Annotated in this window: 60 protein-coding genes and 1 pseudogene (2 of these 61 cut by a window edge); 12 read left to right on the plus strand and 49 right to left on the minus strand. The window is 65.2% G+C overall.

Annotated elements, in window-relative coordinates; genetic code table 11:
• Both QX124_RS25810 and QX124_RS25815 read right to left on the minus strand, forming a co-directional pair.
• Positions 1-267, minus strand: the 5' portion of a protein-coding gene (locus QX124_RS25810; RefSeq protein ID WP_315780852.1) for a hypothetical protein. 198 nt of this gene lie to the left of the window's left edge; only the first 267 of its 465 coding nucleotides appear in the window; it begins with the start codon at positions 265-267; its stop codon lies beyond the left edge, outside the window.
• A 231-nt stretch (positions 268-498) separates the two neighbouring features.
• The gene (locus QX124_RS25815) at positions 499-2031 is read right to left on the minus strand and encodes an acyl-CoA carboxylase subunit beta (protein ID WP_315776609.1); all 1533 of its coding nucleotides are present in this window, start codon (positions 2029-2031) and stop codon (positions 499-501) included.
• A 125-nt stretch (positions 2032-2156) separates the two neighbouring features.
• On the opposite strand from QX124_RS25815, the gene QX124_RS25820 reads away from it, so the two are divergent.
• The gene (locus QX124_RS25820; RefSeq protein ID WP_315780850.1) at positions 2157-2594 is read left to right on the plus strand and encodes a DUF4260 domain-containing protein; all 438 of its coding nucleotides are present in this window, start codon (positions 2157-2159) and stop codon (positions 2592-2594) included.
• 42 nt (positions 2595-2636) lie between these two features.
• Positions 2637-4238: an alkaline phosphatase D family protein gene (locus tag QX124_RS25825; RefSeq protein ID WP_315780848.1), complete on the plus strand. Its 1602-nt coding sequence runs from the start codon at positions 2637-2639 to the stop codon at positions 4236-4238.
• Positions 4239-4868: 630 nt separating this feature from the next.
• Here QX124_RS25825 and QX124_RS25830 read toward each other — a convergent pair.
• Positions 4869-6485, minus strand: coding sequence for an IS1182 family transposase (locus QX124_RS25830; RefSeq protein ID WP_315739830.1), 1617 nt, complete (start codon positions 6483-6485; stop codon positions 4869-4871).
• A 290-nt stretch (positions 6486-6775) separates the two neighbouring features.
• On the opposite strand from QX124_RS25830, the gene QX124_RS25835 reads away from it, so the two are divergent.
• From QX124_RS25835 to QX124_RS25845, 3 genes are all read left to right on the plus strand, one after another.
• Positions 6776-7615, plus strand: coding sequence for a DUF3883 domain-containing protein (locus tag QX124_RS25835; protein WP_315771166.1), 840 nt, complete (start codon positions 6776-6778; stop codon positions 7613-7615).
• Between the two features lie 211 nt (positions 7616-7826).
• The gene (locus tag QX124_RS25840; protein ID WP_409997752.1) at positions 7827-8849 is read left to right on the plus strand and encodes a dienelactone hydrolase family protein; all 1023 of its coding nucleotides are present in this window, start codon (positions 7827-7829) and stop codon (positions 8847-8849) included.
• 100 nt (positions 8850-8949) lie between these two features.
• On the plus strand, positions 8950-9435 hold the full coding sequence (locus tag QX124_RS25845; protein ID WP_315780844.1) for a hypothetical protein: 486 nt from the start codon (positions 8950-8952) through the stop codon (positions 9433-9435).
• A gap of 158 nt (positions 9436-9593) precedes the next feature.
• On the opposite strand, the gene blaOXA is transcribed toward QX124_RS25845, so the two are convergent.
• From blaOXA to QX124_RS25865, 4 genes are all read right to left on the minus strand, one after another.
• The gene (gene blaOXA, locus QX124_RS25850) at positions 9594-10412 is read right to left on the minus strand and encodes an OXA-1091 family oxacillin-hydrolyzing class D beta-lactamase (protein ID WP_315737622.1); all 819 of its coding nucleotides are present in this window, start codon (positions 10410-10412) and stop codon (positions 9594-9596) included.
• A 79-nt stretch (positions 10413-10491) separates the two neighbouring features.
• Complete coding sequence (locus tag QX124_RS25855; RefSeq protein WP_315780842.1) at positions 10492-10773, minus strand: EscU/YscU/HrcU family type III secretion system export apparatus switch protein; 282 nt, start codon at positions 10771-10773, stop codon at positions 10492-10494.
• On the minus strand, positions 10770-12419 hold the full coding sequence (locus QX124_RS25860; RefSeq protein ID WP_315780840.1) for a flagellar hook-length control protein FliK: 1650 nt from the start codon (positions 12417-12419) through the stop codon (positions 10770-10772). Before QX124_RS25860 ends, QX124_RS25855 begins: the two co-directional genes overlap by 4 nt.
• 61 nt (positions 12420-12480) lie before the next feature.
• The gene (locus QX124_RS25865) at positions 12481-13263 is read right to left on the minus strand and encodes an ATP12 family chaperone protein (protein ID WP_315780838.1); all 783 of its coding nucleotides are present in this window, start codon (positions 13261-13263) and stop codon (positions 12481-12483) included.
• A gap of 89 nt (positions 13264-13352) precedes the next feature.
• Between QX124_RS25865 and QX124_RS25870 the strand changes: the two genes are divergently transcribed.
• Positions 13353-13793 (plus strand): hypothetical protein, encoded by a 441-nt coding sequence (locus tag QX124_RS25870; protein ID WP_315776614.1) that lies wholly within the window; start codon positions 13353-13355, stop codon positions 13791-13793.
• Between the two features lie 101 nt (positions 13794-13894).
• Here the strand turns inward: QX124_RS25870 and QX124_RS25875 are convergent, their stop codons facing one another.
• Complete coding sequence (locus QX124_RS25875; protein ID WP_315798654.1) at positions 13895-15283, minus strand: RluA family pseudouridine synthase; 1389 nt, start codon at positions 15281-15283, stop codon at positions 13895-13897.
• A gap of 106 nt (positions 15284-15389) precedes the next feature.
• On the opposite strand from QX124_RS25875, the gene QX124_RS25880 reads away from it, so the two are divergent.
• Positions 15390-16337 (plus strand): alpha/beta hydrolase, encoded by a 948-nt coding sequence (locus QX124_RS25880; protein ID WP_315798655.1) that lies wholly within the window; start codon positions 15390-15392, stop codon positions 16335-16337.
• Between the two features lie 133 nt (positions 16338-16470).
• On the opposite strand, the gene QX124_RS25885 is transcribed toward QX124_RS25880, so the two are convergent.
• The 4 genes from QX124_RS25885 to QX124_RS25900 all read right to left on the minus strand — a co-directional run bounded on the left by QX124_RS25885 (position 16471) and on the right by QX124_RS25900 (position 21193).
• Entirely contained in the window at positions 16471-17565 is a 1095-nt protein-coding gene (locus tag QX124_RS25885) for a hypothetical protein (protein ID WP_315737616.1), read from the minus strand.
• Between the two features lie 465 nt (positions 17566-18030).
• Complete coding sequence (locus QX124_RS25890; RefSeq protein ID WP_315776617.1) at positions 18031-19365, minus strand: replication-associated recombination protein A; 1335 nt, start codon at positions 19363-19365, stop codon at positions 18031-18033.
• On the minus strand, positions 19362-20756 hold the full coding sequence (locus QX124_RS25895) for a DegQ family serine endoprotease (RefSeq protein ID WP_315776618.1): 1395 nt from the start codon (positions 20754-20756) through the stop codon (positions 19362-19364). The genes QX124_RS25890 and QX124_RS25895 overlap by 4 nt, the downstream gene beginning before the upstream one ends.
• Before the next feature lie 59 nt (positions 20757-20815).
• On the minus strand, positions 20816-21193 hold the full coding sequence (locus QX124_RS25900) for a helix-turn-helix domain-containing protein (protein WP_315737613.1): 378 nt from the start codon (positions 21191-21193) through the stop codon (positions 20816-20818).
• Positions 21194-21310: 117 nt separating this feature from the next.
• Here QX124_RS25900 and QX124_RS25905 point away from each other — a divergent pair, with 117 nt between their 5' ends.
• Both QX124_RS25905 and chrA read left to right on the plus strand, forming a co-directional pair.
• On the plus strand, positions 21311-22327 hold the full coding sequence (locus QX124_RS25905; RefSeq protein ID WP_315776619.1) for a zinc-binding alcohol dehydrogenase family protein: 1017 nt from the start codon (positions 21311-21313) through the stop codon (positions 22325-22327).
• A 223-nt stretch (positions 22328-22550) separates the two neighbouring features.
• On the plus strand, positions 22551-23771 hold the full coding sequence (gene chrA, locus QX124_RS25910) for a chromate efflux transporter (protein WP_315776784.1): 1221 nt from the start codon (positions 22551-22553) through the stop codon (positions 23769-23771).
• A 78-nt stretch (positions 23772-23849) separates the two neighbouring features.
• Here the strand turns inward: chrA and QX124_RS25915 are convergent, their stop codons facing one another.
• Positions 23850-24146, minus strand: coding sequence for a hypothetical protein (locus QX124_RS25915; RefSeq protein ID WP_315798656.1), 297 nt, complete (start codon positions 24144-24146; stop codon positions 23850-23852).
• A gap of 364 nt (positions 24147-24510) precedes the next feature.
• Between QX124_RS25915 and QX124_RS25920 the strand changes: the two genes are divergently transcribed.
• Complete coding sequence (locus QX124_RS25920; RefSeq protein WP_315737609.1) at positions 24511-25974, plus strand: hypothetical protein; 1464 nt, start codon at positions 24511-24513, stop codon at positions 25972-25974.
• A gap of 143 nt (positions 25975-26117) precedes the next feature.
• Here the strand turns inward: QX124_RS25920 and QX124_RS25925 are convergent, their stop codons facing one another.
• Positions 26118-26297, minus strand: a complete 180-nt coding sequence (locus QX124_RS25925; protein ID WP_315798657.1) for a hypothetical protein — start codon at positions 26295-26297, stop codon at positions 26118-26120.
• 4 nt (positions 26298-26301) lie between these two features.
• Positions 26302-26544 (minus strand): annotated as a pseudogene (locus QX124_RS25930) (chloride channel protein); the annotation flags it as partial.
• Positions 26545-26757: 213 nt separating this feature from the next.
• On the opposite strand from QX124_RS25930, the gene QX124_RS25935 reads away from it, so the two are divergent.
• Positions 26758-28758: a HAMP domain-containing methyl-accepting chemotaxis protein gene (locus tag QX124_RS25935; RefSeq protein ID WP_315776623.1), complete on the plus strand. Its 2001-nt coding sequence runs from the start codon at positions 26758-26760 to the stop codon at positions 28756-28758.
• Between the two features lie 199 nt (positions 28759-28957).
• Here QX124_RS25935 and rplQ read toward each other — a convergent pair whose 3' ends face one another.
• From rplQ to rpsL, 31 genes are all read right to left on the minus strand, one after another.
• Entirely contained in the window at positions 28958-29371 is a 414-nt protein-coding gene (gene rplQ, locus QX124_RS25940; RefSeq protein WP_006611863.1) for a 50S ribosomal protein L17, read from the minus strand.
• Positions 29372-29503: 132 nt separating this feature from the next.
• Entirely contained in the window at positions 29504-30535 is a 1032-nt protein-coding gene (locus tag QX124_RS25945) for a DNA-directed RNA polymerase subunit alpha (protein ID WP_315737606.1), read from the minus strand.
• Between the two features lie 112 nt (positions 30536-30647).
• The gene (gene rpsK / locus QX124_RS25950; RefSeq protein ID WP_012045029.1) at positions 30648-31037 is read right to left on the minus strand and encodes a 30S ribosomal protein S11; all 390 of its coding nucleotides are present in this window, start codon (positions 31035-31037) and stop codon (positions 30648-30650) included.
• Between the two features lie 129 nt (positions 31038-31166).
• Entirely contained in the window at positions 31167-31535 is a 369-nt protein-coding gene (gene rpsM, locus QX124_RS25955) for a 30S ribosomal protein S13 (protein ID WP_006611860.1), read from the minus strand.
• A gap of 196 nt (positions 31536-31731) precedes the next feature.
• Complete coding sequence (locus tag QX124_RS25960; protein ID WP_315780823.1) at positions 31732-32613, minus strand: adenylate kinase; 882 nt, start codon at positions 32611-32613, stop codon at positions 31732-31734.
• A gap of 84 nt (positions 32614-32697) precedes the next feature.
• On the minus strand, positions 32698-34032 hold the full coding sequence (gene secY, locus QX124_RS25965; RefSeq protein ID WP_315714557.1) for a preprotein translocase subunit SecY: 1335 nt from the start codon (positions 34030-34032) through the stop codon (positions 32698-32700).
• A gap of 156 nt (positions 34033-34188) precedes the next feature.
• A complete protein-coding gene (rplO, locus tag QX124_RS25970) occupies positions 34189-34674 on the minus strand; it encodes a 50S ribosomal protein L15 (RefSeq protein WP_315737604.1) in 486 nt (161 codons plus the stop codon).
• Between the two features lie 11 nt (positions 34675-34685).
• The gene (gene rpmD, locus QX124_RS25975) at positions 34686-34877 is read right to left on the minus strand and encodes a 50S ribosomal protein L30 (protein ID WP_006611856.1); all 192 of its coding nucleotides are present in this window, start codon (positions 34875-34877) and stop codon (positions 34686-34688) included.
• Between the two features lie 45 nt (positions 34878-34922).
• Positions 34923-35495 (minus strand): 30S ribosomal protein S5, encoded by a 573-nt coding sequence (gene rpsE, locus QX124_RS25980; protein WP_006611855.1) that lies wholly within the window; start codon positions 35493-35495, stop codon positions 34923-34925.
• A gap of 48 nt (positions 35496-35543) precedes the next feature.
• Positions 35544-35906 (minus strand): 50S ribosomal protein L18, encoded by a 363-nt coding sequence (rplR, locus tag QX124_RS25985; RefSeq protein WP_006611854.1) that lies wholly within the window; start codon positions 35904-35906, stop codon positions 35544-35546.
• Positions 35907-35917: 11 nt separating this feature from the next.
• Complete coding sequence (rplF, locus tag QX124_RS25990; protein ID WP_172108074.1) at positions 35918-36451, minus strand: 50S ribosomal protein L6; 534 nt, start codon at positions 36449-36451, stop codon at positions 35918-35920.
• 13 nt (positions 36452-36464) lie between these two features.
• Positions 36465-36863 (minus strand): 30S ribosomal protein S8, encoded by a 399-nt coding sequence (rpsH, locus tag QX124_RS25995; RefSeq protein ID WP_315714559.1) that lies wholly within the window; start codon positions 36861-36863, stop codon positions 36465-36467.
• 13 nt (positions 36864-36876) lie between these two features.
• Positions 36877-37182 carry a 30S ribosomal protein S14 gene (rpsN, locus tag QX124_RS26000; RefSeq protein ID WP_315737603.1) on the minus strand — a complete coding sequence of 102 codons (306 nt, stop codon included), beginning with the start codon at positions 37180-37182 and terminating at the stop codon, positions 36877-36879.
• Between the two features lie 43 nt (positions 37183-37225).
• Entirely contained in the window at positions 37226-37783 is a 558-nt protein-coding gene (gene rplE / locus QX124_RS26005; protein ID WP_315737602.1) for a 50S ribosomal protein L5, read from the minus strand.
• Entirely contained in the window at positions 37776-38090 is a 315-nt protein-coding gene (rplX, locus tag QX124_RS26010) for a 50S ribosomal protein L24 (RefSeq protein WP_315737601.1), read from the minus strand. Before rplX ends, rplE begins: the two co-directional genes overlap by 8 nt.
• Positions 38090-38458 carry a 50S ribosomal protein L14 gene (gene rplN, locus QX124_RS26015; RefSeq protein ID WP_006611848.1) on the minus strand — a complete coding sequence of 123 codons (369 nt, stop codon included), beginning with the start codon at positions 38456-38458 and terminating at the stop codon, positions 38090-38092. Before rplN ends, rplX begins: the two co-directional genes overlap by 1 nt.
• A 99-nt stretch (positions 38459-38557) precedes the next feature.
• Positions 38558-38806, minus strand: a complete 249-nt coding sequence (rpsQ, locus tag QX124_RS26020) for a 30S ribosomal protein S17 (protein ID WP_008963469.1) — start codon at positions 38804-38806, stop codon at positions 38558-38560.
• A 10-nt stretch (positions 38807-38816) separates the two neighbouring features.
• Complete coding sequence (gene rpmC / locus QX124_RS26025) at positions 38817-39023, minus strand: 50S ribosomal protein L29 (RefSeq protein ID WP_006611846.1); 207 nt, start codon at positions 39021-39023, stop codon at positions 38817-38819.
• 5 nt (positions 39024-39028) lie between these two features.
• Positions 39029-39442 (minus strand): 50S ribosomal protein L16, encoded by a 414-nt coding sequence (rplP, locus tag QX124_RS26030; RefSeq protein WP_315737600.1) that lies wholly within the window; start codon positions 39440-39442, stop codon positions 39029-39031.
• 40 nt (positions 39443-39482) lie between these two features.
• Positions 39483-40193, minus strand: a complete 711-nt coding sequence (rpsC, locus tag QX124_RS26035) for a 30S ribosomal protein S3 (RefSeq protein WP_012045041.1) — start codon at positions 40191-40193, stop codon at positions 39483-39485.
• 21 nt (positions 40194-40214) lie between these two features.
• The gene (gene rplV / locus QX124_RS26040; protein ID WP_315714562.1) at positions 40215-40595 is read right to left on the minus strand and encodes a 50S ribosomal protein L22; all 381 of its coding nucleotides are present in this window, start codon (positions 40593-40595) and stop codon (positions 40215-40217) included.
• Between the two features lie 10 nt (positions 40596-40605).
• Positions 40606-40884: a 30S ribosomal protein S19 gene (rpsS, locus tag QX124_RS26045; RefSeq protein ID WP_006611842.1), complete on the minus strand. Its 279-nt coding sequence runs from the start codon at positions 40882-40884 to the stop codon at positions 40606-40608.
• Between the two features lie 12 nt (positions 40885-40896).
• A complete protein-coding gene (gene rplB, locus QX124_RS26050) occupies positions 40897-41730 on the minus strand; it encodes a 50S ribosomal protein L2 (protein WP_006611841.1) in 834 nt (277 codons plus the stop codon).
• Positions 41731-41742: 12 nt separating this feature from the next.
• Positions 41743-42042, minus strand: coding sequence for a 50S ribosomal protein L23 (locus QX124_RS26055; protein WP_315737599.1), 300 nt, complete (start codon positions 42040-42042; stop codon positions 41743-41745).
• The gene (gene rplD, locus QX124_RS26060) at positions 42039-42659 is read right to left on the minus strand and encodes a 50S ribosomal protein L4 (protein ID WP_315737598.1); all 621 of its coding nucleotides are present in this window, start codon (positions 42657-42659) and stop codon (positions 42039-42041) included. The genes QX124_RS26055 and rplD overlap by 4 nt, the downstream gene beginning before the upstream one ends.
• On the minus strand, positions 42660-43379 hold the full coding sequence (rplC, locus tag QX124_RS26065) for a 50S ribosomal protein L3 (protein WP_006611838.1): 720 nt from the start codon (positions 43377-43379) through the stop codon (positions 42660-42662).
• Positions 43380-43437: 58 nt separating this feature from the next.
• The gene (gene rpsJ, locus QX124_RS26070; protein ID WP_002712302.1) at positions 43438-43746 is read right to left on the minus strand and encodes a 30S ribosomal protein S10; all 309 of its coding nucleotides are present in this window, start codon (positions 43744-43746) and stop codon (positions 43438-43440) included.
• 91 nt (positions 43747-43837) lie between these two features.
• Positions 43838-45028 (minus strand): elongation factor Tu, encoded by a 1191-nt coding sequence (gene tuf, locus QX124_RS26075; RefSeq protein WP_006611837.1) that lies wholly within the window; start codon positions 45026-45028, stop codon positions 43838-43840.
• A 39-nt stretch (positions 45029-45067) separates the two neighbouring features.
• The gene (fusA, locus tag QX124_RS26080) at positions 45068-47140 is read right to left on the minus strand and encodes an elongation factor G (RefSeq protein WP_315798658.1); all 2073 of its coding nucleotides are present in this window, start codon (positions 47138-47140) and stop codon (positions 45068-45070) included.
• 33 nt (positions 47141-47173) lie between these two features.
• On the minus strand, positions 47174-47644 hold the full coding sequence (rpsG, locus tag QX124_RS26085; RefSeq protein WP_006611835.1) for a 30S ribosomal protein S7: 471 nt from the start codon (positions 47642-47644) through the stop codon (positions 47174-47176).
• A gap of 30 nt (positions 47645-47674) precedes the next feature.
• Positions 47675-48046, minus strand: coding sequence for a 30S ribosomal protein S12 (rpsL, locus tag QX124_RS26090; RefSeq protein ID WP_006611834.1), 372 nt, complete (start codon positions 48044-48046; stop codon positions 47675-47677).
• 647 nt (positions 48047-48693) lie between these two features.
• Here rpsL and QX124_RS26095 point away from each other — a divergent pair.
• Positions 48694-49923 (plus strand): NAD(P)/FAD-dependent oxidoreductase, encoded by a 1230-nt coding sequence (locus tag QX124_RS26095; protein ID WP_315798659.1) that lies wholly within the window; start codon positions 48694-48696, stop codon positions 49921-49923.
• On the opposite strand, the gene QX124_RS26100 is transcribed toward QX124_RS26095, so the two are convergent.
• The 3 genes from QX124_RS26100 to rpoC form a co-directional block, all read right to left on the minus strand.
• Entirely contained in the window at positions 49854-52154 is a 2301-nt protein-coding gene (locus QX124_RS26100) for an ABC transporter ATP-binding protein (RefSeq protein ID WP_315798660.1), read from the minus strand. The genes QX124_RS26095 and QX124_RS26100 overlap by 70 nt on opposite strands.
• A gap of 87 nt (positions 52155-52241) precedes the next feature.
• The gene (locus QX124_RS26105) at positions 52242-54305 is read right to left on the minus strand and encodes an FAD-dependent oxidoreductase (RefSeq protein ID WP_315798661.1); all 2064 of its coding nucleotides are present in this window, start codon (positions 54303-54305) and stop codon (positions 52242-52244) included.
• A gap of 338 nt (positions 54306-54643) precedes the next feature.
• Positions 54644-54698, minus strand: partial view of a DNA-directed RNA polymerase subunit beta' gene (gene rpoC, locus QX124_RS26110; RefSeq protein WP_315737593.1) — the final stretch only. It continues 4145 nt past the right edge of the window; the window shows 55 of its 4200 coding nt (coding positions 4146-4200); the start codon falls outside the window, past its right edge; its stop codon occupies positions 54644-54646.

The following is a 54698-nucleotide window of genomic DNA, read 5'->3' on the forward strand; positions in this document are numbered from 1 at the left end:
CGGCACGGGCTCGCCAGGGCCGCCATAGGCGAAAGCGCCGGCGGCCGGCAGATAGGAACGATAGCCGCGGTGGTGACGGACGAAGGGCCGCGCGCCAAGCGCCGGCGGGACGACCTGGCTCGGCCCCGCCTGACCGGCGGCAACGGGCGCAGCCACCGCGGCGCCGGACTGGGCCGACGCGGCCTCGGAGGAGAACATCAGCGCGGCGGCTGCCGCGCAGACGACCAGAACTCTGGAATTCCGATATGCCGATGTTCCGACAGCCATGATACGTGACCCTACTCTTCTGACCCACCAGCGATCGATAAATGCTAGGCCAGCGGCCCAGTTCCCGCAAACCCATCGTTAAAGGTTAGTTAAGCCGTAAGCTTAACGCCAGTGGGCGGAAACGGCGCAGATTGCCGCGCCGCTCCGGCGGCAGCGCGCTGCGGTCGCCGGACTTCGTCAAATACGAAGGCGACACGCCGGTGCACTGCCCTCCCACTTCGTCACTCCCCCTCAGAGCGGCAGATTGTCGTGCTTCTTCGCCGGCATCTCCATCTTCTTGTCGCGGAGCATCGCCAGCGCACGGGCGATGCGGCGGCGGGTGGAGTGCGGCATGATGACGTCGTCGATGTAGCCGCGCTCGGCGGCGATGAATGGCGACAGGAAGCGGTCCTCGTATTCCTTGGTGCGCGCGGCGATCTTCTCCGGGTCCGCCATGTCGGCGCGGAAGATGATCTCGACCGCGCCCTTGGCGCCCATGACCGCGATCTGCGCCGTCGGCCAGGCGTAGTTCATATCGGCGCCGATCTCCTTGGAGGCCATGACGTCGAAGGCGCCGCCATAGGCCTTGCGGGTGATGATCGTGACCAGCGGCACCGTGCACTGCGAATACGCGAACAACAGCTTGGCGCCGTGTTTGATCAGGCCGCCATATTCCTGCGCGGTGCCCGGCAGGAAGCCCGGCACGTCGACGAAGGTGACGATCGGGATGTTGAAGGCGTCGCAGAAGCGGACGAAGCGCGCCGCCTTGCGCGAGGCATCGCTGTCGAGCACGCCCGCCAGCACCATCGGCTGGTTGGCGACGAAGCCGACGGTGCGCCCCGCAATGCGACCGAAGCCGGTGACGATGTTCTTGGCGAAGCCTTCCGCGATCTCGAAGAAGTCTCCCTCGTCGACGACCTTCAGGATCAGCTCCTTCATGTCGTAGGGCTTGTTCGGATTGTCCGGGATCAGCGTGTCGAGCGACATGTCGACGCGCTCGATGTCGTCGAAGCTCGGCCATTCCGGCACGCCGTCGGTGTTGTTCGAGGGCAGGAAGTCAATCAGCCGGCGCATCTGCAGCAAGGTCTCGACGTCGTTGTCGAACGCGCCGTCGGCGATCGAGGAGCGCGTCGCGTGCACCGAGGCGCCGCCGAGCTCTTCCGCGGTCACGACCTCGTTGGTGACGGTCTTCACGACATCTGGGCCGGTCACGAACATGTAGCTCGTGTTCTTCACCATGAAGATGAAGTCGGTCATGGCCGGCGAATAGACGTCGCCGCCGGCGCACGGGCCCATGATGACGGAGATCTGCGGGATCACGCCGGAGGCCAGCACGTTGCGGCGGAACACATAGGAATAGCCCGCGAGCGCCGCGACGCCCTCCTGGATGCGGGCGCCGCCGGCGTCATAGAGGCCGATGATGGGCGCGCGCGCCTTCATCGCCATGTCCTGCAGCTTGGTGATCTTCAGCGCGTGGGTCTCGGACAGCGAGCCGCCGAACACGGTGAAGTCCTTGGCGAACACGAAGGTCTTGCGGCCGTTGACAGTGCCCCAGCCGGTGACGACGCCGTCGCCCGGGACCTTGGTCTTCTCCATCCCGAACTCGGTCGAGCGGTGCTCGACGAACATGTCGAACTCCTCGAAGCTGCCCTTGTCGAGCAGCAGCTCGATCCGCTCGCGGGCCGTCAGCTTGCCGCGGGCATGCTGCGCCTCGATGCGCTTCTCGCCGCCGCCGAGCCGCGCGCCGGCGCGCCGCGTCTCCAAGGTGTCCAGGATGTCCTTCATGCGCGTCCCGCCCATTCCCGATCTCGTGAGTGTTGGCGGCCTTCTAACACGGCTATTTCGGAGGCGAAAAGCGGCTTTCGGACGGGCCGCCCCTCCTCCCACAGTTCGGAATTGGAAGCAGAATCATGGATATGGCCGCTCGACCAAGCCTTGCCGATCCGGCTGACGACGCAGCCCGGGGCGCCGTGCGGGGCGGCGTCCGCCTGCTGTTGCGGCTCGAAGGGCTGGTGCTGGTGGCCGCGGCAATCGCCTTCTACGCCCATCGAGGGGACTCGTGGTGGCTGTTTGCGGCCCTCTTCCTGGGGCCCGACCTCAGCTTTGCCGGCTATCTCGGCGGCTCCCGGATCGGAGCGGCCGTGTACAACGCCGCGCATGCCACGCTGCTGCCGACCGCCCTGCTCGCGGTCGGACTGGCGCTCGGCGTGCCGCTGGCGACCCAGCTCGCCACCATCTGGCTCGCCCATATCGGCGTCGACCGGCTGGTCGGCTACGGCCTGAAATACACCGACGGCTTCGGCTTCACCCATCTTGGCCGGATCGGGCCTGCCGCGCCGCGAGGCTGAACGCCGGATGCAGGGACCTGCCGCGACGGGTAGGATGCCGGCATGATCCGATTCCGAGACATGGCCGGCCTGGACCGGCGCAGCCTGCTGCGCGGCGCACTGCAGGCCGGGCTGGTGACGTTCGGCGCGCCGCTGGCGCGCACGGCGCTCGCCCAGGCTCCGCCGCTGAAATCCAACCCGTTCACGCTCGGCGTCGCCTCCGGCGATCCCAGCCCCGACGGCTTCGTGATCTGGACCCGGCTCGCGCCCGAGCCGCTGCAGCCGCGTGGCGGCATGATCGCGCTGCCGCGCGAGGTGAGCTGGGAGGTCGCGACCGATCCGGCGATGACGACCATCGTGCAATCCGGCATTGCGATCGCCCGCATCGAGCTGGCGCACTCCGTCCATGTCGAGATCGAGGGCCTCGCTCCGGCCCGCGACTATTTCTATCGCTTCCGCCTGCCGGAGGCGGAGAGCCCGATCGGGCGTGCGAGGACCTTTCCCGCCGCCGGCGCCGACGTCGCGCAGATGCGGTTCGCTTCCGCCGGCTGCCAGGAATGGGACCGCGGCTTCTACACGGCGTGGCGTGCGATCGCGCAGGACCATCTCGACTTCGTCTTCCACTATGGCGACTACATCTACGAGAATGCGTACGCCGCCGAGTCCAAGGGCGTGGCGCTGCCGCGCACCATGCCGAAGCATTTCGCCACCTGCTACACGCTGCCGGAGTACCGGCAGCGCTATGCGCTCTACAAGACCGATCCCGACCTGCAGGCCGCGCACGCCGCCTGCCCGTTCCTGCCGAGCTTCGACGATCACGAGGTGATGGACAATTGGGCCGGCGATCGCGACAAGCGCGACACGCCGCCGGAGGCGTTCCTGTTCCGGCGTGCCGCCGCCTTCCAGGCCTGGTACGAGCACATGCCGGTGCGCCGCGCGCAATTGCCGCGCGGACCCGACATCCTCGCTTTTCGCCGCCTCGCCTTTGGCAGGCTCGCCGACATCGCCGTGCTCGACACCAGGCAATACCGCTCGAAGCAGCCCTGCGGCGACGGCATCAAGGCCTGCCCCGAGGCCGACGAGCCGAGCCGCACCATGATGGGCGCGCAGCAGGAGCGGTGGTTCGCCGAGGGTCTGCGCGGCAGCCGCGCAACCTGGCAGGTGCTGGCACAGCAGGTGATGTTCGCCCCGCTCGACTGGCGCTCGTTTCCGTGGCTGCCGTCGTCGGACGTGCCGCTGTGCAGCCTCGACAAATGGGACGGCGCCAGCGCCGCGCGCGACCGCGTCATGCAGATGCTGCGCGAGGCCGGCATCACCAACACCGTCGTGCTGACCGGCGACCTGCACAAGGGCGTCGCGCTCGAGCTGAAGCAGGATTGGCGCGATCCGGCCTCGCCCTGCGTCGGCGTCGAATTCCTGGCGACCTCGATCTCGTCGGACGGCGACGGCTTTGCGCGCTACGACAACGAGCCGACATTGTTCGCCAACAATCCGCATCTGAAGTTCTTCAGCAACCAGCGCGGCTATATCAGGCATGTCGTGACGCCGGCCCGCTGGCAGGCCGACTACCGCGTCGTCGACCGCATCAGCGTCGCTGACGGCACCGTGTCGACCGCGAAATCCTTCGTCACCCTGGCCGGCAAGCCGGGGCTGGCCGACGCCTGAGGCGACGCGCGCGCGGCAAGGCCGCCGCCGCGTCGTGTGGCGATCTGCTCGCTGACAGCAGCCGGTCGTCCTGCCGCGTAGGGTCGAGGTCATGACTGGGGCGCACCGTGCTTGGCGTGATCGCACCCGGAGAGATTTCGCTTGAAGTCGCCGCTTCGAGGCATGACGTCGCGATCCCCGCGGCGGAGTGCGCCCGGGCTTTGCTTGAGTTCGTCCCCTTCCGTGGAAGAAGAGGCGCAAGGAAGGCCGGGAGCCTGCCGCCCCCATGGCCCCCGTGCAGAGAAAATGCACGGGGCAGGAACCACAGGTTCGGCTGGGACTTCCCGGCCCTCCCTGCGCGATGGTTTGAACGGGTTATACGTGATCTCCCCGGGGACCGGCTTGATTGCCCCCGTCGCCAGCGGATCATCCCCACCGACTTGGCCTCAGCACCGGGAGGCCAGGACCACACGATTTCGCCGTCGCATCGCTCCGTTCGTCGGCCCGATCGTGAGACCAGGCTGCAGACCGACACGCCCACCGCATCCCCGGCCCGACGTTCGTGACGATCGCGAAACGTCCCTCTTGGCGGGCCGGGATGCGCGGAAATGTGGAGGTGATTTGCCCGACGAGGCTGGGCAAGAATCCGAATTAGGGGGGTGAGAGGGCTCGGCGCGGTGCAATTTCGAGCCATGACTGCATCATGGTCCAGAATCGGATCAGGGCAAGCGAAACCGCCTCCCATGCGCCCCTCGCTTCGCCGGAAGTGGCATGTAGAGCTGCAAGAGCCCATTCGGCGATGCGGGCGAGGAAGTCGTCGAAGCCGAGAATGTTGAGGGCGCGGGTGAGATTGTAGCAGAGCGCCATGAGGCTCCATTCCCCGCGAACCTTGTCGAAGCCGCGGACAAGGAAGTGCTGATAGCCGGCGCGGCACTTGAGCGTGCCGAACGGGTGCTCGACGATGGCCGAGCGGCGGCGCATCAATTGGCCGGCCTGTTCGCTCGCCATCCTCTGGCGGTGACGATCCAGCACCTCTTCGTGCTCCCATCGAGAGACGCGGCGGCTTTTTTCCTTCGCAGAGAGACAAGACGCCTTGAGGGGGCAGATGCCGCAAGTCGCCACGGAGGCCAGGTAGCGGCGTTCCATCCTGCCGCTCGTATTCTTCCAGAGCTTCTTTGTTGGATGCAGCGCTTGGTCTGCGGGACACTGGTAGGTGTCGGTCGCGGAATTGTAGGTGAAGTCACCTCGCGTGAAGCGACCGTGCTTCTTGCCATTGCCGTGATGCAGCGGGACATAGGCGGTGACGCCGTCATCCTCGCAAGCCTTGATATCCTCGCTGTTGTAATAGCCAACATCTGCCAGTATCTGCAGCGCCTCGACCTGGAGGCCCTCCTTGGCCGCCTTCGCCATCATATGAAGGTGTCCTGTATCGCTGCGATTGACGACCTCGCTGGCGATGATCAGCTTATGCTTGTCGTCGACGACGCTCTGGACATTGTAGCCTGCGATCGTCTGGTCGCCCTTGCTCAGCAGTCGCGCATCGGAATCGGTCTTCGACACCTGTCCCTTGTCGCCCTTGTCCAGGTTCTCCAGATCGGACTGTGCGCGTTCACGCCTGGCCATCAGCTCCTTGATCTTGTCCCCGACATCGCCGCCATCCTTGTTGCCATCCTTGCCGTCGTCGGGCTGCTTGGCTTCCGCCGCGTCGTTGGTGTCGAGAGACTTGCCGTACGCCTCAATCTCCTCATCGAGCTTGGCGATCTGTTTGGCGAGCTTCCCGCGCGTGAAGATGCTGTCCTTGCTGGCATTGCCGTGGAACAGCGCGCCGTCGACCGCGACCAGGGTCCCGCCGATCAACCCGATCTCCTGCAGCAACAGGACGAAGCTACGGTTCGCCGCCTTCAAGGCAGCCCAGTTCTCCTTGCGGAAGTTCGCAATCGTCCGATAGCCGGGCTTCAGGTTCCTCAACAACCAGATCAGCTCCAGATTGCGGCCGGCTTCACGCTCGAGCCGGCGCGACGATCTGATCTGGTTCAGATAACCATAGAGATAAAGCTTCAGCAGGTCCGCCGGATCGTACGGCGGCTGCCCGACACCCGATCCCCTCCGCTTGGCGTGGCGGAAGCCAAGCTTGGCCAGATCGAGAGCGTTGACGTAGCTGTCAATCGCACGAACCGGATTGTCCGGCCCGACATAATCCTCAATCCGAGGCGGAAGCAGGCTCTTTTGATCGCGGCTCTCGCCGCTCTTGAACGGCCGATTCGTCATGCCCCCAAATCTTACCGTGAACACTGAGTTCTTGCCCAGCCTCGACGGTGCAAGTGATCAGTCCGCGACAAACTGGCACGACGGGCAGTTCGGGCATGGATGATATGCGAGGATTGCCCGTCGGGCAGAGGCCTCCTCTCTGTCCATCGCTTTCTGGACAACTATGACGACGCCTCTCCACGCCATAATCGAATTCGCCAGCAAAGCTGAGCCTGCTGGCCAGCTCGGGCACCTTAAGCTATGGTTGCGTGTGAGGCAGGCGGCTCCTCACATCCTGCCGAAGGGCATCTATGGCTGGCGCCTGGACCGATGAGCAGAACGACGCCATTGTCGCCGATTATTTCGCGATGCTCGCGGATGATGTCGCGGGGAGACCGTACAACAAAGCCGAACGTAACCGTGCCGTGCAGGCATCGACCGGCCGAACACACGGTTCGATCGAGTACAAGAATCGAAATATCAGTGCCGTACTCAAGGGGCTCGGCGAAGAATGGATCGCTGGCTACAGGCCCGCCTTCAATTTTCAGTCCTCACTCGAAGTTGCCGTAGCTCGCTGGCTGGACCGCAACCCGGAATGGCTCGCACGAACGACGCGGGCAGCAGCGATCTCATTAGGATCAGGCTATGGGGAGCCTCCGCCACTGTGGATCGGACCGCCTCCAACACACAGCAACGCGCCTCCCCCTGAAGAGCTCGAACAGATGGTGGTGATTGCCAGAAAATATGATGTGGGGGCACGGGACGCGCGCAATCGCGCGCTCGGCCGCGCCGGTGAAGAACGCGTTCTGGCCCATGAGCGCTCAACTCTGCTGGCCGCAGGCCGGACCGATCTCGCGCGCCAAATTCGATGGGTTTCCGACGTCGATGGCGACGGCGCGGGCTATGACATCAGGAGCTTCGAACCCGACGGTCGAGAACGGCTCATCGAGGTTAAGACGACGAACGGCTGGGAACGCACGCCATTTCACATCACTCGAAATGAGCTCGCGATTGCCGAAGCGTATCGCGACGACTGGCTCCTGGTGCGACTATGGAATTTCGCCCGAGATCCGCGAGCCTTCGAGTTGCGACCTCCCCTCGAAGCGCATGTCTCGTTGATGGCGACGAGCTATCAGGCTAGCTTTCTGTAGCGATCAAATCCCGCAGCGCACCACACGCTGCGTTGTCCACCAGTCTCGCTCTTCGCAGGTCGTGACGCCGTTTGACAGCTCCGTGATCCCTCGTTCTACTTGGTTGCCAAGCCGCAACAAGCGGCGAGCCAGGAGGACGGTCATGGAGCGACATAATAGTGCCGCGCCGTCGGCGCTTGATGCGCCCGCTCGTTTCAGACTTACCGACGCATTGCCTCGAGCCGCTCGACGATCGCTGCGGCTGACGGCAGCGACCGTCGTCACGATCCTGCTGACCGCGGCCGGTCTCAGCCTCTGCAGCCGCGCCCATGCCCAAGGCATCTCCAAGGACACGCCTGCCCGGATCGAGATGTATCCGATCCCCTCGCTCACGCTGTCCGACCGGCAGTTCCTGTCCGGCGACGACAATGGCAAGCCGGTCACGGTCGTGGGCGAGCTGCGCGTCGCGCAAGGCAGCGGCCGGCTGCCGGTCGTGGTGCTGATGCATGGATCGGGCGGCGTCGGCGGCAACATCGCGGCCTGGAGCCGCACCTTCAATGCGATGGGGATCTCGACCTTCGCGATCGACGGCTTCACCGGACGCGGCATCACCGCCACCAGCACCAACCAGGCGCAGCTCGGCCGGCTCAATTTGATCATGGACATCTATCGCTCGCTCGACGTGCTGGCGAAGCATCCGCGCGTCGATCCCGAGCGCATCGTGCTGATGGGATTTTCGCGCGGCGGTCAGGCGGCGCTGTATGCGAGCCTGGAGCGTTTCCACAAGCGCTGGAACAATTCCGGGCTGCAATTTGCCGCCTACATCCCGTTCTATCCGGACTGCTCGACGACCTATGTCGGTGAGACTGATGTGGTGGCGCGGCCGATCCGGATCTTTCACGGCGGACCGGACGACTACAATCCGGTGCGGACCTGCAAGGCCTATGTCGAGCGGCTGAAGGCAGCGGGCCGCGACGTTGCGCTGACCGAATATCCAGACTCGCCACACGGCTTCGACCTCGGCCTGCTCGGCGCCAACATGCTCGCCGTCGCGCCGAAGGCGCAGACCGTGCGCAACTGCCGCATCAAGGAGAGCGACGGCGGGATGCTGATCAATGCCGAGACGCAGCAGCCCTTCACCTATCAGGACGCCTGCGTCGAGCTCGATCCGCATGTCGGCGGCAATCCCGCCACCGCGGAGGCCGCGCGCCAGGCGGTAACGGACTTCCTGCGCACGCTGTTCAAACTGTCGTGAGCAAAAATAGAACGATTTGGATCAATTCTTGAGGTGACAGATCGAACGCATCGGGTGTTCCTGCGTTGTCGCTCACTTTTCGACGATGAAACGGAGCCCGATGATGCGCGCCTCTCGCCTTGCGATCCCCACTTTGCTGACTGCCCTTGTTCTGGCTGGCGCCGCCCATGCCGCGCCGGCCTCGCCGTTCCGGGGGCTGGAAGGCTCCTGGAGCGGCGGCGGCGTACTGAGCATGTCCGACGGCAACCAGGAGCGGCTGCGCTGCCGCGCGGCCTACGACGTCGGCGGCGCCGGCGAGCAGCTCCGTCTCAATATCCGTTGCGCCAGCGACAGCTACAACATCGATCTCTCCAGCGACGTCGCCTATCGCGGCGGCGAGATCTCGGGGCAATGGAGCGAGGCGAGCCACAATGCGTCCGGCACCATCGAGGGCCGCGCCGTCGGCAACCGCATCGAGGCCCAGGCGCGCGGGCAGACGTTTTCGGCCGGGCTGTCGCTGACGACGCAGGGACGCCGGCAGACGGTGTCGATCCGGCCGGCGGGCACGGAGATCACCGGCGTCAATTTGGAGCTGTCGCGGCGGTGACGAGAATGTAGGGTGGGCAAAGGCGCGCAGGAGCGACGCTTGCGTCGCTCCGAGCACCGTGCCCACCGCGCCGGGCAAGACGGTGGGCACGGCGCGCGACGGCGTCATCTACGACTAAGAATGTGCCTCGCGCCTTTGCCCACCCTACTGTCAATCACCTACAGCGCGCCGATGTCCTTCAGGCAGGCCTGCGCCAGCGTCATGCGGTCCGCAACATGGCGCTCCTCGGGGCAATCCATGTTGAGCGCGAACACGGTGGGCTGGTCACCCTTGTCGACCCAGCCAACCATCCAGCCGAGCGCGCCCTGCTCCTTCCCCAGCAGCCCCGACTTGAAATGGATCACGGCCTCGCCGACCTTGGTGGTCGGGATGATGTCGCGGGTCAGATCCTGGCTGCGCTTCGACACCGGCAGCGCGCCGCGCCTGAGGCGATCGATGAAATCGACCTGCTCGACGGGATCGATGCGAAGCGCGCCTGTCAGCCAGAACTGGTCGATGCCGCCGCCGATATCGTGATTGCCGTAGTCGAGCTCCTCGAGATATTTCTGCATGCGCTCAGGACCGATCCGGCGCGCGATCTCCTGATAGACCGGGACGGCGGAGACCGCGATCGCGCTGCGCAAGGTGTGATCCTTGTTCCAGGCCTCGATCGATCTCGTGACGCCATCCCATTTGAACACGTCCTTGTCGGGATCCTCGACGACGCCGGTCTCCAGCGCGATCAGCGAATTGGCGACCTTGAAGGTCGAGGCCGGCAGCTTCGCCTCGCCGGAGCGATCGGTGTCGCTGGCGATGATGAGATAGTCCTCGACCTTGTAGGCCAGGAACGTGCCCTTGGTGCCCTCGTCGGTGAAGCGCTTGACGAGATCGCCACGGACCTCGTTGCGCGGCGGGGCGACATGCGCGAGCGAGCGCGCGGGCAACAGGCTGGCGCCGGCCATCAGGGCAAGCGCATGGCGGCGGCTCATCATGGACATCGCAAGTCTCCGTCGTCGTTCGCCCTCCCTACCACACGGCGGTGACGACCGACGCATGACGGAGATCACAAATGCGGCGCTAGCGCATCGGACGCGACAGATTGAGCACGAACACCAGCACCTCGGCGACGGCCTTGTAGAGCTCCTCCGGGATCTCGTCGCCGAGCTCGACATTGGAGAGCGCGCCGGCGAGCACCTCGTTCTCCTCGATCGGGATGTCGTGCGCCTTGGCGACCTCGATGATCTTGGCGCCGATCGTGCCCTTGCCCTTGGCGACGACGCGCGGGGCGCCCAGGCCCTTGTCATAGTGCAAGGCGACGGCGAGCTGGGTCTTGTTGGCGGCCTTCACCTCGATGCTCATAGCGCGCGATCCAGGAAATGGCCGGCCTTGGGCGGCATCACGGCCGGCGGCGCGCCGTCCTGCACCACGAGATCGCCCGGCGACAGCTCCGCGCGGCTGAGGGCTTGGCTGAGTTCGGAGAGACCGGCGCGCAACCGCGCGGCGGTGACCGGACGCTCGGCCCACATCCGCACGGAGGTGCGCTCGGCGCTGAAGCTGATCATGGCATGCACCGGGCCGGCCGGCTCGACGTCGAGCGAGAAGCGCGCCCGCCAGACGCGCTTGGCCGCGTCCGGCGACTGCGTGCCGCCGTCACGCGAGATCTCGAACTGTGCCATCGCGGTCCCTTGCGGGGTGGCGAAGGGAATCTCGAAATTCCAGCGCGGCAGCGCCGGATCGGTGCGCGCGGTCGAGGCGTCCGGGCGATCCGGCAGCGAGGCGACCTGCAGCAAGGTCTGGCGCGACAGCGCCTGGTCGGTCTCGTCGAGCAGGCGGTGCGCGATCGCCGGCAGCGGCGTGTCCGGGCCGAGCGTCGCCGTCGCCACGGCCTGCGGCATCGGCGCAGCCCCGCGGAACGGCGGCGGCGGCGTGTTGGTGCGCACGACCATTTCGGCGCGGCCATTGGCGTTGCGTCCGGGAACGAGGCCGGCGGCACGCGGAATCTGCTGCTGCGCTTCCTGCAGCACGGCCAGCACCGTGCCGGGCGTGAGCGACTGCGCCTTGGCGCCCGTCAGGGTCTCGATCAGCGCCGAGCCGGTGAAGCCGGCAGACACGGTGTCGGGCCGCCCCATTGCCGTTGCCCAGGGCTGGGGCGGCAGCTCGATCTCGATGTCGGGCACCAGCGAGGGTGCAGCGCTCTGTTGTTGCGCGGCGGCGGCGCGGCCGGCCTCGGACAGCACCGAGGCATAGGAGCCTCCCGGCGACGCCGACGTCGAGGCCGCCATGCCGGGATCGACAGTCTGCAGCACCGTCGCCAGCGTCTGGCGCAGCACGATCAGCGCCGCCTTCAGGTCGGGCGTGCCGGCGCCGGCGGTGCCATTGGCGAGCGAGGATTCCAGAAACAGGCCGGAATGCCGCACCGCGCTCTGCACATCCTCCGCGGTCAGCGCCGGCGATAGCTGGGTCTGCTGCGCCAGCACCTGGGCCACGGCCGCGCGCAACGCCGGCGGAAGATTGGGTGCGTCGACGACGGCCTGGAGATCGGCGAACAATTGGCCCTGGCTGCCCTGGCGGGTCGCCGCCTCCTCGCTGGCGATCGACAATGCGAGCCGCTCCAGCCCGGTCAGCGGATCCGGCGTCGGGGGCAAGGTTGGCGCCAGCCGGCCGGTGACGTCGACGACGGTGGCCGCCGGCGTCGGCGTGCCACTGGTTCCAGTGGCAGCGCTGCCGCCCTGGCCGACGATGGCGAGCTGCAGCCCCTGCGCGGTCTGCGACACTGCGACCTGCACGGTCTGGCCGGCCTGCAGCGGCAGCTCGCTGGCGAGCTCCATCGACAGGTTTCCGATCGCGACCTGGACCAGGTTCTCGGCGAGCACCTGCTGCACCCTGGCGCTGAGCAGCGCACCGGCCTGTAGCGTGGTCGCGGCCTGCGGCGCGGTTCCGGCCGGCGAGCTGCCGACGCCGCGGACGGCGCTCACGGAAGGCGACGGGGTGACACTCTGGACCATGCGCGTACTCGGGTTACGCGCAGAGCCTAGCGGGTGCCCCTAAACCCGGCGTTAACCGGCCTCAGAGCACGGCGTCGACCGCCCGGAGGATGCGGACGGCGGCCTCGTAGTCGATCTGCTTGGCGGCGCGGCGGCTCATCGCCTCCTCGTCGGCCCCCCATTGCGCGACGTTCCAGTCCTCGTCGACATGGGCTGCCGCCCAGACCTGGCCGGGGTCGCGCACCCCATGCACCAGCGCCAGCGCCAGCAGCGCCGAGCCGGTCAGTGTGGTGACGACATGCGCCGCCGCCACCGTCCACGGGCCGGTCGGCAGCGCGCCCCGCGCCGCCTGCACCGCGGCGCCCGGCTGGGTCACATGCATGATGCCCTCGGACAGGATGAAATGCGCGCCCAGACGGTCGCGCGCCCAGTCCAGCACCGGGTCCCAGTGCTCGGCCTCGCGCGCGACCAGCCCCTCGGGATGGCCGGCGCGGTAGAACAACAGGTCGGACTGGAGATATTTGGCGATGTCCTCGCGCACGTCGTCGGTGCGATCGACCACTGACTGCACGACGCTGTTGGCGAACCGCGTCAGCGGCATCGTGGCGGGATCGATGCTGTCGCCCTGGGCCTGCCACTCGGCGGCCACGGCCTCCGCCAGCTCCCCGGCGGGAACGATGACAACGCGCCCCGACGGCGTGCGGATCGGCCGACCGTCAAGGGTCACGTTGAAGCCGCCCTCGGCGGCGGCGGTCCCGGCCTCCTTGTAGAAGCGCTTGCGCAGCGGCGTCCGCATCGCCTGGCGCGCCGATTCCTGCGGATCGAGCGGCGACCGGCCGACGACGTCGTCAAACAGTTCACGCATCAGAATTCCAGCCCTCTCACGGGATGATCACACGGGATCCGTCGTTTTCGCGCTAGATAAGCCCTGTCCGTCCGAAATGCGAGCTGCCGATGCGCGCCCTGCTGTCCGCCCTCGTCCTGATCGGCAGCGCCGCCCCGGCCGCGGCCGGCTTCCGCACCCCGGAATCGCTGGTCCGCAACGTCTATGCCCACTACGGCCAGGGCGCCCCGGAGCTCTCCGGCGGGCTGCCGCGGACGGCCGAGGCCGCACGGCAGTTCTTCGATCCGAGCCTGGCGAAAGCCTGGACCGCCCCGCGGCGCGAGCCCTACGACTTCCTGGTGCAGAGCCCGCGCTGGAAGCTCGGCCCGGTCGCGATCTCGATCCTGCGCCGGCAGTTCGACAAGACCTATGTCGCCGCCAGCTTCGACAATCAAGGCCGCCGCATCACCCTGAACTTCATCGTCGTCAAGGGACCGGACGGCTGGGTTATTCTGGACGTCGAGACGCCGCACGATTCACTGCGGCTGTTCCTGGAGCAGTTCCGGAACTGAGCGGCTGCGTAGCCCGGATGAGCGAAGCAACATCCGGGGCCTTACGCGCCGTGCGGATGAACCCGCATGTCGCTTCGCTCATCCGGGCGACGAGATGCCGCTCACTCCTCCGGCGCGTTCTCGATCGGGTCGAAGCGGTCGTGCTCCAGCCCGAGCAGATTCCACGACTGCAGCATGTGCGGCGGCAGCGGTGCGGTCGCATCGATCACGCCGCCGCGCGGATGCGGGATGACGATGCGGCGCGCCAGCAGATGCAGCCGATTCTGCAGGCCGCCGGGCAGCGCCCAGTTCTCGATGTTGAAATATTTGGGATCGCCGACGATGGGGTGGCCGATATGGGCCATGTGCGCGCGCAACTGATGGGTGCGCCCCGTGACCGGCTTCAAGGACACCCAGGCGAGCTTGTTGGCCGAGGCCTCGACCACGGCGTAATAGGTCACCGCGTGGCTGGCGCCCTCGTCGCCATGCGCAGCGACGCGCATGATGGTATCCTCCTCGCTCTCCTCCTTGGCGAGATAGGTCGAGATGCGGCCCTGCTTCGGCTTGGGCACGCCGGCCACCAGCGCCCAATAGACCTTGCGGGCCGAGCGATGGCGGAACGCGCCGGTCAGATGGGTCGCCGCAAAGCGGGTCTTGGCGACCAGCAGACAGCCCGAGGTCTCGCGGTCGATGCGGTGCACGAGCCGCGGCTTCTGGCCCTTGGCGTCGCGCATCACCTCCAGCATCTGGTCGATGTGGCGGGTCATGCCGGAGCCGCCCTGCACCGCGAGCCCGGCCGGCTTGTTGAGGACGAGCACGTCGTCGTCCTCGTACAGCGTCATCGACTTCAGGCTTTCGAGCGTCTTGCGCTCGCCCTCGGTGAGGCCAGCGCGCTCCTTCGGCGCATCGAGCTTGAGCGGAGGGATGCGCACGCTCTGGCCTTCCTCCAGGCGATCCTTGCTATCAGCGCGCTTGCCGTTCACCCGCAGCTCGCCTTTGCGGACGATGCGCTGGATGTGGGAGAACGACAGGCCGGGGAAGCGTGCCTCGAGGAAGCGATCGACGCGCATGCCGTTCTCGTCGGCGGTGACGACGACGGTCTGCACCTTGGTCGGCAGCACCGGCGTCTCGGGCTCGGGCTTCTTCGGCGGCGGTGCGGCGACCGGCTTGCGCTCGGCCCGCTCGGCGCCAAAGCGCACGGGCTTGCCGGCACTGGTGCGCTTGGCCGGCGGCCGCTCGCGCGACTCGAACGCGTCGCGACGATCCTCGCGCTCGGCGCGCGGGGCGCGAACGCGATCGCCCTTGCCCCGACCAAACTCGCTACGCGGTGCCGCCTCGCGCTCGCCGGCAAAACGGTCGCGCCGCAGCCGCTCGCCATCCGGACGCTTGGATGGCTCGCGCTTGGATGGCGCGCCTGCGCTGCGCGCAGCCTCGGCCTTCGGCCGCTCGCCCTTGCGGCGGTCGGCGGGACGGTCGGATTTGCTCTGGGTTCGCTTGATGCGGCGGCTCATGGCAGGTTGCGTATCTCAAAAGCCACTGCCAGTCACGGCGAAATCGGGATAAATCGGCCCGGCGAGGCCTTGCCCCGCGAAATCGGACGTGATCGGAGCGAATTGAATGACGCTGACGAAAGTGGCCCTGAGCATCGTAGCGACCGCGCTGACGCTGGGTGCCGCGCAAGCTCAACAAAGCCCGATGCCCGACGACATTGCCTGGAAGCTGATCGAGATCGGCCGGGCCATCGACCCGCCGAAGACCGCCGCGATCTACGCGCCGCTGCAGGCCAGGGAACCCTACATCGGCGTCAAGGTTCAGCGCGATGTGAGATACGGCACGGCCGAGCGCAATCTGCTCGACGTCTTCACGCCGGACAGCGCCGCCGCGCCCCGCCCGATCCTGATCTTCGTGCATGGCGGCGCCTTCATCGGCGGCAACAAGCGCACCACGCCGGACGGCCCGTTCTACGACAACATCATGCTATGGGCCACCAAGCACGGCTTCGTCGGCATCAACATCACCTACCGCCTGGCGCCGAAATTCCCCTGGCCCGCCGGCGTCGAGGACGTCGCCAGCGCGGTGCAATGGGTGGCCGCCCACGCCGCCGAGAACGGCGGCGATCCCGCGCGCGTCTATCTGATGGGCCATTCGGCCGGCGCGGTGCACGTCGCGACCTATGTAGCGCATCCCGAATTCCACAAGGTCGCCGGTGGCGGCCTTGCGGGCGCGATCATGGCCTCGGGCGTCTACGACCTCACCGCGACGCCGCTCGGCGACCAGGAGATGGCCTATTTCGGCACCGATCCCTCGCGCTTCAAGGAGCGCTCGTCGCTATCAGGCCTGCAGGCCTCGAGCCTGCCGCTGATGATCGCCTCCGCCGAGCTCGACCCGCCGCGCTTCGTCGAGCAGTTCGACCTCCTGAAGCAGGCCGCCTGCAAGCGGCCTGCGGGCTGTGCGCGCGCGGTGATGCTGCCGCAGCATAGTCACATGTCGGAGGTCTACTCCATCAACACCGAGGACGACCGGCTGACGCGGGAGATCGTGGAGTTCGTGCAGAGCGGGAAGTAAACTAACGTTCTGCTGTCACCGCAACGACGGCAGCTCTCTCAACCTAGGACGCGCCGGGTCGTCGGGCGCGTCCTCCGGCCCTAGCGCTGCGCGTGCAATTGGAGAGACTGCATTTCCGCTGCAGCGCTTGCATCTATTTTCCGATCACCGATATGCTGACATTCTTTGGAATGTTGATTGGGTCGTTGGACTGGTTGGCAAAGTCCATGTGCCACCAGGTATTATCTATGAAGACGCTGATTACAGGAAGCGCCCCCGACTGTTTAACAGTGATGTTGTTACCGTTGCTCTGGAAGCTTGTTCCGATGCCGGCATTCACAGTATCGATGGTGCCGCCAGAAGACTTGGCAAGATCGAAGACCTCGGTCTCCTTGTCTCCAATGAATTTGATCTGCGAATGCCAGTTTAAGCGGACCGGTCGTGCCGCACTGGGCACAACGCTCAACGAAACTGCGTAGGTGCCAGCCCTCAACCTGTCGCAAGTCCATGAGAACGAATTGCCTCTAGTCACGGGTCCGGGGTCATCGGTCTGTGTAATAACACACCGGTTGGCGAATTTTTGCTCCGGAGGAATCGGAGGCGGCAAAGGCGTCAGAATCAGCGAATCGGAAAAACCGGCGTTTGCATCGTCGTTGAGCGCCAGCATGGAGGACTTGGCCGGTCTGTCGATGACGATAATTTTTTCACCGGCACTCACCGTTCCCGGCAGGGAGGCGTCCTTCGCCGCGGCACCCATCCATTTCACAGGAAGCGGGTTGGGACTGCCGCCAACCACGCCGTAAACTACACGGAACGACAGGTCGGAATCGGTTGCCTTATCGGGAACAATGTACAAGCCTCGACTCTTCTGCCTGATACATTCCTTGTAAGCATCCGCCGCCTCGGCCCCGAGGCCTGTCCAAGAAATGTTGTGGAATTGCTCCTGCGAAAAACTCTCCGTCGTGCTTGTCTTGTAGCGGTCGATACTCTCGCGGAACTGGTCGTAATTTGCGCCCACCGGCACTCCGTATATGACAGCAGATGCACCGGCCGATTCCTTGATCTTGTTATAAGCCTCCTTGTCTACGAACGTCGCCATTCGCCAATCGGACTTGGAAGCATCTATTTTGTTGTAGGTAGAGACGATCAGTGCTGCGTTGCACTCCGACAAGGACGCAGCCGCTGCACTTCCAGCGCCGAAAATCACAAGGCTTACAGTGGATGCGACCGCTCCCAGCTTGAATATCATGGCTCGCTCCTGCGGGTATGAATTGTAAAAAAAGCTTTCCTAATGAGAGGAAGCTGCCCTTAAAGAATCGCTTTGTCCAGCTCCGAAAATGAGTTGCGACCGGACAGGGTCTCACAACAACTAGGGCTGCTGTCGAACTGCAGTCCCGCCTTCACAACACTCGCCGACAACGCACTTGTTGGGCCAACGAGAAAGATGAGCTGGACGCGCGACGCAAAAATCGGTCTCGGGATTTCAAAAGTAGTCGCCAGAGTCGATGAAGGTGTCAAGCGAAGTCCAAGATCGATCCCGCCTGCTTAACAAGGCCGCATCGCGACCGCTGCACCCAACGGCAGGCTTGCTGCACTGCGCAAAATGGCGGAAGCTAGAAGAAGGGCCGCGGTACCAGTCTGATTTTCTTGCTGGACGGTAAAATCAACGTAGTCCGGCGGAGCAACGATCAACGCCTCTGGAACGAGGCGCTATTCAACCGCCCCGCTCCTTCCTCAGCTTCGCCCAATAATCCAGCCGTTTCCTGATCTCGCGCTCGAAGCCGCGCTCGGGCGGGTCGTAGAACTGCTGGCGGCCGAGGGCTTCGGGGAAGTAGTCCTGCCCGGAGAACGCATCGGGGGCGTCGTGGTCGTACTGGTAGCCGGCGCCGTAGCCTTCGCCCTGCATCAGCTTGGTCGGCGCGTTGAGGATGTGCTTCGGCGGCAGCAGCGAGCCGCCCTCCTTCGCCACCCGCTTGGCGGCGCCGAAGGCCTTGTAGGCGGCGTTGGATTTCGGCGCGGTCGCGACATAGATCACGGCCTGCGCGATCGCGAGCTCGCCTTCCGGCGAGCCCAGGAAATCATAGGCGTCCTTGGCGGCGTTGGCGATGACCAGCGCCTGCGGATCGGCAAGGCCGATGTCCTCCACCGCCATGCGCACGATGCGGCGCGCCAGGAACAGCGGGTCCTCGCCGGCGTCGAGCATGCGTGCGAAATAGTACAGCGCCGCATCCGGATCGGAGCCGCGCACCGCCTTATGCAGCGCCGAGATCAGGTTGTAGTGGCCGTCGGCCGACTTGTCGTAGATCGGCGCCCGGCGCTGCAGGATGTCCTGCAGTTGCACCGCGTTGAAGATCTCGTCCTTGCGCGCCGAGCGCCAGACTTCCTCGGCGAGCGTCAGCGCGGCGCGGCCGTCGCCGTCGGCCATGCGGATCAGCACGGCGCGCGCCTCGTCGTCGAGCGGCAGCTTGCGGCCCTCGACCGCTTCGGCGTTGCTGTAGAGCCGCTCGATCGCGGCGGCGTCGAGCGAGTGGAACACCAGCACGCGCGAACGCGACAACAGAGCGGCGTTGAGCTCGAAGGACGGGTTCTCGGTGGTGGCGCCGACCAGCACGACGGTGCCGTCCTCCATCACCGGCAGGAAGGAATCCTGCTGGGCGCGATTGAACCTGTGCACCTCGTCGACGAAGAGAAGCGTGCCCTGCCCGGTCTCGCGGCGGGCGCGCGCGGCGTCGAACACCTTCTTCAGGTCGGCGACGCCGGAGAACACCGCGGAGATCTGCTCGAAATGCAGCTCGGTGGCATCGGCCAACAGCCGCGCCACCGTGGTCTTGCCGGTGCCGGGCGGGCCCCAGAAGATCAGCGAGCCCAGCGTCCGCGTCTCCAGCATGCGCGTCAGCGCGCCGTCGGGGCCGAGGATGTGATCCTGTCCGACGACGTCGGAGAGCTTGTGGGGGCGCAGCCGCTCCGGCAGCGGCCGCGGCGCATCGTGCTCCATCCCCGCCGCGGCGAAGAGGCTCGGGCCTCCCTGCTGGGGGCGCTTCGGACTCATCCGCCGAGCGTGACGTTGATCTGCTGGCCGCCGCGCAGCACGGTGATGCGCCAGACGCGGGCGGTCTCACGCGCGGCCTTGTCGAGATCAGCGGTCTTGGCGATCTTCTGGTTGTTGACCGCCATGATCACGTCGCCCTTCTGGAAGCCGACATTGGCCGCCGTGGTGCCGTCGCCCGGCTCGAGAATGACGACGCCCTCGGTGTCGGCATCGAGATGCAGCTCGTCGGCCACCGCGGGCGAGATGTTGGCGACCTTGGCACCCTGGAACGGCGAGCGGCCGTTGATGACCATCTCGTTGCGCCCCGTGTCCGGCGCCGTCTCCAGCGCGACCGCGACCTTCACCGGCTTGCCGCCGCGCTGCACCTCGATCTGCGCGGTGCCGCCGAGCGGCCGCGTGGCGAAGCGGTAGTCGAAGGCGTTGGGATCGTCGACGGTCTGGCCGTCGATCGACACGATCAGGTCGGACGACTTGATGCCCGCCTTCGCCGCCGGGCTGTTCGCGACCACGGAGGCGACCAGCGCGCCGGTCGGTGAGCGCAAGCCGAGGCTCTCGGCGATCTCAGGGGTCACCGCCTGCAGCCGCGCGCCGAGCCACGGACGCTTGACCGCCTTGCCGCCGCTCTTGGCAGACGCCACGACGACCCGCACCATGTTGGCGGGAATCGCGAAGCCGATGCCCTGCGAGCCGCCGGACTTGGAATAGATCGCGGTGTTGATGCCGACCAGACGGCCGTTGATATCGACCAGCGCACCGCCGGAATTGCCGGGATTGATCGCGGCATCGGTCTGGATGAAGAACTGATAGTCGGTGATGCCGACCTGCGTGCGCGCCAGCGCCGAGACGATGCCGTGCGTCACGGTCTGGCCGACGCCGAACGGATTGCCGATCGCCAGCACGATATCGCCGACCAGCAGATCGTCGGAATTGGCGAGGTCGAGCGTGACGAACGACTCGCGCGTTCCCTTCAGCTTGAGCACAGCAAGGTCGGTGCGGCTGTCCTTCAGCACGATCTCGGCCTCGAATTCGCGCTTGTCGGACAGCGACACCTTCACCTCGTCGGCGCCCTCGATGACGTGCACGTTGGTGACGACGAGACCCGACTGATCGATCATCACGCCCGAGCCGAGCGAGCGCTGCATCTGCTCCTGCGGTCCGCCCTGCAGGCCGAAGAAGCGGCGGAAGATGGGATCGTCGAGGAAGGGATTGCGGTTCTGCACCACCTTGGCGGCGTAAACGTTGACGACTGCCGGCTGCACCCGCTGCACGATCGGCGCATAGGACAGCCGGAGCTCGGCCTGGGACTGCGGCACGCGCCGGTCCTGGGCCGCGAGCGGAGAGGCGGCCAGCAGGGACAGCAGCAGGACCACGGAAGTGCGAATCAACGTCATGCAAAGAATCCCGGACAATGAGGACTTCGATATAGGCGGAACGGCGGGTGCGGCCAAGCTCAGGCGGTCTGATGCGGCGCTTTGATGGTCTCCGCAACGGGTGCGCAGGACAGCCGTTCCTGGTGCCGCTCGCCCCAGCTTCTGAGAACCTCGATCACCGGCCGCAGGCTCTCGCCGACCTCGGACAGGCTGTATTCGACGCGCGGCGGCACCTCGGCATAGACCTTGCGGACGACCAGCCCGTCGTCCTCGAGCGCCCGCAGCTGCTTGGTCAACATGCGCTGAGTGATGCCGGGCATCAGCCGGCGCAGCTCGCCGAAGCGCTGGCTGCCACCCTGCAGGTGGTAGAGGATCACGCCCTTCCACTTGCCGTCGATCAGATCGAGCGTGGCTTCGACCGCGCAGCCGGGACGGCGGGTGAAATTCTTCCGTTTCATCGCGTTTTGGCCCAATAGTATCCAAATGGGGACTAGTTCCCCATTTTTACAGTACTTGCTGAAGTGATGCCAGCAGGACAAACAGATCCTATTGCCAAGCCAACCAGGAGGCTGTTCATGAAGGCCGTCGGATACCAGCAGTCGCTGCCCATCACCGAGGACCGCGCGCTGTTCGATTTCGAGACCGCCAAACCCGAGCCGAAGGGACGCGACATCCGCGTCGCCGTGAAAGCGGTCTCGGTCAATCCGGTCGACACCAAGGTGCGCAAGCGCGCCGCACCGCCCGCCGGCGAAACCAAGATCCTGGGCTATGACGCCGCTGGCGTGGTCGAGGCTATCGGCCCGGACGTGAGCCTGTTCAAGCCCGGTGACGAGGTGTTCTACGCCGGCTCGATCCTGCGCCAGGGCACCAATGCCGAATTCCATCTGGTCGACGAGCGCATCGTCGGCCGCAAGCCGAAGAGCCTGTCGTTCGCCGAAGCCGCCGCCCTGCCCCTGACCTCGATCACGGCCTGGGAGCTCTTGTTCGACCGGCTCGGCGCAATCCCCGGCAAGAGCCTCGACGACCGCACTTTGCTGATCACGGGCGCCGCCGGCGGCGTCGGCTCGATCCTGATCCAGCTCGCGCGCCGGCTCACCGGGCTGACCGTGCTCGCCACGGCGACGCGACCGGAGTCGCGCGACTGGTGCCTGAAGCTCGGCGCCCATGCCGTGATCGATCATGGCAAGCCGATGAAAGAGCAGATCGACGCGCTGAAGCTGCCGCCGGTCGCGCTCATCGCGAGCCTCACCCACAGCGACCAGCACTACAAGGCAATCGCCGACTTCATGACGCCGCAGGGCAAGTTCGGCCTGATCGACGATCCCGCCGAGTTCTCGCTCGCCGCCTTCAAGGGCAAGGCGATCTCGATCCACTGGGAGTCGATGTTCACGCGCTCATCTTTCACGACACCCGACATGATCGCGCAGCACCATCTGCTCAACGACGTGTCCGACCTGATCGACAAGGGCGTGATCCGCACCACCCTTGGCGACAATTACGGCACCATCAACGCGGCCAACCTCAAGCGCGCGCACGCGTTGATCGAGAGCAACACCTCCCGCGGCAAGATCGTGCTGGAGGGATGGAGCTAACTAGCAGGCAACAATGGGCAAAGGCGCACAGGCGGTCTCCTCGCGCGAGATCGCGGGGGCGCCGTGCCCACCATTCCACCGATCGAAAGCATGAGATGGCCAGCAGCCGACGCGCGGTCCGATCAGCGGCCATGAGCGATTGAGACTGGCCGACGGTCCCGTTTCCCCTTAACGAAAGCCGATAGGAACCTCCTCGCGACTGGAACGAACGTCCGTGAGCAGCCTGAAGTCCGCGACCAACCCGCCCGCCGATCACGGCGGGCGCTCCGGATCTGCGCTCGAGGTCCTGCGGATCTTCCTCACGCTCGGCCTGACCTGCTTCGGCGGTCCGATCGCCCACATCGGCTACTTCCGCGACGAGTTCGTCGTCAGGCGGAAGTGGATCGACGAGCATGCCTATGCCGATCTGGTGGGCCTCTGCCAGTTCCTGCCCGGCCCCGCCAGCAGCCAGGTCGGATTCTCCATCGGGCTGATGCGGGCCGGCTATCTCGGCGCGCTCGCCGCCTGGACCGGCTTCACCCTGCCATCGGCCGCGATTCTCGTGCTGTTCGCCTATGGTGCCGGCCAATTGAGTGGTCCGGTCGGCGACGGCCTGCTGCATGGACTGAAGCTGACCGCGGTCGCCATCGTCGCGCAGGCGGTCTGGGGCATGGCGCGCACGCTCTGCCCCGACCGGACGCGCGCCTCGATCGCGGTCGCCGCAACCCTCGTCATCCTATTCAGCACCGCCTCGCTCGCCCAGATCGGAGCGATCGTTCTCGGCGGACTCGCCGGTCTGTGGCTCTGCCGCGGCGAGGCGGCGCCGTCCGGACACGTCGCGATTCCGGTGTCGCGGACCGTGGGGCTGGTTGCGCTCGCCATGTTTGCCATCCTGTTGGCGGGACTTCCGCTGCTGCGCGGCGTGACGGGATCGACCGGCGTCGCCTTGTTCGATGCCTTCTATCGCTCGGGCGCACTCGTGTTCGGCGGTGGGCACGTCGTGCTTCCGCTGCTGCGCGAGGCCTTCGTCGGACCTGGCTGGCTGAGCGACGACGCCTTTCTCGCTGGCTACGGCGCCGCGCAGGCCGTACCGGGCCCGCTCTTCACCTTCGCCGCCTATCTCGGCACCGTCGTCGCTCCGGAGCCGCATGGGATCGTCGGAGCCGCGCTCGGTCTCCTGGGCATCTTCCTGCCGGGCATGCTTGTCCTGCTCGCCGCGCTGCCATTCTGGGACTCGTTCCGCAAACGCGCCGGCGCCCAGGCGATGATGCGGGGTGTCAACGCCGCGGTCGTCGGTGTGCTGGGAGCGGCCCTGTACGACCCGGTCTGGACAACCACCATCCACAACGCCGCGGATTTTGGCATCGCCCTGATCGGCTTCGTCCTGCTGGTCGCATGGCGCGCGCCGCCGCTCGTCGTGGTCGCGTTCAGCGCCGCTGCCGGCGTCACGGTCGCGCTGGTGTGAGCGGCGCCGCCGTCGCATCACATGATGGCAAAGCGCCGCCACGGCGGCGCCTTGCCGCCAGCGAACCGCCGTGCGCGGCTAATTGTGCTTCTTCCAGAATATGCGCGCGCCCTGCACGGATTGCGCGACGTTGATGCGGGCACGCTCGAACGGCGTCACCACGCCGTCCACCTTGGCCTTGTTTTCCAGCTTCTGGACGTGGATCTGACCGCGGACGAGCTGTTGCGCCTCCAGATAGGTCAGCCGTCCGCTCGCGATGCCGTTGTAGATGCGATGTGACTGGTCGTGCTGACGCGCATCGATCAGCGGCGTGCCCGCAAGGCTTGCGCCCGATGTCAGCACGAGCAGCAACGCAGCGGCCATGATGGACTTCATTTCACTCTCCTGCGGTTGTCGTCCACTGGCGTGAAGACCTCATTGTCCGCACTTCTCCAGCGAACGGCCGCAAGGATGCGCACGATCAGCGGTGTCGGCCGTGCCCGCGCTCACACTGCAGCCCCTGTCGGCCGATGAAGACGAATGCAGCCGCGATCGACCGTCCGGCAGAGCCGCATTTCACGCCGCGAGGCGCCTCCGAAAAAAAACGCGGGTTGCGTGAGCTACCGGTCTTGCAAATCTCACCTTTGGGTGCATGTTCGCCGCGCACTACTTTTGAATGAATCATTTTCAGCAATCATTTGCGACGCATGGCGGCGAGACCATCGGCCCATCCCAGCGCGCACATCAATGGAGACCGGCCATGAAGACGATTCAGTGGCTCATGCTCACTTTCGCGACGACCATCACCGCAAGCGGCCTTGCCGGCGCCTTCAGCCCGGCCAGCGCCGCCCCTCCACCGCCGGCGAAGAACTGCCCGGCCTTCGGCTGGTCGGAGGGACTGGGCAATTATCTCAAGCCGGACGCCGCCTTCCCCACCTCCGACACCAAGACCATCCCGACGCCGGACTGCAATTTCCATCAATGGTCGTGGGAGGCGTTCGTCTGGGCGACGGCGCTGGTGAAGGATTCGGGCTCCGGCGCCGCCGTCCCGCGATTCATGACCTTGGCGACGCCCGACGAGTTGCTCGGCAACGCCGAGAATGCCGGCGCACCACGGCCGCGCCCGCTGACGCTGGCGGCCCGTGCCCAGGTCTTCCACGGCACGGCCGGCTTCACCGAAGGCGCCGGCGCCATCGTCGAAGCCGACGGCAACATGCTGGTCGCGCAGAACGGCTATCCCGTCTACGCCTCGGTTCACATGAACCAGAGCTATTTCAGCACGGCGCGCAAGAACCTGATCGCGACCGGTGGCTACCAGAGCCAGCCGGCGGATTCCTCCTTCGCCGTTGGCGATGCGGTGTTCAAGGCGACGTGGCTGCGGCTCGACCCCGGGCAGGCACCGCCTGCGGGCGCCTATACGACCCAGGCGCAGGTGCCGGTGCTGGAGAACAACATTACCCCCGGCCTGATCACGATCCGCCCGGTGCCCGGCAAATTCGTCACCGTGACCGTGGCGCTGATCGGCCTCCACGTGGTCGGCTACACCGAGAACCACCCCGAATTCCTGTGGGGTACGTTCGAGCTGAAGAACAACTCGCCGCAGACGCCGGACAACACCTTTGCGCCATCGGCGAGCCGCTCGGATCCGAAGAGCTACACGCTCTACAAGGGCCGCACGCCGTTCTCACAGGTCAACATCCCGGCTCTGCCCGGCGCCAACCGGCCGCAACTGCGGCTCGATCCGGCGACCCAGAAGCTCACACCGGTGAGCAACGTCGTGCTCGAGAACCAGACCGGCGGCGAGAACCAGCCCAATGGCGTCGGCAACATCTTCGCGATCACGGCGCAAGCCCAGGGCTTTCTCTCCGGCCTGAAAGGCCCGCAATCGACGTTCGCGAACTACGCCCTCGACGGCACGGTCTGGATGCTCCCCAACTCGTACAATCTGAACAGCAACCAGACCAGCGCGGTCGGCTCGGTCAATCTCGCCAACGCCACCGCCGAGACCTTCGTGCAGAACGCCGACAACACGCCGATCAAGAACGTGCTGAACTGCTTCCTGTGCCATAACCCGACGTCCTATTCGTTCCAGACGCCGCCGCCGGCCAAGCTGCCGAACCGGCTGATCGCGCTGAGCCACGTGCTGTCGATCGGCTCACCCTACGAGGTGCCGAACTCGATCTCCGGCCGGCTCCTGATGCGGCCAGATCCGTTCAGGAAGTAGAGCGACGAACCTTGCGCGACGGCGCCGGCAATGGGGCCGCCGACGGTCATTTCGAACTGATGGCAGATCCCAGGATCTGCCATCAAGCGATTGAACCGACGCCGGTTATCGGCGCGCGCCGAACACTGTGGATGAGCGCGAGGTCAGGACGGCGCGGCAAACTGCTTCGGTCCTTGCGCTGCCTCAGCCTTTGTCTCAGCTCTGGCGACGAAGCCCTTGGCGAGGGCGTGGTAGAGCCCCTCCTCGCAGATCAGACGCGAGGTGCCGTAGGCGATCAGCGCGGCCGTCATCAGCGGCACCACCATGACGTGGTTGTCAGTCATCTCGCAGCACCTTGCCGATGGCGATGCGGATCGACACCAGCGGGCTGCGCGCGCTTGTATCCGTCAGGTGGCGTGCGGCGATCGCCTGCGGGATTGCCGCTGCCTTGCGCGTTCAGGAAGAAGCGCTGGGTCAGATAGACCGACAGCGCGAAACCGGCGGGCGTCACCACCAGCGACGCGTAGCGTGACTTCGACAGCAGCCAGTTGAAGGCGAGCCGGCCAGGTCGGCGAGCTCAGCCAGCGCGACGCCGCACAACCACCAGGCTGCAGTGCGCAAGAAAACGTCCATGCGTTTGACTCCGCGGGAGATTTTGTCTCCATTTCGAACTTTCCGTCACGAACGTTTTAAGATCGACGAGGTATTTGCGTAGTTGCGCGTGTGAAACGTCGCGAACACTCTCAACCTTCTCTGCGACGTCTCTCCGCCCGACGGCTCCCGTTCAGACCTGATGTGACAGAAATGCAGCAAGCCCTGTTTGCGCACGCAAGCCGCCTCCTCTCCGTTCTCTTCCAGCGACTACGTCCAAGCCTCGCCACCCAGATCGCGGCGCTCGGCACCGCCGGCGTAATCGTGGTCGGTGCGCTCTGCCTCGGCGGCCTGGAGCATGCGGCCCAGATCCAGCAGGCCGCGGACGACGGCATGCGGTTCCGCATTCACATCGCCACCCTGTCGGAGGGCTTTCTTGAGACCCAACAGCTCGCCACGCGATTCCTGCGCAGCCGCGACGAGAGCCTGATCGCCAGGCACGCCGATCGCCTCGCGCAGGGGCTGCGCGCGCTCGACGCCGTCGAGGCCTATGTCGCGACCACGCCCCAGGGAGACCCCATCGGCGAGGTCGGCGCGCTCCGCCCCGGCATCAACCTCTACGCGACGCGGTTCCAGAACATCGTCGGCGCGCAGCGCGTGCTTGGCTTCCGCGACGGCGACGGGCTGCAAGGCCGGCTGCAGAATGCCGCCCGCCCGTTCGAGACCGTGGTCACTCAAATCAGCGATCCCAGGCTGTCGCTCGCCATGCTGGCCATGCGCCGGCTCGAGACCGAGTTCCTGCTGCGCGGCGAGGAGAGGATCAGCGACCGCTTCGACGAGGCCGAAAGCGAGTTCGAGGCGGCGCTGGCGCGCGCGCCGGTCGCGGCAGCCAGCAAGTCGGAGCTCCTGCCGTTCGTCCGCGCCTACAAGCAGGCCTTCGCGGCGGTGGCGGTCTCGCGCCAGGCGCTGGACGAGCAGGCCGAGGACCTCGACCAGATCTTCGATCGCATCCGCCCGGCGCTGGTCAAGGCAGCGGCCGCCGCTCAGCAGCGCGCCGACGCGGGGGAGCGCAGGGCGGCGGAAGTCCGGCAGCTGCTGACATGGATCACCGGTGCGACCGCAATCGCGCTCGCGGTCGCCGCCGTGCTGTTCGGCCGCCGCGTCGCGCGGCTGATCCGGCGTATGAGCACGGCGATGTACGAGCTCGCCGCCGGCCGCTTCGAGATCGTGCTGCCCGGCCTCGGACGAAGCGACGAGATCGGCGCGATGGCGCAGGCGGTCGAGCAGTTCAAGCTCAAGGCCCGTGAGCGCGCGGACGCCGAGCTCGAAATCCGCCGCGAGGAGGACCGGCGCGCTGCCGAGCGCCATCGCGCCGGGCTCGCGCGGCTGGCAGAGGCGTTCGAAGCCACCGCCGGCCAGGTGATCGTGTCGGTGTCGTCGGCATCGCAGGAGCTGACGCAGTCGGCGCATGGACTGACCGAGACGGCCCATCACACCCAGGCGCTCTCGGCGGCCGTGGCCTCGGCCTCCCAGGAGGCCTCGCACAACGTGCAGCGCGTCGCCGCCGCGACCGAGCAGATGATGGCCTCGGCGGCCGAGATCGGCCGGCAGGTCGACATCTCCGCAGCCATTGCGCGCGACGCCGTCGATCAGGCGAGGCAGACCGACGAGCGGATGGCAATGCTGGCCGCCGCGGCCGACCGCATCGGCAGCGTCATCCAGCTGATCGCCACGATCGCGCAGCAGACCAACCTGCTGGCGCTCAATGCGACCATCGAAGCCGCGCGGGCCGGTGAAGCCGGTGCCGGCTTTGCCGTGGTCGCCCAGGAGGTCAAGACGCTCGCCAAGCAGACCGCGGATGCGACCGAGGATATCCGCGAGCAGATCGCCGGCATCCAGACGGCGACGCGGGATTCCGTCGGTGCCATTGGCGCCATCGTCGACATCATCAGCCGCATCTCGGAGATCGCCTCGCACGTCGCAACCGCGATCGAGGGTCAGGGCAATGCCACGCGCGACATCGTCCGCAACATCCAAGGCGCGTCCGAGCGCACCGCCCAGGTGGCGCACAGCATCGGCGAGGTCACACAGGGCGCCTCACGGACCGGCGAGGCCTCATCTCAGGTCCTCAGCGCCGCCCGGCTGCTGACCGAAGGCAACGACCGCCTCCGCCATGACCTCGATGACTTCGTCCGCACCATCCGCGCGGCGTGAGTGAGCGCGACCGTCTCACTTCATGTCGCTGCGAGCACAGCGACGGAATCAACTTTGCGCAGCCCTGGATGCGTCGCTGCGCGCGCGTGACGATGTGGCAAGAGGACGAGACACCCTCCCCGCCTCATCCGGCCACGCCACCTCAAACGAAAACGGCGCCCGAAGGCGCCGCTTTGCAAACCCTGGATCGGAGCGACCGTTACGCGGCTTCCGAGGTCTCCTGCACCGGGCCGGAATCCTGACCCTTGGCATCGACGTCGCGGTCGACGAACTCGATCACGGCCATCGCGGCATTGTCGCCGTAGCGGAAGCCGGCCTTGATGATGCGGGTGTAGCCGCCGTTGCGGTCCTTGTAGCGCGGCGCCAGGACGTCGAACAGCTTCTTGACCTGGTCGACATCGCGCATCTCCGCGATCGCCTGGCGGCGCAACGCCAAGCCGCCCTTCTTGCCGAGCGTGACGAGCTTCTCGACGATCGGCCTGAGCTCCTTGGCCTTCGGCAGCGTGGTGACGATCTGCTCGTGCTTGATCAGCGCGGCGCACATGTTGGCGAACATCGCCTTGCGATGCTCGGCGGTGCGGTTGAGCTTCCGATGAACCTTGCCGTGACGCATTGTCTTAGTCCTTCATTTCAATCTGCCGCGACGGTTCGTCGGACATGTTGCTCAGGTGGGCTGCCTGCGTTCGCCCAGAAGTGCGAGTAGCGAATAGTTCTTCCTACTCGCTATTCGCCACTCCTTATTCGCTCAGTAATGATCTTCGAAGCGCTTGGCCAGCTCGTCGATGTTCTCCGGCGGCCAGCCCGGCACTTCCATGCCGAGATGCAGACCCATCTGGGCCAGTACTTCCTTGATCTCGTTCAGCGACTTGCGGCCGAAGTTCGGGGTGCGCAGCATCTCTGCTTCCGACTTCTGCACGAGGTCGCCGATGTAGACGATGTTGTCGTTCTTCAGGCAGTTCGCCGAACGCACCGACAGCTCGAGCTCGTCCACCTTCTTGAGGAAGGCCGGGTTGAAGGCGAGGTCCGGGATGATCTCCTGGGCGACTTCCTTGCGCGGCTCTTCGAAGTTGACGAAGACGTTGAGCTGGTCCTGCAGGATGCGGGCGGCATAGGCCACCGCGTCCTCCGGCGTGATCGCGCCGTTGGTCTCGATCGTCATGGTCAGCTTGTCGTAGTCGAGGATCTGGCCCTCGCGGGTGTTCTCGACCTTGTAGGAGACTTTACGGACCGGAGAGAACAGGCTGTCGACCGGGATCAGGCCGATCGGCGCGTCCTCGGGGCGGTTACGATCGGCGGCGACATAGCCCTTGCCGGTCGCGACCGTGAACTCCATGCGAATCTCGGCGCCCTCGTCCAGGGTGCAAAGCTGCAGGTCGGGGTTCAGAACGACGATGTCGCCGACGGTCTGGATGTCACCGGCGGTGACCGCGCCCGGGCCCTGCTTCTTCACGACCATCCGCTTCGGGCCTTCGCCCTGCATCTTGATCGAGATGTCCTTGATGTTCAGCACGATGTCGGTCACGTCCTCGCGGACACCGGCGATCGAGGAGAACTCGTGCAGCACGCCGTCGATGTGCACCGACTGCACAGCGGCGCCCTGCAGCGACGACAGCAGGATGCGACGGAGCGCATTGCCGAGCGTCTGGCCGAAACCGCGCTCCAGCGGCTCGGCAACCACGGTGGCGAAACGGGTCGCGTCGGAGCCCGGCGTGACCTGGAGCTTGTTCGGCCGAATCAATTCTTGCCAATTCTTCTGGATCGTCACTGTTTCACCCATGGGCCAGTCATGGGATCTGACTGACTGGCGTTGGAGAACCGCGCTTCAGATCGCGGCAGTCGAAATGTCTCAAAAGCACGACGAGGCGGACATGCTGTCCGCCTCTTTCAGATTAGACGCGCCGACGCTTGCGCGGACGGCAACCATTGTGCGGGATCGTCGTCACGTCGCGGATCGAGGTGACGGTGAAGCCCGCAGCCTGCAGCGCGCGCAGCGCCGATTCGCGGCCAGAGCCAGGGCCGGCAACCTCGACCTCGAGGGTGCGCATGCCATGTTCCTGGGCCTTCTTGGACACGTCCTCCGCCGCGACCTGCGCGGCATACGGGGTCGACTTGCGCGATCCCTTGAAACCCATCGTACCGGCGGACGACCAGGCAATGGTGTTGCCCTGTGCGTCGGTGATGGTGATGGTGGTGTTGTTGAACGACGAATTCACATGAGCGACGCCGGAGGCGATGTTCTTGCGCTCGCGACGGCGGACACGTGTGGCTTCCTTGGCCATATAAGTACCTTTCTTGAGATCTCAACGCCGCCGTAATGCCAGCGGCTACACCAGAAACGCGAATGGTGAATAGCGAGTAGCGAATAGGGATTTCCCCTACTCGCCACCCGCTATTCGCAACTCGCGAAATTACTTCTTCTTGCCGGCGATCGCCTTGGCCGGCCCCTTGCGCGTGCGCGCATTGGTGTGGGTGCGCTGACCACGCACCGGCAGGCCGCGGCGATGACGCAGACCGCGATAGCAGCCAAGGTCCATCAGCCGCTTGATGTTGATGCCGGTCTCGCGACGGAGGTCACCCTCGACGACGTAGTCACGGTCGATGATCTCGCGGATCTGCAGGACTTCCTGGTCGCTCAGCTGGTTGACGCGGCGATCTTCCGCGATCTTCACCTTCTCCACGATCTCACCCGCGATCTTCGGGCCGATGCCATGGATGTACTGGAGCGCGATCAGGACGCGCTTGTTGGTCGGGATGTTGACACCGGCAATACGGGCCACGGACTTCTCTCCTGTCACCGATCCCAGGACGGACCGGCCTTCATTCTCGCTATCTCGGGCAGGTGTCCGCAAACGCGAACAAGACGCCCACCCCTCGATTCGTGGGGCCCGGCATCTCTGGGAAAACCATCCGACTTTGATGCGGGCTTATTAATGGATTCACACGGCGGTCGTCAACCGCCCCTACAAGATTCGATCACCTCGCCGCACGCTTTTTTGCAGCCTTTGCAGAGGTTTTGCGGGTTCCCCTGGTGGCCTTGGCGGCGGGCCTGGCAGCCTTCTTCGAAGCCTTGGAGGCCTTCTTCGGCGTCGTCTTGACTGCCTTTCTTGCGGTCTTGGCGGACTTCTTGACTGCCTTTTTCGCCGGTGCGGCTGCCTTAGGAGCCTTTTTGGCAGCCTTCTTGGCCGATTTTGCCGGCCCCGTCTTGCCCGGTGCCTTGGCGCTGCGCTTGGCCGGGCTCGCCTTCTTGGCCGCCCGGTTACCGCCGGTCTTGCCAACGGCGGCCAGGATCCGACCGATCTCCTCGGTCACCTGCTCGATCGGCATCATGCCGTCGACGGTCGCCAGCATCCGATGGTCGGAATAATAGTGGATCAGGGGTGCGGTCTGGTCGCGGTAGCTGGCCAGGCGCTTGGTGAGGACCTCCGGCGTGTCATCGGCCCGAACAGCTTCGCCGCGCGCGCGGGTCTCGGCGGCCCGGCGCTCGACGCGCTCAAGCAGCACACCTTCATTGACACGGAGTTCGATCACAGCGTCGAGCTTCATCTGCTTCTGCTTCAACAGCGCATCCAGCGCCTCGGCCTGCGGCACCGTGCGCGGGAAGCCATCGAGGATGAAACCATTGGCCGCGTCGGGCTGCTCGATCCGGTCCGCGATGATGCCGACCACGACCTCGTCCGGGACCAGACCGCCCGCCGCCATGATGTCCTTGGCCTTCAGCCCGATCGGCGTCTGCGCCGCCACCGCGGCGCGCAGCATGTCACCGGTCGACAGCTGGACGATGCCATACTGCTGCACGAGGCGCTGCGCCTGCGTTCCCTTGCCCGAGCCGGGCGGTCCCAGAAGAATGAGTCTCATCGAATTTCGCCCCCCGGCACACGGTGAGCGACCCTCCCGCACACCTTGTTCTTGGCTTTGTGGTTCCCGGGCCGCGATCCGCCGCTATCCGCGGCGGCGCCCCCGCAACTTCGACTTCCTGATCAGCCCCTCATATTGATGGGCGAGCAGATAACCCTGAACCTGCGCCACGGTATCCATCGTAACGCTGACCACGATCAGAAGCGAAGTGCCACCAAAGTAGAACGGGACGGAAGCGTAGGAAATCAGAATTTCCGGGATCAGACACACGATCGCCAGATAGATGGCGCCGAGCACGGTGATCCGCGACAGCACGTAATCGATATATTCCGCGGTGCGCTCGCCCGGCCTGATGCCGGGGATGAAGCCGCCATGCTTCTTGAGGTTGTCCGCGGTCTCGGTCGGATTGAACACGATCGCGGTGTAGAAGAAGGCAAAGAACAGGATCAGCGCCAGATACAGCACCAGGAACAGCGGCCGGCCATGACCGAGCTGCGTCGTGATCCACTGGAACCACTCGGGTCCCTTGCCGGCGTTGAAATTGGCGACCGTGGTCGGCAGCAGCAACAGCGACGAGGCGAAGATGGGCGGGATCACGCCCGAGGTGTTCAGCTTGAGCGGCAGATGCGAGGACTGGCCCTCGAACATCTTGTTGCCGACCTGGCGCTTCGGATACTGGATCAGGAGACGGCGCTGGGCGCGCTCCACGAACACGATGAAGGCGATCACGGCGACCGCCATCACGATGACGATCAGGATCAGGCCGGTCGACAGCGCGCCCTGACGTCCGAGCTCGAGCATGTTGGCGAGCGCCGAGGGCAGCTCGGCCACGATGCCGGACAGGATGATCAGCGAGATGCCGTTGCCGATGCCGCGCGAGGTGATCTGCTCGCCCAGCCACATCAGGAACATGGTGCCGCCGGTCAGCGTGATCGCAGTGGAGAGGCGGAAGAACAGGCCGGGATCGGCAACGACGTTGCCCGCACCTTCGAGGCCGACGGCGATGCCGTACGACTGCACCGCGGCGAGAATCACCGTCAGATAGCGGGTGTACTGATTCAGCATCTTGCGGCCAGCCTCACCCTCTTTCTTGAGGGCTTCGAGCTGGGGCGAGACGGTGGTGAGCAACTGAATGATGATCGATGCCGAGATGTACGGCATGATGTTCAGCGCAAAGATCGCCATGCGGTGAATGCCGCCGCCGGCGAACATGTTGAACATGCCGAGAATGCCGCCGGCCTGGGTCCGGAACACCGAGTCCCAGATGTTCGGATCGATGCCTGGCAGCGGAATGTAGGTGCCGAGGCGGTAGACCAGCAGCGCACCGAGGGTGAACCAGATGCGCTTCTTCAGCTCATCGGCCTTCGCGAGCGCGCCGAAATTGAGGTTTGCCGCCAGTTGTTCCGCTGCTGAGGCCATGTCTAGCTTTCTCCCGCCGCCCTTCTTCACCGCATTGGGCCCCGCGAGGGCTCGCAGGGCCGGGCAGACGCCGGATATTATCTGGTGCGCGGGCGCGTTCTGTCCATTGCCCTGCCCTATCCGGCATGCGCCGGAGGCAGGGCAATGACGCAGATGTTACGCAGCCTCGCCTTCGTCCTTGGCTGGCGCCAGGAGCTTGACGGTGCCGCCGGCCTTCTCGACCGCCGCGATCGCCGACTTCGAGGCGCCATGCACCTCGATGTTGATCTTCGCAGTGAGCTCGCCACGGCCGAGCAGACGCACGCCGTCCTTCGGCCGCCGCAGCGCGCCCGACTTCACCAGCGCCTCGGCGTTGATCACGCTGCCGGCGTCGAGCTTCTTGGCGTCGATCGCCTGCTGGATCCGGTCGAGATTGATCTCGACGAAATCGAGCGCGAAGATGTTGTTGAAGCCGCGCTTCGGCAGACGGCGATGCATCGGCATCTGACCGCCTTCGAAGCCCTTGATGCGCACGCCGGAGCGCGCGGTCTGGCCCTTGCCGCCACGGCCGGAGGTCTTGCCCTTGCCGGAGCCGATGCCGCGGCCGACGCGCATGCGCTTCTTGCGCGCGCCGGCGTTGTCGGCGATATCGCTGAGCTTCATCGCCCTTCTCCTTACTTCTCGTCGACGATGCGGACGAGATGATGAACCTTGGTGATCATGCCGCGGACCGCCGGCGTATCCGGCAGCTCGGTCACGCGGCCGATCTTGTTGAGCTTCAACCCGATCAGCGTCTCGCGCTGCGAGTGATGCCGGCGGATCGGGCTGCCGATCTGCTCGATCTTGATCGTCTTGGCGCTAGCCATGGTGTTCACTCCGAGTTGCGCCATCCGCAGGACGACGCGCGTTCGTTAGTCGGCTGCTGCCTCGGCATCGCCACCGACGCGGCGGGCCTGCAGAGTCGACACCTTGATGTTGCGGCGCGCGGCGACCGAGCGCGGGCTATCCTGGTGCTTCAGCGCGTTGAAAGTCGCGCGCACCATGTTGTACGGGTTGGACGAGCCGATCGACTTCGCCACCACGTCCTGGATGCCCAACGTCTCGAACACGGCGCGCATCGGGCCGCCGGCGATGATGCCGGTACCGGCCGGAGCCGCACGCAGATAGACGCGGCCCGCACCGTGACGACCGAAGATGTCGTGGTGCAGGGTGCGGCCCTCGCGCAGCGCGACGCGGGTCAGGTTGCGCTTGGCGGAGTCGGTCGCCTTGCGGATCGCCTCCGGAACCTCACGTGCCTTGCCGTGGCCGAACCCGACCCGGCCCTTCTGATCGCCGATCACGACGAGCGCCGCAAAGCCGAAGCGCTTACCGCCCTTCACGACCTTCGCGACTCGGTTGATGTGGACGAGCTTGTCGACGAACTCGCTGTCGCGCTCCTCGCGCTCCTTGCGATCGCGACCGCCTCGTTCCCGTTCACCTGCCATGGTGCTATCCAATCTTCTGAGGGGCTCTGACGCCCATATCCATTGATGTTAGAAGCTCAGCCCGCTCTCGCGCGCCGCGTCGGCCAGCGCCTTGACGCGCCCGTGATAGAGATAGCCGCCGCGATCGAACACGACTTCCTTGATCCCCGCCTTCACCGCGCGCTCGGCGAGCAGCTTGCCCACCGCCTTCGCCGCGTCGATGTCGGCACCGGTGTTGCCGGCCGAGCGCATCTCCTTCTCCATCGACGACGCAGAGGCGAGCGTCTCGCCCTTCTGGTCGTCGATGACCTGAGCGTAGATGTGCTTCGACGAGCGGAACACCGACAGACGCGGACGGCCGCCCGCGGAGCGGCGCAGCGACAGCCTCACACGCTGCTTGCGCCGGGCATTCGTAACCTTGGCTCTCGACATGTCCGGCTCCGTTACTTCTTCTTGCCTTCCTTGCGGAAGATGAATTCACCCGCGTACTTCACGCCCTTGCCCTTGTAGGGCTCCGGCGGCCGATAGGCGCGGATTTCGGCGGCCACCTGGCCGACGCGCTGCGGGTCGATGCCCGTGACCGTGATCTCGGTGGGCTTCGGCACCGCGATCGTGATGCCTTCCGGGATCTGGTAGACGACGTCGTGGCTGTAGCCGAGCGCGAGCTGCAGGTTCTTGCCCTGCATCGCGGCGCGGTAGCCGACACCGGTGATCTCGAGCTTCTTCTCGAAGCCCTTGGTGACGCCTTCGACCAGATTCGCGATCTGGGCGCGAGCGGTGCCGTACAGCGAACGGGCGCGCTTGGTCTCGGCGCGCGGGGCAACCTTGACCTGGCCGTTCTCGAACTTCACGTCCACGTCGTCATGGACGATGAACTGAAGCTGGCCCTTCGGCCCCTTCATCTTGACGGTCTGTCCATCGACGGAGGCCGTCACACCGGACGGCACCGCCACAGGCTTCTTGCCAATACGTGACATGGCTCAATCCTTCTTAGAACACCGTGAAGAGAACTTCACCGCCGACATTCGCGTCACGCGCGCTATGGTCGGCCATGATTCCCTTCGGTGTCGACAAAACAGAAATTCCGAGCCCGTTGTTCACGCGCGGCAGGTTCTTCACCGAGGTGTAAACGCGGCGGCCGGGCTTGGAGACGCGCTCGATCTCGCGGATCACGGGCTCGCCGTCGAAATATTTCAGCTCGATCTCGATCTCGCTGCGGCCCGACGGATGCTCCAGCGTGGCATAGCCACGGATGTAGCCTTCGGACTTCAGCACCTCGAGCACGCTGGCGCGCATCTTGGAGCCGGGAGTCGAGACCTTCGACTTCGAGCGCATCTGCGCGTTGCGGATGCGGGTGATCAGATCGCTGATGGGATCGTGCGTTGACATGGTGCGACCCTCCTTACCAGCTCGACTTCACGAGGCCCGGGACCAGGCCCTTGGACCCGAGCTCGCGCAGCGCGATGCGGCTCAGCTTGTTCTTGCGATAGTTCGACCGCGGACGGCCGGTCAGCTCGCACCGGTTGCGGATGCGGGTCGCCGACGAATTGCGCGGCATCTCGGCCAGCTTCAGGGTCGCGGCAAAGCGCTCCTCCATCGGCTTGGACTTGTCGGCGATGATCGCCTTCAACCGGGCGCGCTTCGGGGCGGCGTTCTTCGTCATCCGCTTGCGCCGGTTGTTCTTCTCGATTGAACTCTTCTTTGCCATGCTTGGCTCCTGGGTATCCGCGTTTGAGAAGCTGTTCAGCGTCTCACTGCCGGAACGGGAAATTGAATGCGGTCAGAAGGGCACGGGCCTCATCATCGGTCGTCGCGGTGGTGCACACCGTGATGTCCATGCCCCAGCTCTCCCCGGCCTTGTCGAAGTCGATCTCGGGGAAAATGATGTGCTCCTTGATGCCGAGCGAGTAGTTGCCGCGGCCGTCGAAGCTCTTCGGGTTCAGACCGCGGAAGTCGCGGACGCGCGGCAGCGCGACGTTGATCAGGCGGTCGATGAACTCGTACATCTTGGTCTTGCGCAACGTGACCTTGCAGCCGATCGGCTGGTTCTCACGCAGCTTGAAGGTCGCGATGGCGACGCGCGAATAGGTCACGACCGCCTTCTGGCCGGCGATCAGCGACAGGTCGGCCGCCGCCGTCTCCGCCTTCTTGCGGTCGTTGACCGCCTCGCCGATGCCCATGTTGAGCACGACCTTGTCGAGCCGCGGCACCTGCATGACGTTGGCGTAGCCGAACTTCTCGGTCAGCTGGCTCTTGATCTGGCGATCATATTCCGTGCGGAGGCGCGGGGTGTAAGCAGTCTCAGCCATCGATCTCAACTCCCGAGCTCTTGGCAACGCGGACCTTCTTGCCGTCCGCCTGAATCTTGAATCCAACGCGCGTCGGCTTGCCGTCCTTACCGACATACGCGACGTTCGACAGGTTGATCGGCGCCTCCTTGGAGATGATGCCGCCCTCCTGGTTCTGCGTCTGCTTCTGGTGACGCTTCACCAGGTTGATACCGCGCACCAGCGCGGTGCCCTCGTCGGGACGCACCTCGAACACCTCGCCGGTGCGACCCTTGTCGCGGCCGGTCAGGACGATCACCTTGTCGCCCTTGCGGATCTTGGCAGCCATCACAGCACCTCCGGCGCAAGCGAAATGATCTTCATGTGGTTCTTGGCGCGCAGCTCGCGCGGCACCGGCCCGAAGATGCGGGTGCCGACCGGCTCCGACTGGTTGTTGATCAGAACGGCCGCGTTGCGGTCGAAGCGGATCACCGAGCCGTCGGCGCGGCGGATGTCCTTGCGGACGCGCACCACGACGGCCTTCATGACGTCGCCCTTCTTCACCTTGCCACGCGGAATGGCTTCCTTGATCGACACCACGATGATGTCGCCGACGGTGGCATAGCGGCGCTTCGAGCCGCCCAGCACCTTGATACACATGACACGGCGTGCGCCGGAATTATCGGCCACGTCGAGGTTGGTCTGCATCTGAATCATTGATGCACCTCGTCCTCTTCATCTGCTGCGCAGGAAAGCTGCGCCTTGTTTGATCCCGAAAGCGAAATGGGCCCTCTTCGACGAGGGCCGCTTCGCGCCTCAGGCGGTTTTCTTGTGCTCGCCCCGGACCACGGTCCAGCGCTTCAGCTTCGAGATCGGCTTGCTCTCCTCGATCCACACCATGTCGCCCGGCTTGAACTCGTTGTTCTCGTCGTGGGCGTGGTAGTTCTTCGAGCGGCGGATGGTCTTCTTGTAGATCGGGTGGGTGAAGCGCCGGTCGACGCGCACGACCACCGTCTTGGCCTGCTTGTCGCTGACGACAACGCCCTGGAGGGTCCGTTTCGGCATGTCGAGCCTCTTACTTCGTCTTGGCGCGCTGCTGCGCGGCGATGGTCTTGATACGGGCGATGTCGCGACGCGCCTCGCGCAGCCGAGCGGTGTTCTCGAGCTGGCCGGTGGCACGCTGGAAGCGCAGGTTGAAACGCTCCTTCTTCAGGTTGACGATCGCATCGTCCATCTGATCGGGGCTCATCGCGCGAATGTCGGCAATCTTCATCTCGGCCATGACCATTACTCCGCAATGCGTTCGACGAAGCGCGTCTTGATCGGCAGCTTGGCGGCCGCCAGCAGCAGCGCCTCGCGCGCGATCTGGGTGCTCACGCCGTCGATCTCGAACATCACCCGGCCCGGCTTGACGCGGGCCACCCACAATTCCGGCGAGCCCTTGCCGGAGCCCATGCGGACCTCGGCCGGCTTCTTCGACACCGGAAGATCCGGGAACACCCGGATCCAGACGCGGCCGGCGCGCTTCATGTGACGGGTCAAGGCACGACGGGCGGCCTCGATCTGGCGCGCGGTGACGCGGTCCGGCTCCATCGCCTTCAGCCCGAACTGGCCGAAGGCCAGCGTCGCGCCCGAGGACGCAACGCCGTGGATACGGCCCTTATGCGCCTTTCGGAACTTGGTCTTCTTTGGTTGCATCATGGCTTTGAGCCCTCAAACCTGTCTTGTCGCGGCTGATCGATCAGGCCGCGTCGCGGCGCGACCGCGGCTGCGAGCTCTCGCCGCCGCCTTCGTTCATCCGCTTGTCCTGTGCCATCGGATCGTGCTCGAGGATCTCGCCCTTGAAGATCCAGACCTTCACGCCGCAGGTGCCGAAAGTGGTGAACGCGGTGGCCACACCGTAGTCGATGTCGGCGCGCAGCGTGTGCAGCGGCACCCGGCCCTCACGGTACCACTCCATGCGGGCGATTTCCGCGCCGCCCAGACGACCCGAGCAGTTGATGCGGATGCCCTCGGCGCCGAGACGCATCGCCGACTGAACGGCGCGCTTCATGGCGCGGCGGAACGCCACGCGGCGCTCGAGCTGCTGCGCGATCGACTCGGCGACCAGGGTCGCATCGAGCTCGGGCTTGCGGATCTCGACGATGTTGATGACAACGTCCGACGAGGTGATGTCGGCGACGCGCTTGCGCAGCTTGTCGATGTCGGCGCCCTTCTTGCCGATCACGACGCCCGGACGTGCCGAGTGGATCGTGACGCGGCACTTCTTGTGCGGACGCTCGATCACGATGCGGGCGACGGCCGCCTGCTTGAGCTCCTTGTGCAGGATCTCGCGGATCTTGACGTCTTCATGCAGCAGCTTGCCGTACTCGGCCTTGCCAGCGAACCAGCGCGAATCCCAGGTCCGGTTGATGCCGAGACGCAGACCGATCGGATTGATCTTTTGACCCATCGTATTCTCCCAGCGCCTGCTTTAAGCGCTCGCCTCGACCTGACGGACAATGATCGTCAGCTGCGAAAACGGTTTGAAAACTCGGCCCGAACGGCCACGGCCGCGCGGCGAGAAACGCTTCATCACGATTCCCTTGCCGACGAAAGCCTGCGAAACGACGAGATCGTCGACCTCGAGCTCGTGATTGTTCTCGGCATTGGCGATCGCCGATTCCAGGCACTTCTTGACGTCGACCGCAATCCGCTTGCGCGAGAACTGCAGGTCGGCGAGGGCTGCCGACGCCTTGCGGCCGCGGATCATCTGCGCCACCAGGTTCAGCTTCTGCGGGCTCACCCGAAGCATCCGGGCCACAGCCTTGGCCTCGTTTTCGGGGAGGCTCCGTTCGCGCTTTGGTTTGCTCATCGCTTAATCCTCAAGCCTTCTTGGCTTTCTTATCGCCCGAATGGCCGTGGAAGGTGCGGGTCGGCGAGAACTCGCCAAACTTGTGGCCGACCATCTCTTCGTTGATCGCCACCGGCACGTGCTTCTGGCCGTTGTAGACGCCGAACGTCAGGCCGACAAACTGCGGCAGGATGGTCGAGCGGCGGCTCCAGATCTTGATGACGTCGTGACGGCCGGACGCGCGCGCCGCATCTGCCTTCTTGAGCAGCGACGCCTCGACGAACGGGCCTTTCCAGACTGAACGAACCATGTCCGTCGTTCCTTACTTCTTCCGCTTGTGGCGGCTCAAGAGAATGAATTTGTCGGTCGACTTGTTGGTGCGGGTCTTCTTGCCCTTGGTAGGCTTGCCCCACGGAGTGACCGGGTGACGACCGCCCGAGGTACGGCCTTCGCCGCCGCCGTGCGGATGGTCGATCGGGTTCATCGCGACACCGCGGTTGTGCGGGCGACGACCCATCCAACGCTTGCGGCCGGCCTTGCCGATCGAGGTGTTCATGTGGTCCGGGTTCGACACCGCACCGATGGTGCCGCGGCAACGGCCGTGCACCAGGCGTTGCTCGCCCGAGTTCAGGCGGACGATCACGTAGTCCTGGTCGCGGCCGACGATCTGGGCATACGTGCCGGCCGAACGCGCGAGCTGGCCGCCCTTCCCGATCTTGACCTCGATGTTGTGCACGATCGTGCCGACCGGCATGTTGCCGAGCGGCATGACGTTGCCCGGCTTCACGTCGACATAGTTGCCGGCGACGATGGTGTCGCCGACCGCCAAGCGCTGCGGCGCCAGGATGTAGGCGAGCTCGCCGTCCTGATACTTGACCAGGGCGATGAAGGCGGTGCGGTTCGGATCATACTCCAGCCGCTCGACGGTGGCCGGAACGTCGACCTTGTCGCGCTTGAAGTCGACCGTACGATACGACTGCTTGTGGCCGCCACCGAGGAAGCGAACCGTGATGCGGCCGGTGTTGTTGCGACCGCCGCTCGACTGCTTGCCTTCGGTCAGCGCCTTGACCGGCTTGCCCTTGTAGAGGGCCGAACGATCGACCATCACCAGCTGGCGCTGGCCCGGCGTCGTGGGATTGAATGTCTTCAGTGCCATGGCAGCTCAGCCTTACAGTCCGGTGGTCACGTCGATACGGTGGCCCTCTTCGAGGGTCACGATCGCGCGCTTGCTGTCCGATTGCGAACCGAAATTGCCGCGGAACACCTTGGTCTTGCCCTTGCGGACGAGCGTGTTGACGCTCCTGACCTTGACGTCGAACAGCTTCTCGATCGCCTCTTTGATCTGAGGCTTGGTCGCCTTGGCGGCCACCTTGAACAGAACCTTGTTGTGCTCGGAGGCGAACGTCGCCTTCTCGGTCACGACCGGCGCGATGATGATGTCGTAGTGGCGCGGATCAATGGTCTTCATTTGAAGCGCGCCTCCAGCGCATCGATCGCCGCCTTGGTCAGCACGAGCTTCTGACGGCGCAGGATGTCGTAGACGTTGATGCCCTGGATCGGCAGTACGTCCAGGTTCGGGATGTTGCGGGCCGCGGCGGCGAAGCCGTTGTGCAGCTCGGCGCCGTCGATGATCAGCGCGTTGGTCAGGCCGAGACCGGAGAAGTGACCGATCAGCGCCTTGGTCTTCGCCGCCTCGAGCGTGGCGTTCTCCAGCACGACAAGATCACCGTCCTTGGCCTTGGCCGACAGCGCATGCTTCAGCGCCAGCGCACGGACCTTCTTCGGCAGGTCGGTTGCATGCGAGCGCACGACCGGACCGAAGGCGCGGCCGCCGCCACGGAACTGCGGCACGCGGGCCGAGCCGTGACGAGCACCGCCGGTGCCCTTCTGCTTGTACATCTTCTTGCCGGTGCGCCAGATCTCGGCGCGGCCCTTGGCCTTGTGGGTGCCGGCCTGGCGCTTGTTCAGCTGCCACTGAACGCAGCGCTGAATGATGTCGACGCGCGGCTCCAGACCGAAGATGGCGTCGGAGAGCTGGACGGAGCCGGCTTCCTTGCCCTCGAGGGTGGTGACTTTCAGTTCCATTTATGCGCCCTCCTGCACGGCCGGCGCTTCGGCAGCCTGCTCACCCGCGACCTTGAACTTGCCGGGCTTCGGCGCTTCCTTCGGCAGCGGCTTCTTCACGGCGTCGCGCACCGAGATCCAGCCCCCCTTGGAGCCGGGCACCGCGCCTTCCACCAGGATCAGGCCACGCTCGACATCCGTCTGCACCACACGCAGGTTCAGCGTGGTGATGCGATCGACACCCATGTGACCGGGCATCTTCTTGTTCTTCCAGGTCTTGCCGGGGTCCTGACGGCCACCGGTCGAACCGATCGAACGGTGCGAGATCGACACACCGTGCGTGGCGCGCAGACCGCCGAAGTTCCAGCGCTTCATGCCGCCGGCGAAGCCCTTACCGACCGAGGTGCCGGTGACGTCGACGAACTGGCCGACGACGAAGTGATCGGCCTGGATCTCGGCGCCGACCGGAATCAGCGAGTCTTCGCTGACACGGAATTCGGCGAGCTTGCGCTTCGGCTCGACCTTGGCGACCGCGAACTGACCGCGCTCGGCCTTCGGCATGTAGACCGTCTTGCGGCTGCCGCTGCCGAGCTGCAGAGCGACGTAGCCGTTCTTCTCGGTGGTGCGGTGACCGACCACCTGGCAATTGCCGAGCTTCAGCACGGTCACGGGGATATGTTCGCCGGTCTCCGTGAAGACCCGCGTCATCCCGACCTTTTGTGCGATCACTCCGGAGCGCATCGGCGTGCTTCCTGTTCTTCTCTATGTCCGCGTGAGGTGCGAACGTGAATCCAAAAACTTAGAGCTTGATCTCGACGTCGACACCGGCGGCCAGATCGAGCTTCATCAAAGCATCGACGGTCTGCGGGGTCGGATCGACGATGTCGAGCAGGCGCTTGTGGGTGCGCATCTCGAACTGCTCGCGGCTCTTCTTGTCGACGTGCGGCGAACGGTTCACGGTGAACTTCTCGATGCGGGTCGGCAGCGGAATGGGTCCGCGAACCTGCGCGCCGGTCCGTTTCGCCGTGTTGACGATCTCGCGCGTCGACGTATCGAGGATACGATGGTCAAACGCCTTGAGACGGATGCGGATATTTTGGCCGTTCATTGCCGTATCTTTCTGTGAGTAGTGAGTGGCGAGTAGCGAACGGCGAATGGATAATCTCCATTCGCCACCCGCCATTCCCTATTCGCTGTTGTTACTCGATGATCGAGGCGACGACGCCGGCGCCGACGGTGCGGCCGCCCTCGCGGATGGCGAAGCGCAGCTTCTCCTCCATCGCGATCGGCACGATCAGGTGCACTTCCATCGCGATGTTGTCGCCCGGCATCACCATCTCGGTGCCTTCCGGCAGATGGACGACGCCGGTCACGTCGGTCGTGCGGAAGTAGAACTGCGGACGATAGTTGGTGAAGAACGGCGTGTGACGGCCGCCCTCTTCCTTGGTGAGGATGTAGGCCTCAGCCTTGAACTTGGTGTGCGGCTTGACCGAGCCCGGCTTGCACAGCACCTGGCCGCGCTCGACGTCCTCGCGCTTGGTGCCGCGGAGCAGCGCGCCGATGTTGTCGCCGGCCTGGCCCTGATCGAGCAGCTTGCGGAACATTTCGACGCCGGTGACGGTGGTCTTCTGGGTCGGGCGGATGCCGACGATCTCGATTTCCTCACCGACCTTGATGATGCCGCGCTCGACACGGCCGGTCACCACGGTGCCGCGGCCCGAGATCGAGAACACGTCTTCGACCGGCATCAGGAAGGGCTGGTCGATCGGACGCTCCGGCTGCGGAATGTACTCGTCGACATTGCGCATCAGCTCGAGGATGGCGTCGTGGCCGAGCTTCTTGTCCGAATCTTCGAGAGCGGCGAGCGCCGAGCCCTTGATGATCGGGATCTTGTCGCCCGGGAATTCGTACTTCGACAGCAGCTCGCGGACCTCGAGCTCGACGAGCTCCAGCAGCTCCGGATCGTCGACCATGTCGCACTTGTTGAGGAACACGACCAGCGCCGGCACGCCCACCTGGCGAGCGAGCAGGATGTGCTCACGGGTCTGCGGCATCGGGCCGTCAGCGGCCGACACGACCAGGATCGCGCCGTCCATCTGCGCGGCGCCGGTGATCATGTTCTTCACGTAGTCGGCGTGGCCGGGGCAATCGACGTGCGCGTAGTGGCGGTTCTTGGTCTCGTACTCGACGTGCGCGGTCGAGATGGTGATGCCGCGCGCCTTCTCTTCCGGGGCCTTGTCGATCTGGTCGTAGGCAGTGAACGTCGCACCGCCCGTCTCGGCCAGGATCTTGGTGATTGCAGCCGTCAGCGAGGTCTTGCCGTGGTCGACGTGACCGATGGTGCCGATGTTGCAGTGGGGCTTGTTACGTTCAAACTTAGCTTTGGCCATTTGACTCTCCGTTCAGTCGCTCACTTGAGCTCGCGACAATCAGGCAAACTTCTTCTGGACTTCGGCCGACACGTTGGCCGGCGCTTCAGCGTAGTGCGAGAACTGCATCGTGAAGGTCGCGCGGCCCTGGCTCATGGAGCGCAGGTTGTTCACGTAACCGAACATGTTCATGAGCGGCACCATCGCGTTGATGACGTTGGCGTTGCCGCGCATGTCCTGGCCCTGGATCTGGCCACGACGCGAGTTCAGGTCGCCGATGACCGAGCCGGTGTAGTCTTCCGGGGTCACCACCTCGACCTTCATGATCGGCTCGAGCAGAACCGACTTGCCCTTCTGCAGCGCCTCGCGGAAAGCCGCACGAGAGGCGATTTCGAAGGCCAGCGCCGACGAGTCGACGTCGTGATACTTGCCGTCGACCAGCGCCACCTTGACGTCGACCACCGGGAAGCCGGCAACCACGCCCGCGCCGAGCACGCTCTCGATGCCCTTCTCGACGCCCGGGATGTACTCCTTCGGAACCGCACCGCCGACGATCTTGGACTCGAACACATAGCCGCCGCCCGGCTCGTTCGGCTCGACCACGAGGCTCACGGCCGCAAACTGGCCGGTACCGCCGGTCTGCTTCTTGTGAGTGTAGTCCACGTTGGCCGGCTTGGTGATGCGCTCACGGAACGCCACCTGCGGCGCGCCGATGTTCGCATCGACCTTGTAGGTGCGCTTGAGGATGTCGACCTTGATGTCGAGATGGAGCTCGCCCATCCCCTTGAGGATAGTCTGGCCCGACTCGTGGTCGGTCGACACGCGGAAGGACGGATCCTCCGCGGCCAGCTTCGCCAGCGCAACGCCCAGCTTCTCCTGGTCGGCCTTCGACTTCGGCTCGATCGCGATCTCGATGACCGGCTCCGGGAACTCCATCTTTTCCAGGATCACCTGGTTGGACGGATCGCACAGCGTGTCACCGGTGCGGGCTTCCTTGAGGCCTGCAAGAGCGACGATGTCGCCGGCATAGGCCTCCTTGATGTCCTCGCGGTTGTTCGCATGCATCAGCAGCATGCGGCCGATGCGCTCCTTCTTCTCGCGGGTCGAGTTCACGACACCGGTGCCCGAGGTCAGGACGCCCGAATAGATGCGGCAGAAAGTGATGGTGCCGACGAACGGGTCGTCCATGATCTTGAACGCCAGCAGCGCCAGCGGCTCCTTGTCGTCCGCCTTGCGCACGACCTCGTTGCCCTTGTCGTCGGTGCCCTTGATCGCGGGCACGTCGAGCGGCGACGGCAGATAGTCGACGACGGCGTCGAGCAAGGGCTGAACACCCTTGTTCTTGAAGGCCGAGCCGCACAGCACCGGATAGAAGGCGCCGGTCAGCACCGCCTTGCGGATCAGGCGCTTCAGGGTCGCCTCATCCGGCTCGTTGCCGTCCAGGAACGCAGCCAGGGCGTCGTCGTCGAGCTCGACGGCAGCTTCCACCAGCTGCTCGCGATATTCCTTGGCCTGATCGGCGAGATCAGCCGGAATCTCGGCGTAGTCGAACTTCGCGCCGAGCGCCTCGTCGTTCCAGACGATCGCCTTCATCGTCACGAGATCGATGCAGCCCTTGAAGTTGTTCTCCGCGCCGATCGGCAGCTGAATAGCCACCGGCTTCGCGCCCAGGCGATCGACGATGTCGGACAGGCACTTGAAGAAGTCGGCGCCGGTCTTGTCCATCTTGTTCGCGAAGACGATGCGCGGCACCTTGTACTTGTCGCCCTGACGCCAGACGGTCTCGGTCTGCGGCTCGACGCCCTGGTTGGAGTCGAGCACGCAGACGGCGCCGTCGAGCACGCGCAAGCTGCGCTCGACCTCGATGGTGAAGTCGACGTGACCGGGGGTGTCGATGATGTTCAGGCGCTTGCCGTTCCAGAACGCGGTGGTCGCAGCGGAGGTGATCGTGATGCCACGCTCCTGCTCCTGCTCCATCCAGTCCATCGTCGCAGCACCTTCGTGCACTTCGCCGATCTTGTGGCTCTTGCCGGTGTAATAGAGGATGCGCTCGGTCGTGGTCGTCTTACCGGCGTCGATATGCGCCATGATGCCGAAGTTGCGATAGTCTTCGATGGCGTGTTGGCGGGGCATGGGTGTGTTCCCTGATTTCCGTCGGTTTCGCCGTTACCAGCGATAGTGCGAGAAGGCGCGGTTGGCTTCAGCCATCCGGTGCACGTCTTCACGCTTCTTCACGGCGTTGCCCCGGTTATTGGAGGCATCGAGCAGCTCCGCCGAAAGCCGCTCGGTCATCGTCTTCTCGTTGCGGTCGCGCGCGGCCGAGATCAGCCAGCGGATGCCCAGCGCCTGCCGGCGGGTCGAACGAACCTCGACCGGCACCTGGTAGGTCGCGCCGCCGACGCGGCGGGAGCGGACCTCGATGGTCGGCATGACGTTTTCGAGGGCCTGCTCGAACACCGTCAGCGGGCTCTGCTTGGTCTTGGCCTCGATGATGCCGAACGCGCCGTAGACGATACCTTCGGCGACCGACTTCTTGCCGGCGTACATCACCGAGTTCATGAACTTGGTGACAATGATGTTCCCGAACTTCGGATCCGGAAGCACTTCACGCTTTTCGGCTGAATGGCGACGCGACATGTGATCTTGTTCCCGCTTCTCTCGAACGTCTTACTTCGGACGCTTCGCGCCATACTTCGAACGGCGCTGCTTACGGTTCTTGACGCCCTGGGTATCCAGCACGCCGCGGAGGATGTGGTAGCGCACGCCCGGCAAGTCCTTAACGCGGCCGCCGCGGATCATGACCACCGAGTGCTCCTGCAGGTTATGGCCTTCACCCGGGATGTAGCCGATCACCTCGAAGCCGTTGGTCAGGCGCACCTTGGCGACCTTACGAAGCGCCGAGTTCGGCTTCTTCGGGGTCGTGGTGTAGACGCGCGTGCAAACGCCACGCTTCTGCGGCGACTGCTGCAGCGCCGGCACCTTCTTGCGCGACTTCTGCACTTCGCGCGGATTTGCGATCAGCTGGTTGATCGTCGGCATCTTGGCCTTCACCCTTCTCAACGTTCGCACGGAGACCGCGACCGGCTTCCGCAAATTCTGTTCGAGGTTCCCCGCCTCACCGGGCCGTTCGCGCGATCAAAACCCACGCAAAACGAAATCGCGCCAACCGTTCATCGCTGAACGGAAAGCGCTTGACGCCACAGAGGACCGCGATCACCACCAGTCAGCTTGCGCTGGCAGGCGGCCTACCGAGGTCATGCATCCGAAATTGGTCTCAGGAGAACGAGCTCGAGAGATCTAATATCGTTTTGGCATTGCCTAGCTATGATCGACAGCGTTTGAGCGGCATTCGTCGAGGGTGGTGCCCGTCCCACCCTGTTCTGGGTGGTCTGGGTGATCCGTACCGACGCTGGCGAAGCTCACCGCCTGTCGTTGAGTGCCGGCCTTTTATAAGCGGTAAATATCCAAGTCAAGCAAAACGACGCCGCAGGACGCTCAAAGAAGCGCTTCTGGCCGCTGCAGTTTCCGCTCCGACGGTGCCCCCGCGTCCTAAGGTATCTGTAGACCGCAGAGCCCTGCCCGCGCCTGCGCAGTCACCTCTCCAACCCCGGACATATCCAGAGACATTGAAGATAAGGCTTTTTTCGGCTTTGGCCGACAAGGATGGCGCCAAGACGAGACGCCCGGTGACAGAATATACCGATATTGCGATCATTGGCGGCGGCCTGGCCGGCGCGATCACGGCCGCCATGCTCGGGCGTGCGGGCATCCCGGCGATTCTGGTCGATCCCCATGCGATCTACCCGGCCGACTTTCGAATCGAGAAGATCTCCGGTGCCGGGCAGATCGACCGGTTCCGTCGCACCGGGATCGCCGACAAGGCGTTAACCCAAGCCACCCTGGCCTCGGAGAACTGGATCGCCCGATTCGGCTACGTGCTCGAACGGGCGCCAGTCCAGCAATATGGCATCCCGTACGATACGCTGGTGACGGCCGTGCGTGACGAGATCCGTGGCCCTGTGACGCGAATCGTCGCCAAGGCCGTGGCGATCACGCCAGGCGAGGATCGCCAGTCGGTCGTGCTGTCCAACGGGCAGACGATCTCGGCCCGCCTCGTCGTGCTCGCCAACGGGCTGAACGTTGGGCTGCGGCACATGCTGGGAATCACCCGCAAGATCGCCAGCCCCGCCCATTCCGTCTCGATCGGCTTCGACCTGACGCCGGTCGGCCGCGCCGCCTTCTCGTTCCCGGCCATGACCTACTTCCAGGAGCGGGCCAGTGCGCGGGTGCCCTACATCACCCTGTTCCCGATCGGCGAGCGCATGCGGGCGAACCTGTTCGCCTATCGCGAGGTGGATGATCCCTGGCTGCGGGCGATCCGGCGCGCCCCGGTCGAAACGCTGACGACCGCCCTGCCCGGCCTGCGGCGGATCACTGGCGAGTACGCCGTGAGCGGCGAGGTGAAGGTCCGGCCGGCCGATCTGATCACCAACAGCGGATATCGCATGCCCGGCGTGGTGCTCGTCGGCGACGCCTTCTGCACCACCTGCCCCGTCACCGGCACCGGCTCCGACAAGGTGTTCACCGATGTCGAGCGCCTCTGCAACGTCCACATTCCGCGCTGGCTGGCGACTGACGGCATGGGCGAGGCCAAGATCGCGGCCTTCTATGCGGACCCGGTCAAGATGGCCTGCGATGCGTGGTCGCTCGAGAAGGCCTGGAATTTCAGATCCGTCTCGATCGGGACCAGACCCTATTGGCAAGCGCAGCGCTGGGCACGCTTTGCAGTCTCGCTCGGCCGCGGCACGCGGCAGCGGCTGACGAAGACCATTGCGCCGCTCAACGCTTATTCGTCGTCATCATCGTCATCGTCATCGTCATCATCATCGTCTTCATCGCTGTCGTCGTCGGCCTGATCGGCCCGACTCGGCTGGTGGCCCTGGTCGTCCCACAGCTTGCGATAGACACCGTTCTTGGCCAAGAGCTCGGCGTGGCTGCCGCGCTCGATCGCCCGGCCGCCGGAGATGACGATGATCTCGTCCATCTCGACCACCGAGGTCAGGCGGTGGGTCGACCAGATCATGGTGCGGCCCTTGGCGACCTTGAGCAGGGTGCGGTTGATTGCGGCTTCCGTGGTCTGGTCGAGCGCCGAGGTCGCCTCGTCGAGCAGCAGCACGGAGGGATTGCGGATGATGGCGCGGGCGATTGCGATGCGCTGGCGCTGGCCGCCGGACAGCGTGTCGCCGCGCTCGCCGACGAGCGTGTCGTATTTCTGCGGCAGGCTCATGATGTAGCGGTGGATCTCGGCCTTCTTGGCCGCCTCCTCCACCTCGGCGTCGGTGGCGCCCTCCTTGCCGAGCCGGATGTTCTCCCGCAGCGACATGTTGAACAGCATGTTCTCCTGGAACACCACGGCCATGCTGCCGCGCAGCGAATCGCGCGTGACCCTGCGGATGTCGACGCCGTCGATGGTGACGCGGCCTTCGTTGGGCACGTAGAGTCGCAGGATCAGGTTGAGCAGCGTGCTCTTGCCCGAGCCCGACGGACCGACGATCGCGATCCGCTTGCCGACGTCGAGCTTGAGGCTGAGATTGTCGAGCACCGGCGTCTGGCTGCCCTCGTACTGGAAGGTCACGCGCTCGAAGGTGATGTCGTGGCTGATGCGGGGCAGATCCGGCGCGCCCGGCCGGTCGGCGCCGCGGGTCGGCTCGTCCAGCAGCTCCTGCATGTGCCGGATTGCGGCCGCCGAGGAAATCGACACCGGCACGAAGTGCATGACATGGGCGATGTTGTAGGACACCTCCCAGAACGCGCTCTCGAAGGTGACGAAGGTGCCGATGGTGATCTGGCCCTTGGTGGCGAGATAGGCGCCGAGGGCAAGCACGACGAGATGCAGCAGCAGCACGGAGATCGTGACGGTGCGCTCGACCATGGTCGACAGGAACATCGCATCGGCCATCTTGCGCCGCGCCGCGTCGTTGCGGAAGCTGAACCAGCCGAATACCTTGCGGTGCAGGCTGAAGGCCTTGATGACGGCTTGCGCCGCGATGTTCTCCTGGATCACGCCGAGCAGCGACGCCTCGTTCAGCTTCTGCTCGTAATTGGCCTGAACCGCCTTCGGCGTCAGGATGCGCGGGCCGATCAGGGTGATCGGAAACACCAGCAGCGCGATCGCAGCGAGCTGCCAGTTGAGGAACAGCATCAGAATGATGCCCGCAATCAGCTCGAGGAACGGCAGCACAGCGCTGTTGGCGAAACTCTTCACGACGTTCTCGAACGCCGACATGTCGACCGAGAAGCGCGACAAGATCTCGCCGCGCTTGGTGCGCTGGAAATAGGCGGCCGGCAGGTTCTGCACGTGGTCGAACAGACGGGTGCGGACATCCGAGATGACGCAGGCCGCCAGACGCGCATCCCAGCGCTCGTAGAGCACGGCAACGATCGAGGTGAAGATGCCCGCAACGGCCAGCACGCCGAGGATGCGATAGAGCGCCTCGAAATCCTCCTCGCCGAGCGCATCGTCGATCAGGAACTTGAGGCTGAGCGGCATGATGACGTTGAACAGCGTCTCGATCAGGACGCCGATCGACACGAAAGCCAGCATCTTCTTGTATCTGGCGAGCAGCGGCGAGATGAAGCCGTAGATGGTCGCAAGCGCACCGGCGGCCTCGCGGGCCGTGTAGACGACGAGATCCTCGTCGTCGTCGTCATCGTCGTCGAGATCGTCGCCCTCGTCCTCGCCGTCCTCATCGTCGTCCTCGTCGGAGGGCGGCGGCGCAGGCTTGCTTGCCTGTGGTGGCTTGGTGGCCTGCGCCGGTTTGGCCGCCTCCGGCACTTTGGCGGCCTGCGACGGCTCGGAGGGCTGCGGCGCTTCAGATGTGTGCTGCGCTTCGGCTGCCAGCGGCGCGTTGGCGGCGAGCGGTGTTTCCGGCGCTTGGGGTGCCTGCGGCGCTTGGGGCGCGGCGGTTCCAGAAAGCCGCTTCGCGATCTCGGCTGCGGCGCCCGCGGCAGCCGCAATTCGCTCGCCGGCAATCCGATCGTCCGCGGCCTGACCGGGCGGCGCCGAGGTCGAATTGGATTTCGAACCTCGTTTCGAGCCTGATTTGGAAGCCGGTCTCGACTCTGACTCTGGTTTCTTGGGCGCCATGCAACCAACCGAAGCAGCGCGGCCGACGAGAGCGCCAGCCTTGCGCGTCAGGCCTTTAACATCTGCACAGCGCCGCGGCCAGCGTCCTCAATCATCGTCCTCGACCTTGTCGAAGAAGGAATAGCGCAGGCTGTCCGCGTCGGCGTACCATTGGCCCGGGCCTCTGTTGGCCGCGAGCGTCGCGGCCCACACCTCGTCGGTGCAATCGCGGCGGTGCATGGCAAGATCAAAGCCGTTGCCGAAGAACAGCTCCGACCACTCCCACCAGGTGCCGAGCTTCTTGACCCCACGGAGCAGGTCGTAGCGGTCGACCAGCGCCGGGGCCATGTCCGAGGTGATCGAGCCGAACACGAGGCCGGTCTTGACGACACGGTTGAGCTCGCGGACCGCGCGCGCAACCTGCTTGTCACCGAGGTGGCAGAGGCTGGTCTCGAACACGAAATCGAACTCACCGGTCTTGAACGGCATGTCGGTGATCGAGCCGAGCTTGTTGTACTTCTTCAGCGCCTTCGGCGTCTTGCCGTGGATGTAGCGGTTGTTCTCGATGCCCCAGGCATCGATGCCACGCTCGCGGAGCGCACCCACCAGCTCGCCGCTCGCGGAGCCGGCGACCAGGAGCTTGTAGCCCTTGCCCTTGCCGGCCCGGTTCCAGACGATCTTGATCAGGCTGGTCAGATAGTCCGGATCGGTGAACTGCGACCACGCTTCGCTGTACGGCCCCTGCCCGCGATAATTGTCGAAATAGTCGCGGTCGATCTTGTCCGACAGCGGCATCTCGGCCTGCGAGCGGGCGCGGCGCAGCCGCATCATCTCGGTCAGGATGATGTCGGTGGCCGCATCCGAGGAATCGAGCAGCCCGTTCAAGGTCGAGTCGAACAGGTAGTCTCCGACCACGACGATACCGGGGTGCTCCTTCGGCTCAGGCCGGTGATTGGTCATGACGTCGCGCACCGGCAAACCGCCGGGCAGCGCGTTGACCGACGACAGCCAGCGATGGATCTTGCCTTCCATGAAGTGTGCGCGCGCATCGCCGAGCGCCGCCGGGAGCGACTTCAGGGCGGCATCGATCAGCTCCTGGTCCGACAGGTTGGCGAAGGCGAGCGCATCCGAGCCCGCGATCAGCCAGTTCAGCACGCCGTGCTTGCCGACGTCGTGGCGCGAGCCCTCGTTGTAGATGCAGCAGCCGCCGAACGCCTCCGACATGAACCAGGAGCCCGGAATCTTCTCGCCCCAGAACGGCTCGTCGAACAGGATCGAGACGCGCAGATAATGCGCGGGACGATCGAAATAGGCGATGTGCTTGACCATGGACTGGCGCAGCTTCTCGCCGTCCCAGCCGACCGTCGACAGCCAGGAATGCGGCAGACACACCAGCACGAGATCGAACTCGCGCGTCTCCGGCCCCTTGCCGTTCATCATGTTGAGCCGGTAGCGGCCCTGCTCGGTCTTGCCGATTCGGAGCACGCGATGATTGAGTTTGATGTCGGCATCGACCTCCGAGCGAAGGCACTCGATCAGCTGCTCATTGCCGTTCTGGATCGAGTACAGGCCGATATAGTCGTCGATATCCATCACGAAGTTCTTGAGCGCATTGAGGCCGTTGGTGTTGTGGGCCTCGGTCGCGAGGTCGGAGCGCGACATCACCTTGAAGAAGCGCTTGGCCGTGGGATCCTCGACCTCCTCGTCGAGCAGCTCTTCGCAGGTCTTGTAGGCCCAGGGGTGCTCGTTATCGTGGGCGCCGACGCCTTCGTAATATTCGACCGGCGACATTACCTCCGTACAACGCTTGCGGAACGCCTCGACGGCAGCGGCCGTCTTCGGGCCGTACTTGCGGCGCAGCCCGGGCACGTCGTCGAGCAGCTCGCCGTCGAGCTGGACCTGCAGCGCATCCATCGGAATCGTCTGCAGACCGAAATGCTGGATCAGCTCGCGCAGCGGATCAGGGCCGGTCATCGAGTAGTCGTAGATTTCTGCGACACCAGCCTCATACATCGCCGGTGCGGTATCGAACTTGCGCGTCACGATCTTGCCGCCGAGCCGGTCGGATGCCTCGAAGATCGTCACCTTGCAGAGATCGCCGAGTTTGCGCCTCAGGTACCAGGCGCTCATCAGTCCACCCGGACCGCCACCAACAATCGCAAGGTCAAGCATCGAAGTTCCGCCATCTCCGGCTGTCAGCGACGTTGCCGGTCGTCCATATCAGGGGTCCTGCCACCCTCGGGGCTCGATCGGCCATAGCGTACCCGGCCCGCAAAAGATTTGCGCCGGAGCAAATCGGCGCATCGCCACGGGAGTCGACGGAAATCAGCTCAGCGGATCTGATGCTTCCAAGAGCACCTCTGTCCCTGAAGGGAAGATGAACAACGGGGCAGCAGCGCGGCAACAGGAGAAGAAAATGTCAAAAAAAGGCCGGCAACCGCCGGCCTTTTCTACGCGTGATGAACGCACGGCAGACCCCAACACCGTCAGGGTCTGCCGCAATCGTCCGTTTACTCTGCCGGCGGCAGAGCGAGCGGCTGAGGCTCCGGCTGCGCCGGCACGATC

The sequence above is a fragment of the Bradyrhizobium sp. SZCCHNRI3043 genome, assembly GCF_032377735.1.
Classification (GTDB): Bacteria; Pseudomonadota; Alphaproteobacteria; order Rhizobiales; family Xanthobacteraceae; genus Bradyrhizobium.

What these genes read in the sequence shown, in the direction of transcription:
- QX124_RS25925 (WP_315798657.1), bottom strand. Translation starts at nt 26,297, where the DNA reads ATGACTGACAACCACGTCATGGTGGTGCCGCTGATGACGGCCGCGCTG.
- blaOXA (WP_315737622.1), bottom strand. Translation starts at nt 10,412, where the DNA reads ATGTCCATGATGAGCCGCCGCCATGCGCTTGCCCTGATGGCCGGCGCC.
- rpsG (WP_006611835.1), bottom strand. Translation starts at nt 47,644, where the DNA reads ATGTCGCGTCGCCATTCAGCCGAAAAGCGTGAAGTGCTTCCGGATCCG.
- QX124_RS25915 (WP_315798656.1), bottom strand. Translation starts at nt 24,146, where the DNA reads ATGAAGTCCATCATGGCCGCTGCGTTGCTGCTCGTGCTGACATCGGGC.
- QX124_RS25935 (WP_315776623.1), top strand. Translation starts at nt 26,758, where the DNA reads ATGCAGCAAGCCCTGTTTGCGCACGCAAGCCGCCTCCTCTCCGTTCTC.
- fusA (WP_315798658.1), bottom strand. Translation starts at nt 47,140, where the DNA reads ATGCCCCGCCAACACGCCATCGAAGACTATCGCAACTTCGGCATCATG.
- rplE (WP_315737602.1), bottom strand. Translation starts at nt 37,783, where the DNA reads ATGGCTGAGACTGCTTACACCCCGCGCCTCCGCACGGAATATGATCGC.
- QX124_RS25830 (WP_315739830.1), bottom strand. Translation starts at nt 6,485, where the DNA reads ATGACGAATCGGCCGTTCAAGAGCGGCGAGAGCCGCGATCAAAAGAGC.
- rpsK (WP_012045029.1), bottom strand. Translation starts at nt 31,037, where the DNA reads ATGGCCAAGGAAGCCACACGTGTCCGCCGTCGCGAGCGCAAGAACATC.
- secY (WP_315714557.1), bottom strand. Translation starts at nt 34,032, where the DNA reads ATGGCCTCAGCAGCGGAACAACTGGCGGCAAACCTCAATTTCGGCGCG.
- rplB (WP_006611841.1), bottom strand. Translation starts at nt 41,730, where the DNA reads ATGGCACTGAAGACATTCAATCCCACGACGCCGGGCCAGCGCCAGCTG.
- QX124_RS25905 (WP_315776619.1), top strand. Translation starts at nt 21,311, where the DNA reads ATGAAGGCCGTCGGATACCAGCAGTCGCTGCCCATCACCGAGGACCGC.
- rpsQ (WP_008963469.1), bottom strand. Translation starts at nt 38,806, where the DNA reads ATGCCGAAACGGACCCTCCAGGGCGTTGTCGTCAGCGACAAGCAGGCC.
- QX124_RS25825 (WP_315780848.1), top strand. Translation starts at nt 2,637, where the DNA reads ATGATCCGATTCCGAGACATGGCCGGCCTGGACCGGCGCAGCCTGCTG.
- rplV (WP_315714562.1), bottom strand. Translation starts at nt 40,595, where the DNA reads ATGAGCAAACCAAAGCGCGAACGGAGCCTCCCCGAAAACGAGGCCAAG.
- QX124_RS25880 (WP_315798655.1), top strand. Translation starts at nt 15,390, where the DNA reads ATGACGCTGACGAAAGTGGCCCTGAGCATCGTAGCGACCGCGCTGACG.
- QX124_RS25895 (WP_315776618.1), bottom strand. Translation starts at nt 20,756, where the DNA reads ATGACGTTGATTCGCACTTCCGTGGTCCTGCTGCTGTCCCTGCTGGCC.
- rpmD (WP_006611856.1), bottom strand. Translation starts at nt 34,877, where the DNA reads ATGGCTAGCGCCAAGACGATCAAGATCGAGCAGATCGGCAGCCCGATC.
- QX124_RS25890 (WP_315776617.1), bottom strand. Translation starts at nt 19,365, where the DNA reads ATGAGTCCGAAGCGCCCCCAGCAGGGAGGCCCGAGCCTCTTCGCCGCG.
- rplX (WP_315737601.1), bottom strand. Translation starts at nt 38,090, where the DNA reads ATGGCTGCCAAGATCCGCAAGGGCGACAAGGTGATCGTCCTGACCGGC.
- QX124_RS25920 (WP_315737609.1), top strand. Translation starts at nt 24,511, where the DNA reads ATGAAGACGATTCAGTGGCTCATGCTCACTTTCGCGACGACCATCACC.
- rpsC (WP_012045041.1), bottom strand. Translation starts at nt 40,193, where the DNA reads ATGGGTCAAAAGATCAATCCGATCGGTCTGCGTCTCGGCATCAACCGG.
- tuf (WP_006611837.1), bottom strand. Translation starts at nt 45,028, where the DNA reads ATGGCCAAAGCTAAGTTTGAACGTAACAAGCCCCACTGCAACATCGGC.
- QX124_RS25865 (WP_315780838.1), bottom strand. Translation starts at nt 13,263, where the DNA reads ATGCGTGAACTGTTTGACGACGTCGTCGGCCGGTCGCCGCTCGATCCG.
- QX124_RS26105 (WP_315798661.1), bottom strand. Translation starts at nt 54,305, where the DNA reads ATGCTTGACCTTGCGATTGTTGGTGGCGGTCCGGGTGGACTGATGAGC.
- rplP (WP_315737600.1), bottom strand. Translation starts at nt 39,442, where the DNA reads ATGATGCAACCAAAGAAGACCAAGTTCCGAAAGGCGCATAAGGGCCGT.
- rpsN (WP_315737603.1), bottom strand. Translation starts at nt 37,182, where the DNA reads ATGGCAAAGAAGAGTTCAATCGAGAAGAACAACCGGCGCAAGCGGATG.
- QX124_RS25875 (WP_315798654.1), bottom strand. Translation starts at nt 15,283, where the DNA reads ATGAGCCGCCGCATCAAGCGAACCCAGAGCAAATCCGACCGTCCCGCC.
- QX124_RS25960 (WP_315780823.1), bottom strand. Translation starts at nt 32,613, where the DNA reads ATGAGACTCATTCTTCTGGGACCGCCCGGCTCGGGCAAGGGAACGCAG.
- QX124_RS25900 (WP_315737613.1), bottom strand. Translation starts at nt 21,193, where the DNA reads ATGAAACGGAAGAATTTCACCCGCCGTCCCGGCTGCGCGGTCGAAGCC.
- rpsH (WP_315714559.1), bottom strand. Translation starts at nt 36,863, where the DNA reads ATGTCAACGCACGATCCCATCAGCGATCTGATCACCCGCATCCGCAAC.
- rplQ (WP_006611863.1), bottom strand. Translation starts at nt 29,371, where the DNA reads ATGCGTCACGGCAAGGTTCATCGGAAGCTCAACCGCACCGCCGAGCAT.
- rplD (WP_315737598.1), bottom strand. Translation starts at nt 42,659, where the DNA reads ATGGAACTGAAAGTCACCACCCTCGAGGGCAAGGAAGCCGGCTCCGTC.
- QX124_RS25845 (WP_315780844.1), top strand. Translation starts at nt 8,950, where the DNA reads ATGATGCGCGCCTCTCGCCTTGCGATCCCCACTTTGCTGACTGCCCTT.
- QX124_RS26055 (WP_315737599.1), bottom strand. Translation starts at nt 42,042, where the DNA reads ATGAAGACCATTGATCCGCGCCACTACGACATCATCATCGCGCCGGTC.
- rpsL (WP_006611834.1), bottom strand. Translation starts at nt 48,046, where the DNA reads ATGCCGACGATCAACCAGCTGATCGCAAATCCGCGCGAAGTGCAGAAG.
- QX124_RS25820 (WP_315780850.1), top strand. Translation starts at nt 2,157, where the DNA reads ATGGATATGGCCGCTCGACCAAGCCTTGCCGATCCGGCTGACGACGCA.
- QX124_RS25870 (WP_315776614.1), top strand. Translation starts at nt 13,353, where the DNA reads ATGCGCGCCCTGCTGTCCGCCCTCGTCCTGATCGGCAGCGCCGCCCCG.
- rplN (WP_006611848.1), bottom strand. Translation starts at nt 38,458, where the DNA reads ATGATTCAGATGCAGACCAACCTCGACGTGGCCGATAATTCCGGCGCA.
- rplO (WP_315737604.1), bottom strand. Translation starts at nt 34,674, where the DNA reads ATGAAGCTCAGCGATATCGCCGACAACGCCGGCGCGCGCAAGAAGCGC.
- rpsE (WP_006611855.1), bottom strand. Translation starts at nt 35,495, where the DNA reads ATGGCAGGTGAACGGGAACGAGGCGGTCGCGATCGCAAGGAGCGCGAG.
- QX124_RS25945 (WP_315737606.1), bottom strand. Translation starts at nt 30,535, where the DNA reads ATGGGTGAAACAGTGACGATCCAGAAGAATTGGCAAGAATTGATTCGG.
- rplC (WP_006611838.1), bottom strand. Translation starts at nt 43,379, where the DNA reads ATGCGCTCCGGAGTGATCGCACAAAAGGTCGGGATGACGCGGGTCTTC.
- rpsJ (WP_002712302.1), bottom strand. Translation starts at nt 43,746, where the DNA reads ATGAACGGCCAAAATATCCGCATCCGTCTCAAGGCGTTTGACCATCGT.
- rpsS (WP_006611842.1), bottom strand. Translation starts at nt 40,884, where the DNA reads ATGGTTCGTTCAGTCTGGAAAGGCCCGTTCGTCGAGGCGTCGCTGCTC.
- QX124_RS26100 (WP_315798660.1), bottom strand. Translation starts at nt 52,154, where the DNA reads ATGGCGCCCAAGAAACCAGAGTCAGAGTCGAGACCGGCTTCCAAATCA.
- QX124_RS25855 (WP_315780842.1), bottom strand. Translation starts at nt 10,773, where the DNA reads ATGAGCATCGAGGTGAAGGCCGCCAACAAGACCCAGCTCGCCGTCGCC.
- QX124_RS25815 (WP_315776609.1), bottom strand. Translation starts at nt 2,031, where the DNA reads ATGAAGGACATCCTGGACACCTTGGAGACGCGGCGCGCCGGCGCGCGG.
- rpmC (WP_006611846.1), bottom strand. Translation starts at nt 39,023, where the DNA reads ATGGCCGAGATGAAGATTGCCGACATTCGCGCGATGAGCCCCGATCAG.
- QX124_RS25835 (WP_315771166.1), top strand. Translation starts at nt 6,776, where the DNA reads ATGGCTGGCGCCTGGACCGATGAGCAGAACGACGCCATTGTCGCCGAT.
- rplF (WP_172108074.1), bottom strand. Translation starts at nt 36,451, where the DNA reads ATGTCACGTATTGGCAAGAAGCCTGTGGCGGTGCCGTCCGGTGTGACG.
- QX124_RS25885 (WP_315737616.1), bottom strand. Translation starts at nt 17,565, where the DNA reads ATGATATTCAAGCTGGGAGCGGTCGCATCCACTGTAAGCCTTGTGATT.
- rplR (WP_006611854.1), bottom strand. Translation starts at nt 35,906, where the DNA reads ATGTCGAGAGCCAAGGTTACGAATGCCCGGCGCAAGCAGCGTGTGAGG.
- QX124_RS25860 (WP_315780840.1), bottom strand. Translation starts at nt 12,419, where the DNA reads ATGGTCCAGAGTGTCACCCCGTCGCCTTCCGTGAGCGCCGTCCGCGGC.